This window comes from Frigoribacterium sp. UYMn621, assembly GCF_040549525.1.
GTDB lineage: Bacteria > Actinomycetota > Actinomycetes > Actinomycetales > Microbacteriaceae > Lacisediminihabitans.
Window position 1 is genome coordinate 724,224 of the sequence record NZ_JBEPTM010000001.1, and the last position, 57,002, is coordinate 781,225.

A 57,002-nucleotide genomic window follows, 5' to 3' on the forward strand; every position below is an offset into this window, starting at 1 on the left:
GGGCCCCGCCGGAGCACCGGGGCGCACCTCGATGGCGATCTGTCTCGCCGCCGAACTGGCCGCGTCGGGCGCCACCGTCGTGGTCGCGGACGTCGATACGCACAGTGGTTCGATCGCGCCCGCCCTCGGCCTGCTCGACGAGGCGCCCGGTTTCGCCGCGGCCTGTCGGCTCGCTGGAGCGGATGCCCTCACCCAACCGGAACTCGAGCGGATCGGCCAGCGCTACCTCACCGCTCGCGGCAGCTTCTGGGTGCTCACCGGGATCGGCCGACCGAGCCGATGGCCAGAGCTCTCGGGCGAGCGGGTGACGGCGGCCATCCGGGCCTGCCGGGATTGGGTCGACTACACGATTCTGGATACCGGTGCGAGCCTGGAAAACGACGAGGAGATCAGCAGCGACCTGTTCGCGCCGAGACGCAACGGAGCGACCATCGCCGCCCTGCGGGCCGCGGACGAGGTGATCGCTGTCGGAGCGGCCGATCCGGTCGGGCTCTCCCGCTTCCTGCGCGCGCACGTCGATTTGCTCGAGACCATCGATACCGATCGGGTGACCGTGGTGATGAACAGGGTGCGCGAGAGCGCGATCGGGCCAGGGGCATCCGGGCAGGTGCGTCAGACGCTTCAACGCTTCGGTGGCATCTCGAGCCCCGTGCTGGTGCCCTATGACCTCCCAGCCTTCGACGCGGCGATCCTCACCGGACGCAGCATCGTGGATGTCGCCCCCAGGTCACCGGCGCGCGCGGCGGTCGCGGCACTCGTGCGCGAGCGCATCCTGCCACAGCCGCCTCCCGTGGTGCGACGCGGGTGGCGCCGGCGCACTGCTGCGGCGCGGGCGTGACCCCGCGCGGGATCTACTTGGAGTTGAGTCTCGCCAGCAGATCGTCCTTTCGCAGGCGTGAATAACCGACGATTCCAGCGGCACGGGCGCGCGCCCGCAGGGCCACGACGGTCAGCGCGGACGGTGGTGTCGTCGCTGTCGCTGTCGCTTTCGCTGTCGCTGTCGCGGCCCGGGCGCGCGGCGCGCGAAGCGGAGTCGCCTTCTTGGCCTCGGCAACGACCGTTGCGGCATCCTTCTTCGCCGTTGTGACCGTGGCCGTAGCGTCCTTCTTGACCGCCTTCACGAGAGCCGCGGCATCCTTCTTCACGGGCGACGTCTTCTTCGACGCGGCCTTCTTCAGCGACTTTGCCTCAGCGGACGCTTTCTCGCCTACCTTCGCGGCCCGCTTCTCCGCCTTGACCTGGAGCTTCTTCAGCTCGGACCGGGCAGCCTTCGAGTCGGACGCTTTCTTTGCGACCTTTTTCTTCGCGGCCGCTTTCGTCACGATCTTCTTCTTCGCGGCGGATTTCTTCGCTACTTTTGCCTTCGCGACGGCTTTCTTCGCGGCGGGCTTTTTCGCGACGGCCTTCTTCGCCGACTTCAGCTTCTTGGCGACCGACTTCTTTGTCGCTTTCTGTGCCATGTGTGCTCCTCACGCCGGGCGCGGGGGGATCCGCGCATCCGCCCCATTGTCCCGCATTCAGTCCCCGGAACGCAGGAGCCCTTTCCGTGCGAGCCCGGAATGACTAGCCTGTTGGGCATGGGTGGCGATCATCCGATCCGCGCGGTGGCTGTGTCCGGCACCGAACTCTCCCGGCTTCTGGCCGAGCCGGGATTCGAGGCAGCGCTCAGGGCATCATGGGCCGGTCCGGGCTCGCTCGACGAAGCGCTGCATTGGCGTCTCTTCCCGTCGACGCCGTCGCCCTCCGGTGCTGCGGATCCCGCCTCGGAGCTCGGCGAACTGCGAGCACGGGTCTACGGACGCCCCATCGCGGACGAACCCCTGGTCGAGATCGCGGATGCCTCGGGCTCCGTCTGGATCGGCGAGAGCGAGGGACGGCTCCTGCTCTTGGAGCGCCACCTCGAGCGCGATGCTCAGACGCTCGACGATGCCATCGCGACGGCACGTCTCACGGCGGTGTTGGCCGCAGGGGCCGAATCCGAGCCGGATCCCGGGCCCGGGCCATCCGCCCCCTCCGGGCCGTTCGCCCGAGTGTTGCGCCGCTATCCCGTGCTGGTCTTCTCCGCTACCGCCGCGATTCTCGTCGCAGCCGTGGTGCCGGCGACAGCGACCGCTCTCGCGCCGGCCCTCACGCCTTCCGCCGGTCTGCTCAAGGTGTTCAACCGGCCGCAGGGCGCGCTCGATATCGCCCCGGTGGTATTCACCGGTGGGCAGCCGGGGGCGCGGCAGGAGGTGCGCGATACCACCCGCTTTCTCGGCGCCTTCTATGGGGTGCGGGTGTTCGCCTACCGCGACTCCGATGACCAGGTGTGCCTGCTGAGCACCGCACCGAGCGGCCACGACGTGATCGCCTGCGCGACGGTTCGGGCCTTCGCCCGCAGCGGCCTCTCCATCGCGCCGGTCAACTACCAGGTGGACTCAACGGCCGCCGCCGTCACGGCCGGGGTGACCGACTCGTCCCGCCTCGCATTCCGGTGGGGGCCGGATGCCGACCTCACCGTGAGCGTGGTCGGCTGAAACCGGGGCTCTCGCCAGCGCGCCTAAACTGGGGCTCGTGTCGACGCTCTCAGACCTCGTTCTCGCCCAGGGCCGCTCCGACGAGGCGGATGTCGAATGGCTCCACCTCCTCGTCGGTGACTGGCAGCTCCTCGCCGACCTCGCCTTCGCCGACATCGTGTTGTGGGTTCCCACCCACGACGACGACTTCGTGGCCGTCGCGCACGCGCGCCCCTCGAGCTCGGCAACCCTCTTCTACCGCGACTTCGTCGGTCAGGCGATCAAGCCGGAGTGGAAGGGCCAGGTCACGCAGGCTTTCCGTTCCGCACAGATCGTGGACTCCGCAGCGCCCGACTGGTACGAGGAGACCCCCACCCGCGTGCGCTCGGTACCCGTGCTTCGACGACTGTCGGTGACGGGCTCGCAGACCACGGAGCATCCGATCGCCGTCATCACCAGGCACACCAATCTCAGCGAAGCGCGCACGCCGAGCCGGCAGGAACTCACCTTCAACGAGTGCGCCAATGACCTGTTCGCCATGATCTGCGCGGGAGACTTTCCCGACCTCGGCGCCCCGACCGGCCCCCGGCGCGGTGCGCCTCGCGCATCAGATGGGCTCCTGCGCCTGGATGTCGATGGCATTGTGACCTTCGCGAGCCCCAATGGGCTCTCCGCCTTCAACCGCATGGGCTTCGCCGGTGAACTCGAGGCCGAGTCGCTCGCCGAGGTGACGACGACACTGCTCAGCGGAAAGCTCGTGGTCGATGAATCCCTGCCGCTCGTCGTCACCGGACGTGCTCCCTGGCGCACGGACATCGAGGCCAAAGGGGTGACGGTGTCGCTGCGTGCCATCCCGATCCGGGATCGCGGTGAACGGGTCGGCGCGATAGTGCTCTGCCGGGATGTCACGGAGCTGCGACACCAGGAGCGCGAGCTGATCACGAAGGATGCGACCATCCGCGAGATCCACCACCGCGTGAAAAACAACCTGCAGACCGTGGCTTCGCTGTTGCGCATCCAGGCGAGGCGGTCTCACACCGACGAGGCGCGCGATTCACTGAACCAGGCGATGCGCCGGGTCGCGGCCATCGCGGTCGTCCACGACACCCTGAGCGAGGGCCTGAACCAGAACGTCGATTTCGACGTGGTCTTCGACCGGGTGCTCAAGCTGATCGCCGAGGTGGCATCCACTCACAACACGAAGGCGCATCCCACTTTCACCGGCAGTTTCGGTGCGCTGCCGAGCGAGTACGCAACGCCACTCTCGCTCGCGCTCACCGAACTCGTGACGAATGCCGTCGAGCATGGACTCGCCGGTCGCGAAGGCAACGTCGAGATCATCGCCGACCGCAGCGAGGAGACGCTCACCGTGCAGGTGCGGGACAACGGCGGTGGCCTGCCAGAGGGCAAGGTCGGCTCAGGCCTCGGCACCCAGATTGTGCGCACCCTGATTCAGGGTGAACTCGGTGGCACCATCGACTGGCACACCATGGTGGGCAGCGGCACAGAGGTGACCATCGAGATTCCGCTGGCCTGGCTGACGAAGTAACCGTCACGGCCGCTGGTCGAGTGAGGCGCTCTAGCGCCCGCGTCGAGACCCCTCCGAATCGAAACCTAGGAAGCGCGGCGGGCGCGAGCAGCGCGGCGCTTGAGAGCGCGACGCTCGTCTTCGCTGAGGCCGCCCCAGACGCCGGAATCCTGGCTGGTCTCGAGCGCGTACTGGAGGCACATCTCGGTGACGCTGCAGCGTGCGCAAACAGCCTTCGCCTTGTCGATCTGGTCGACCGCCGGACCGGTGTTCCCGACGGGGAAGAAGAGTTCGGGGTCGGCCGTGAGGCATGCGGCTTTGTCGCGCCAGTCCATCTGGGGGTGCTCCTTTTGTTGCGAACGCAGGGCCATAGAGCCCTGAGCAGGGTCATAGACCCAACCTTGGGGAAAGATTTCCGGGGGTTTTGGTGGATGCTCACGGCCCTGTGAGTGCAAATCAACCTCACATAGAATCTCATACTGGTTGTAGCAAATCAATAGTCGGACGGGGTTCCACAGCTATGAGTGAACCGAGAGTCTCGCGCCGGCCGGCGCTTCTGCTCCTGTTGGCGTTCCTGTTGGCGCTCGAATGCGCGGCCCTCGTCGCGGTCGCGTGTTACCTCGTCATCGAGTTGCTCGTGGCCCGTCCGGACTCGATCGCGACCGCGATCGCCCTGCTCCTGTTAGACGTGTTGGCGGCAATCTGGGTGGGCACGATGGCCGTTCACGCTCTGCGCGGACGGTCCTGGATCCGTAGCGGCGCGATGACCTGGCAGATCCTCCAGATCGCCGTGGGGATCGGCAGTTTCCCAGCGCCGTTCTCCCGTCCGGACATCGGGTGGCTGCTCATCCTGCCGGCCGCGGGCGTGATCATCCTGCTCTTCACCCCGTCGGTGATCGCCGCGACGCGTCGTCGGGACGAGGCCCCGGTCGAATAGCCGGGATCGATCTCGGGCCGCCGGGTCTCAGCCGTCGATTCCCAGCTTCTTACGCAGCGAGGCGACGTGCCCGGTGGCCTTCACGTTGTAGAGCGGAAGGGTGATGGCACCGGCCTCGTCCACAGCGAAGGTGGACCGGATGGTGCCGGTGACGGTCTTGCCGTAGAGGGACTTCTCTCCGTACGCGCCATACGCGTTGTGCACGGCGAGGTCGGGGTCGCTGAGCAGCGGGAAATTGAGTCCCTGCTCGGTCTGGAATTTCTTGAGGGCCGGTGCGGCATCCTTCGAGATCCCGAGCACCGTGTAGCCGGCCGACTTGAGCGAGTTGATGTTGTCGCGGAAGTCGCAGGCCTCAGTCGTGCAACCGGGAGTGGATGCGGCGGGGTAGAAGTACACGATGACCTTGTCGCCGGCGTAGTCGCTCAGCGAGACGGGGGATCCGTCCTGGTCGGTGAGGGTGAATGCGGGGGCGGCCTGGCCGGCCTCGAGCCTGGTTGATGTCGTCACGCTGTGCTCCTTCGACTGCGGTGATTGCTGTGCCCAATCCTACGGATCCGCCGTCTGCCGAGGACGGTTCGCGACACCTCCCCGGCGATGCTAATGTTGTCCCTTGGTTCTCCCGTTTGCGGTGAGCGCCGAACGCACCTCTAGCTCAATTGGCAGAGCAACTGACTCTTAATCAGTGGGTTCCCGGTTCAAGTCCGGGGGGGTGCACAAAATACGGGTCTTACCCCAGCAAACAAAGGTGTACGGACTTTGTTCATGTCATCTGAGATCATCCGAAATCACCGTGGATCACCCCAATTTCCGTTGACTAAGCGTTGAGTCGGCGGGCGCTCAACGTTTATCACGAAAGCCTCTCGGCAGGGAAAGCCCTGATGCCAGACGAAGCAACGGGGCTTCCGGTCCCGAACGTCTAGTTGTCTGCGCGGCCAAACTTTCGGCTAATCTCGCGGACGTCTGGAGTAGTGGTCTCACGGGCTATGTAGCCGCGGATGGTTGTTGAGAGCTCGCCGTGCGCCAGAACCTTCTGTGCGACCTCAACCCCGAGCACGCGCTCAACCTCGGTGGCTAGCGAACGCCGCATGGTGTGTGTGCTCACAAAGTCGAGGGCTGTTTCGCCTGTGACTCGCCGCAGAACCCTGCGCATGTTGTTCAAGCTGACCGGCCCGCGAGTTCCGCGTGCCCAGAAGAGTAATCCGTTCTGACCCAGATCGCCTAGCCGCCTCTTCAGGATCGCCGATCCGAACTCATCGACGGCTACCAAGCGGCGGTCTTTCGTCTTGGTATGGGGCTGAATAACCTGTCCACCCGGATGCTCCCAATGTCCTGGACCGATCTTCTGCCCAGTGCCCTCTTGGTAGACGTTCGCTCGATGAATTTTGACTCGTACCGGATCTTCCCAGATGATGTCTTCCTCGTGGATCGCCGTGATTTCCGAAATTCGAAGCCCCGTCGCTAGCCCGAGTAGAAGCGCGTCTCGAAGATCGTCTAGCCCTTTCCTGACCACAGGTCCCGGCCTCGAGGCCGCTCGCGCCGCGTCGATGAGATCGAAAAGCCCGATGGCATCTTCGGGTGTCAGCGCCCGTGGCTCTTTCTTGTTGGGATCTTTCAGATCCAGGGCCGCGCCGTGCGCATGATTTGTATTTACCGCATCGTGGATTAGAGCGAAGCGCATCATTCCGTTGCAAACGGCTCGCATAATCTTGGCCTCTGAAGGCGAGCGTTTCGCTTCTATGGTGATGGCAGCGGTGAACTTTCCGCTTGAAAGCTCTCGGAGCCGGAGACCGCCCAGTGCTGGCACTATCTTCAGCTCGACCGTCCGCCGATAGCGAGTTTTCGTGCCAGAAGCGGCGTTGCTCGAATCTAGGCTGGCCAGATAATGAGCCGCGAGATGTTTCATTGTGGACTCCGAATTTAAGACATCGCTACCTGCCGCGGCGCCCCCGGCAGTTCGGGCTCTTAGCTTTTCGGATAACGCAGCCTCTGCTTTTGGCCCAGTGTTCCCACTGGCTGTCACTTGGCGTCTAGCCCCCGTGTGTTTGTCACGATAGGTCGCTAGGGCTCGGTATGCTCCCGCCTTTGGAAACTTGGCAGGGTCAGGCGAAATCGAGATACTGCCCCACGCACCGAGCGCCAGTCCGGGCCGTCCGACCAACTAGCTCGCCGCCTTAAATTCGGTGTCCTTCGAGAACCACTCGATGATGTCGTCCGCGTCCCAACGGACCGCCCGGCCCAGTCGTCTTGGCATCGGAAGTCGCCCCGTTGAAGCCCAGTTGCGAACCGTCCCGATGTGAAGACCTCCCCATTCCGCAATTTGCTCAGCCGACCAAAGAGGTGCGTAGGAATTGCCGGGCGATACGACGTCGGTTACTGAGGTTGTGGTGGTCATGAGGCTAGTGCTCCTGAGTGATCTGGGGTGATGTGCACCAGATACATGCGCGGCACCGAAAACCCTCGACCAGAAAAACCGCCCCAAACCACTCCCGAATAGGTCACAAACCCGCTTATTGACACTTGTTTTGAGCGTCTTTCCGCTCACTGCCGCCCGTGCTCGCGGACCGTGCCAGTCGAGTCGAGTCGACCCGCGGCGAGTAACCCAGTGCCAACCAAGGAGGCAATCAAGCGTCGGTCTGAAGTCACATCAACCACGACCACATGGCCGCTCGGTACAGCCGGCAACGCGATCGACCGGATGACTATCAGAGGCACCTCCACAACACGCCACTCACACCCGGCCAAATCGATTTCCCCGCGGGCGTGGAGCAGCAATTCGAGCTCTTCGTCGATCAGGCGGTCGTATGAGAATTCACCTCGCTGGATCGCGCGGTTCACCAGTTCGAGCTGTCGCTCCGCAGCAATCGCCGTACCTAAGGCTTCCCGACTCGCCGCCCGAAGCGGCCCAGTGACCGGCAGCGTGCCATTTGAGCGCCTGTCGATGAGGGCCGTCACCAGCTCGGCAATGGTGCCGACCCAGATCTCGCCGCCGGTCATTGTCTCGCCGCCGATGGCGTAATGGACTGGTGAGGGTGGGTAGGGGTTCATATTTCCTACATGCGCGGGATGAAGATTCGCCACCAGCGCTTCGCGAATAGAACCGCCTTGCGCATGCTCTTCCTATGACCCTGAATTCGATTCAGCAAGCGCCCGGGCGGTCCTGCCGCTACGTCCTAGCCGGCCCATTCCGGGACGCGTCCCGCTGGGCGGCCCGCGCCAATTTGAGCCTTCGTGAATGGGTGCTGATCGAGACCGACGCTCCGCTGCGGGTATTCGAGCTGGTGATAGACCCAGACCCACCGATAGCGCCCGCTCGCTAAACTGGGCGCTCCGCTGCATGGTTGGACCCGGGGGAGCCCACTTGCCCGAATTTGCGCTGATTCACGCCGACATCAACGACGCTCTTCGCGAGATCCCCGATGGGACTTTTGACTCAGTCATCGCCGATGCACCCTATGGTCTCGCGATCACGAAGAACTCCGGATCGAACTGGGACACCTCCTCGATCGCCTTCGATCCCGCACTCTGGTCACAGCTCCGCCGGGTCACGAAACCTGGCGGGATCCTCGCTGCCTTCGGTCACCCGCGAACATCGCATCGCCAAATGACAGCACTCGAAGACGCAGGATGGCAGGTCATTGACACTATTGCTTGGGTGAAATCCCACGCTTACCAAGCGGGGAATCGCGACCTGGAGAAGGAGCTCCGGAAGACCGGCGCTGAGGCCCTGGCCGATAGCTACACGGGATTCCGCACGCACCTCTCACCGACATACGAACCGATAACCCTCGCGCGCAACCTGGCCCCACGCGCCAGCCTCGTGCAAGCGATCGCGACCGGTGGCGCCGGCGGTTTGAACATCGACGCGACTCGCCTGCATGAGAGCGACTGGGCCTTCCGCACCCCGCGCACCACCGTCCCGCCCACCGCCGAGAACCGCGCTCGTCGGCCGGGTCGAGTATCGGATCGTTCCTCGTGGTCCATAGCGAACCGCGATGCGCTCAGCGTCCCGCACGGAAGCGGCCGGCTTCCCGGCAATCTGCTCTTAGAGCACTCCGAGGACTGCGTGGAAACGGCGTGTGCCCATGGATGCATAGTTGCTGAGATCGATTCGCAAGGCAGGACGAAATACGCCTCGGGCAAGGAGCCGGCTTCACGGTTCTTCACTCGGCTGCGCTACTCGCCGCGGGCCCGCTCTTCGGCCGGACAGCGCCTAGCGGAAGCGCCGCACCCGACCGAGAAACCCCAGCAGCTGCTGGAATGGCTCGCAGCGCTGGTGGTGAAGCCTGGATCGACGGTGCTCGATGCGTTTGCCGGGTCGGGTGCCGTTTCGGAAGCGGCTCTTAGAGCGGGCGCTGGTGCGGTTACTGCGGTTGATCGGGAGGCGGCTTACGTCGCGATGATTCGGGTGCGGATTGAGGAGATGGGCTAGGCGAGATGCCTACGGAATCGGCTAGTCCAGGTCGAGAAGTGTGGGCGCTTCCGTGACGATCTCCGCGGGGAGCGCGAGGAACTCGGCGAGCGCGGTCCGGTCAGCCGGCTGTAGGTCGACGAGTGCCTGAACTGAGATTGAAGCGAAGTCCCCAAGCGGCGGCGTGCTGCTCGTTACGGCTATTGCCGTGGATCTCTCAAAGTCGATGTTGACGTGTGTGCCGCTACCTAGTGAAGCGCGCGCTCGGGCTATTTTCGCTTCCAGAGAGAACTCACGGGCGAGCTTTTCCGTGCGGCGATCGCGGACGACGTCATCTGCCGAGAACACGACTCGGCTGCTTCCGTCTGCGGCTGTGATCTCCTGGACGCTGAATCCTTCTCCTCGTTCGACGAGGGTCTCCGGGGAGATCCCATCGCGGGGATTTGCATGAGCTAGCCGCTCGACGCGGTTCTTTTTTCGAGCGAAGTGGGCGGAGTAGTGGGGTCCATCGAGGCGAAGTAGATCGTCTTCCAGCACCCATTCGAGCGCTGGCGCACCGGGAGGGGTGATCTTGCCCAGCTCCGATCGGATCCAGGCCACTTTGACAAGAAAGCGGTCGGTATTTGCTCGAACGAGGCGCGACAGGTTGCTGGGGAATTTCACCGATCCGAGCTCGATGACGTCGCGGAGCGCTATATCTTTACCGAGGTTCCTCCAGAACTGGAGGTCGTCGATCTCCACGGTGTCGAGGAGTAGCTGGAGCTCCTTCGGACCGATGCGATTCTTAGGGCTGAAGGTGCCCGGGAAGTCGCTGCCTGAGGCACCGCTGCCGAGCCACAGAGATTGGAGCAGGTACTCGAGCGCGTTGGCCTGAATCGGCGCGAAATCAGATTCACTAACCGATGCGGCGGCCCCTGTTTCTTGTGCGTCTGCGCGGGTGGCTCCCTGGATTCCGCTGTGCAGGGTTGTTGCAACTGCTTCGGCCTTTTCGGTGTCGAAGAGGCCGCGGCCGCCCTTTGCTACGGCGGTCGGGACGAGAGCGTCGAACTTCTCGACTCGCGCAGACGCCTCGAGGGCCTCGAAACCTCCAGGATCGAGCACGAGCGTGTCCCGCTCGCGGGAGACGCCCGACAACTGCGCCGACTCCTCGCGCTGCGCCATCGAACCGAGGCCGACGACCACAGATCCCGTCGGAAGGTCCTCCTGCACATTGGCGGAGATGACGTTGAGGTTATCGGCGAATCGCAGGAACACCTGGCGGCTCGGCTCCGTTCCGTTTGGCCACGAGAGGGTCAGGTCAGGCGCAAAGGAGTGGTTGAAGAAGTCGGTAGTCCGAATTGCGGCACCCGATTTCAATCCGCGGAAATGGGATGTAATCACGTTCTTTACCCCGGAGATGGTGTCAAATGACGTTGCTCCGGCGAGCGCCAAGGAGAGAGCGCCTTGCAGCGTCTCGTTGACCTCAGTGCTCATCTCATGCCCCGATCCATCTGGGCGGCGATAACCGCTTTGCGATCCTCGAGCGAGAGCATCAAAAGCTCGTGGCGAGACGAAAGTACGAGTAGCCACAGACTTTCTGCCACAGCCTCGCAGGTACCGGCGGGAATGTGAGCCTCGGCTTGCTCCGGATCAACGCCGAGCGTCTGCTTGCTGTACTTGATCACCGCCGAGCGTACTTCGTCGGCCGTGGTCAGCTTGGCCCAGGAGTCGACGAGGAAAGGGTTCCAAGTGATCCACATGAATTGGTCGGCCATGCTCGGATTGAGTTGGCGAGCTCGATAGCAGCCGGCCAGGTATTCGCGGTACATCTCCGGCTGTCCGCCGATGGTCTTGTAATTCTTGACCTCGCCCAGAAACGTCCGATTTGCGAGGTCACCTCCGCGGAAGAGCCCACCGATATCGAAGGCGTAATCCCGGCCGTCGGCCCACTTGAAGGACAACCTCGGCCGAGCTGCCTCGTTCGGGAAGATCCAATGAACGTCGGCCCTGGTGGTTGCATCGAGCCACCGCTTCGCGTTTTGCACGCCTTCAACGCCGGCAGCGTGCATTTCCTCACCGAACATGGCATGAGCTTATAGATAAACCGTCAGGTTCAGCGCCCCCCGAAACAAGGCTCATGCCCCGTGAGAAGTGCTCCGACCCTCACAACGAGACGCGAACCTAGATTCGATCCGCGATGCAACGCAAATCCAGGATTCCCCGACCCGTTGCTCGCTAGGGTGGGGCGCACGATGCCAAAAGCGCACAAGGTCGCCGCCGATAGCAACCCTGGACCTCGCGGCGCCATGACGCGTGCTACCGACGCAGCGGCTCGCCCCACCTCGCCTGCAATAGTCTGGCGAGTGATTGTCGGCTGATGCTGCAGTCGGTCGGGCCGCAGCAACACGGGGACTCAATGCCAACCACTATTAATGACCTTCTGACTCAGTACGCCTCGATGGCGAGGGACACGCGAGAGAAGGGGCTCCTCTTCGAACGGCTCACCAAGGCGTACCTGACCACCGACCCAGTCTGGACAGCCCGCTTCTCGGATGTCTGGCTCTGGCAGGATTGGCCGGATCGCGATGGCAAGCCGGATACTGGCATCGATCTTGTTGCGAAGGAACGCTGGGGCGGCGGCTACTGCGCCATCCAGGCCAAGTTCTACGACCCGACGCACTACCTCCAAAAGAGCGACATCGACAGTTTCTTCACCGCGTCTGGCAAGCACCCGTTCACCAGCCGCACCATCATTTCAACGACCGACAAATGGTCGAAGCACGCCGACGACGCGCTCGTCAATCAAAACGTCAAGACGTGGCGAATTGGCGTCGATGACTTGGCCGAATCCGAGATCGATTGGTCGAGGTACTCGCTAACCAACCCGGATGAGCTCGACCGTGGCGCTCCGAAGAACTTGCGTCCGCATCAGGTGAAGGCGCTGAAGGATGTGGAGCTCGGCTTCGGCGACTCGGAGCGCGGCAAGCTGATCATGGCCTGCGGGACGGGGAAGACCTTCACGGGTCTCCGGATAGCTGAGTCCGTAGCTGGCGTTGGTGGTTCGGTGCTCTTCCTTGTTCCTTCGATCGCTCTGATGAGCCAGACTCTGAAGGAGTGGAGCGCGGAGCGGAAACTACCAATGCGTGCCTTCGCGATCTGTTCGGACACGAAGGTCGGGAAGAACGCCGAGGACTACAGCGTTTCCGACCTTGCCTACCCGGCAACGACGAGCACTGAACAACTCCTGAAAGAGGTTGCCAAGGCGGACGCGCGCGACGGGATTACCGTCTACTTCTCCACGTATCAGTCCATCGACGTAGTAGCGAAAGCTCAAGCCGCGGGCCTTCCGAATTTCGACCTGGTCATCTGCGACGAGGCCCATCGGACGGCTGGGTTCACCCTTTCTGGTGCCACTGAGAGCGCGTTCCTGCGAGTCCACGATGAAATCGCTATCAAGGCGGCCAAGCGGCTCTACATGACCGCGACGCCGAAGATCTACGCCGAAGCTGTTCGGACTAAGGCGTCGGAGAAGGATGCGGTGCTCGTCAGCATGGATGACGAGGCGGTGTTCGGGCCCGTCTTCCATCGACTCGGATTCGGCGAAGCTGTCGAACGTGACCTTCTCGCCGACTACCGTGTCCTCGTCCTCGCAGTCGACGAAGGGACAATCGGAGCCGGGTTCCAGGAGCAGTTCGCGGTTGACGGTGAGCTGAACATCCCGGACGCCGCGCGGATCGTGGGAATCTATAACGGACTTGCCAAACGCGGCGTGCAGGGGCTAGGCACGGAACCCGGCGCTCGTCAGCCGCTTCGTCGCGCAGTCGCTTTCTCGCGCTCCATCAAGGACTCCCAGAAGGTCCGATCGATGGTTGATGGGTTCGACGGCCGGCTTGGAACGGTCACCGGTGTAAGTTTTCGCGACGAAGATGAACTGCGCGGTAGTGATGCGCCGCTCCGGCTCGAGGCTAAGCATGTTGACGGGACGATGAACGTCCAGGTCCGCAACGGGATGCTCGACTGGTTGAAGGCCGAGCAGGATCCGGACGAAAACATCTGTCGCATCCTCACCAACGCTCGGTGCCTCAGCGAAGGCGTAGACGTTCCGGCGCTGGATGCGGTCATCTTCCTCAACTCGCGTGACTCACAAGTCGATGTTGTCCAGTCCGTCGGCCGAGTCATGCGTAAAGCAGAGGGCAAGGACTACGGGTACATCATCTTGCCGATCGCTGTCGCTGCTGGCCAAACACCGGAGCAAGCCCTCAACGACAATGCCAAGTACAAGGTCGTCTGGGAAGTCCTCCGCGCCCTTCGCGCGCACGATGAGCGGTTCGAGGCGAAGATCGAGCAGATCGACCTCAATGGCCGAAGCGACGATCAGCTGCAAGTGATCGACGTGCGGGATCCTTTCAACGGTGACGGCGTCGAACGCAGCGACGGGGAAACGACCTCGATCCCTATGGACTGGTCGTCAATCGGGGCCGATTGGCGCGAGGCCATTTATGCCAAGATCGTCGACAAGGTCGGGGAGCGAGACTACTGGGAGAACTGGGCGAAGGATGTCTCGGACATCGCGGGGCGGCAACAGTTGCGCATCCGCACCCTTGTCAGCGGATCCAACGCCAGCCTGCGCGCCGAATTCGAAGCCTTCGTCGGCGGGCTGCAAGATAACCTGAACCCCTCTATCACTGAAGCCGACGCGATCGAAACGCTCTCCCAACACCTGATCACACTGCCCGTGTTCGACGCTCTATTCGAGGGCTACTCCTTTAGCGACCACAACCCGGTCAGCCAAGTCATGCAGAAGATGGTCGACGCGCTCGAGGGCAGTAACCTCGACACGGAGACCGACGAGCTAGCCGGGTTCTACGCCAGCGTCCGCCGCAGTGTCCACGGAATCACTGATGCCGCGGCGAAGCAGACGACTATTAAAAGGTTGTACGAGAAGTTCTTCGCCGGCGCGTTTCGAGCAACAAGCGAGCGGCTCGGCATCGTCTACACACCGAACGAGATCGTCGACTTCATCCTCAAGAGCGCCGACGACGTGCTGCGCACAGAGTTCAGCGCCTCACTGTCCGACGAAGGTGTGCACGTCCTCGACCCGTTCACGGGGACCGGTACCTTCATCGTGCGCCTGCTGCAGTCCGGCTTGATCAAGCCAGAAGACCTCCAACGCAAGTTCCGTCACGAACTTCACGCAAACGAGATCGTGTTGCTCGCCTACTATGTGGCCGCAATCAACATCGAGGAGACCTACCACGGACTCAACCCAAGCGGAGAGTATGAACCGTTCCCCGGCATCGTCCTCACCGACACTTTCCAGAGTTCCGAAGACGACGACAAGTACGACGACCACGGCATCTTCGGCGACAACAACGACCGAGTGAAAGCGCAGAACGCACTCGACATTCGGGTAGTGGTCGGCAACCCGCCCTACTCGGCTGGCCAGGACAGCGCGAACGACAACAACCAGAACTTGAAGTACAAGTCCCTCGACAAGCGCATCGCGGACACCTACGCGGCGAAGTCCACGGCGCAAAACAAGAACAGCCTCTACGACTCATACATTCGCGCAATCCGCTGGGCGAGCGACCGCGTCAAGGACCGCGGAGTCGTCGCGTTCGTCTCCAACGGCGGATTCCTCGACGGCAACACCGCTGATGGTCTGCGCAAGAGCCTGACCGAGGAGTTTTCCTCGCTCTACGTGTTCAACCTGCGCGGGAACACCCGAACGTCGGGCGAGCAGGCACGCAAGGAAGGCGGACAGACATTTGGCTCCGGGAGTCGCGCGACAATTGCGATCTCAATCCTGGTGAAGAACCCGGACGCCGCGGAACACGGTCGCCTCCACTACCGCGACATCGGCGACTACCTCACTCGCGAACAGAAACTCGTTTTCATCGCCGAATACGGAAGTATCTCTGGCGTCCCGTGGGAGGACCTCGAACCAAACGCGGCTGGCGACTGGATCAACCAACGTGACGACACATTCTCTGAGTTCAAGCCCATCGGGGACAAGGATGCACCCAGGCACGCGATCTTCGGCAGCTACTCGCGGGGGCTCGCGACGGCTCGCGATTCGTGGGTCTACAACTCCTCACGCGCAGAAGTGAAGCGCAACACCAAACGTATGACCGAGTTCTATAACGAGCAGGTTGATGAATTCGCCCAGTCCGGCCGACCTTCTAGTGGTGTTGACGACGCGATCGATTTCGACGCCACTCGCATTAGCTGGAACCGGGCAGACAAGGCACGCCTTGCCAGAGGCGTCCATTACACAACACGCGCAGAGGCCCTCCAGGTCAGCGCATATCGCCCGTTCAACAAGCAGAACGTCTATTTCGATCGCCAACTGAACGACATGGTCTACAAGCTGGAAACCATGTTTCCGACATCGGCGCAGGAGAACTACGGAATCGCCATGACCGGGCTAGGTGCAGCAATGCCATTTGCTTCACTTATCGTGAACTCATTGAGCGATCTGTCGATCTTTGGTGGACAGACAAACAGCCAGTTCTTCCCCCGCTACACCTTCGAGCCGCGCGGTGAGCAACCGAGCCTGTTCGGCGACGGAGATCCTTTCACGCGCGTCGACAACATCACTGACGAGATCCGCTCCGAATACCGCCTCCTTTATGGTGCCGATCTAACCAAGGATGAAATCTTCTTCTTCATCTACGGACTTCTGCACTCGCCCGACTACCGCGAAACCTACGCGGCGGATCTCAAGAAGATGCTGCCCCGCATTCCGAAGCTGGCCGAAGCATCTGACTTCGCAGCGTTCGCTGAGGCTGGGCGCAAGCTCAGCGAACTGCACCTCGGCTACGAGGCCGTCGACCCGTACCCACTGACCGCGGAGGTCTCGACGGGCTCGACCAGCAGCGTCGAGCCCGATCTCCTTATCACAAAGATGACCTTCGCGGGCAAAGCCGGCGCCTGGGACAAATCCACGATCCGCTACAACGACCAGATCACGCTGCGGGGTATCCCGGATGGGGCGCACGAGTACATGTTGGGTTCACGTTCAGCGCTCGAATGGATCCTCGAGCGGTACCGAGTCAAGACCGACAAGGACAGCGGCATCGTCAACGACCCGAACGACTGGGGGATCGAGCACGGCGACCCGGAGTACATTCTCAATCTGCTCAAGCGGATCGTCACGGTGAGCGTGGAGACGGTGAAGATCGTGGAGGCACTACCGCCGCTGGTGATTGCTGAGTAGGGAGAGGACTAGATGCCGCGCTTCGTTCGGATGAAAGACAGTCATCATGGCTGCTAACGGGGATTCATCAGAGGGTAAAGAGAAGAAGAAAGACGATTCGATCACGCCTCCGATGAAACCGCCCAATGCCCTTTCTGAAGGCTATGTCGGAAGTCAGCCCACGGTCGCTGCGGCGGTGATGCCCACCCTCGCCTCCCAGAATGCGACTACTTCACTCTCGTCCGAATCCGTCAGGGCTGCGATCGCTAAGAGTACCGAGGGTCTTGTCTATTTCAAGCCTTCGGCGCTGGCTCTATAGGGAACAAACGTCGAGGACCTCATTGAAAGGCTCGGTTTTGCAGGTGTGTCCAACTGGGCGAACATCGTCGGCCCGACCATCAGCTCGGAGCGCACATTCGCCGAAGTTGATAAGACGAACACTGCCTACTCGCCCGAGCTGGAGACGGCGGCATCCTTTTTTGAGCGCGATGAGGTCGTCATCGATTCCTCCGACAACCTCAATGACGAGGTCACCAAACTAATTCGAAAGAACGCGGAGCTTCCACTTGTTTGGCGTGGAGCGCGCGACGCCGACTGGGGACTTCACAACAGCCTGTTTCTAAGTCTGATGAAGGCGAACGGCGTGATTGGCCCCGAAGCGAAGCCACGGGAGGCTCAGCCGTACCCGAGCGAGGATCAGATGGTGCGCACGGAGCGTGTGATGATTGACGTCGCTCGCGACGAATGGCGACTCGACGGAATGTCGCCCCTCGAGCTTCTTGCGCGACTCCAACACTTCGGGGCGCCCACACGGCTGATCGATGTAACCAGGAATCCATACATCGCCGCTTGGTTTGCTGTTGAAAAGCACGACGACACCGCTAGCAAGGACGGCCGATTATTCGCCTTGGCCACGAGACCAGTCCCCTCGAAGTCGAGGCCGGACATTGCCCAGATCGACACTACGATTCGGCTCGAACACAATGCTGGACTCGCTCTGCCTTTCTGGCACTATCTCGAGACATCTGCGCAGCGACAAGCAGCTGACTGGGGGACCGGGTCAAAGAGACGCGTTTGGATTCCTCCCGCGTACGACCCGCGAATAGTGGCGCAGAACGCTGGCTTCGTAGTCGACGGGGTGCCGATGACCTCGCAGAAGACAGCGCCGTACTTTAAGAAGAGGACGTCAAGCGACTATTGGAAGAAGGCGGACTTGCTTGCTGCTGCTTCGATCTTCACAAAGACGAACCACCCTGCAACACGGCCTGGGCCGAATCAGCCGAACTTCTCTCCGACGTTCAGTTGGCGAATTATTCAGAAGGCCAAGGAAGACATCAGGGGCGTCTTGGAGTCGCGATTCTCCTACAGTCGGTCGACGATTTATCCGGACATCGCCGCGCTGGCCGCATACCTGAGGGACAACATCTCTTCAATTGCGGGGCGACCGTAGCGCTGCAATTCACCGGTGTTGACCTGACGAGCGACACTTCCTTATGGCTGTTGAGCGCTCACCGGTACGCGACGGGAGCAAGATAGCCGCGACAGCCGGGGACCCTTTGACCCCGGCAGAGTCCGCGCGTCGCGCCCGAGCGGTTCACGATGCGGTCGCATCAGCGCGACTCGAGGGCGTCGAGCTGCGTGCCGAATGGCTGAATCTCCTGGATCAATGGGCCCGCGGCGAGATCACCGTGGACGACCTGCTCGATAACGCGGGGACCTGAACGACCTATGATGACACCCGCCAGAGCGGACGGTCGAGCTCACGTGCGGCCAGCGTGGCCGTGACGCTGGACTCCGCGCTGGGCGTGCCGGGCGGGCTTGTTCGAGACGGTGGACTTCACGCTGGGCGTGCCGGAACTAGCGTGCCGGCGTTGTATGGAGCGCTGCGAGAGTTATTCGCCGCGGGCAGGCGTGCCGTTGGACGTGCCGGGTCAGAGCCCCAACGGATGCGGCAAGAGCGCTGGCCCTGAGAGCAACCCGAGCGTCCGAATTTTCCCGATAGCGGCGAGCGAAAGAATAAACGCCCCGTCCCGTCGTGCGTCAAAGACGATGACATTCCCGGGCGGCGGCCGCCATCCGTCATCGCTCCCGCCGAGGACGACAAGCGGCACTATTTCGAGCCACGGCGAGCCGTCGTAAGGTTCCCCGTATCCGAGCATCCGGTCGACTGCACTATCAGAAATCGTAGCCAGATCGACTGCTCCGGCCGTGATCGCATTTGCGAAGAGCTCATGCTGGACGACAGCCGAAACAGTTGTCGCGAAGGCCCGCCGGGCGGCCTCGCGCTCGCTCGGATCGAGGTCGAGGTAGCCGGGGATGAACCCCGCCACCAAGTCGGCAGTTTCGTGCGCGATCCAGAGCTCGCCGGTAGCGAGCTCGATCCAGAAAACCTCGTCGGTGACGCTCATGCGAAGATCATGCGCGGCGCGCCTCGGTGTCCTGCCCGAGGACGCTCCGGGCTTCGGCGATCGAAAGCAGGGCACCCTGCTTTCCCGGGTTGGAGCGCCGGGCGGCCATCTCGGCGTTGGACGCCGTGACCAGTTCCTGGGCGGTCGGCTCTCGGCCGTGCTCAGCTTCGAAGCGCTGAACGACATGCGACGCCCTGGTCGCACGGCGGGCCACGCTACTAGAACCGGGGACACCCGTGGTCGAAGTTTTCCGGATCCAGGCGGAGACTTGGAAGGCGACCCGCGTACCGAGGTACGCGTCCCAATTCCGGATGCTTTCCGGATCTGGCCCGCGGCCGGTGGCGATCTCCTGGAGCGCCTCAAGGTAGAAGCATGCGGCCTCCGCCTCGACGTCCTCCAGCTGCGCGAGACCAAGGTCCCCGCCCACGCGGCACCACCCGCGAGAGAGTCGGGCGATCTGGTGGAGGACAGTCACGGCGATGGCGTCGCGGGCGGCCTTTCGGGCACCGACCGGGAGCTCGAGCATCGCCCGAACGGCGGCGTCGACGGAAACTTGGGTATAAGTCGTGGTTGCCATCGCGGTCACGCCGCCATCGCGAGGCCGCCGTGGCGGTGCGTTTTGACGAGGTGCTCGAGCTGATAGAGCGCATAATCCCTCTCGGCGATCGCCGCGCGGGAGCTCAAACCGAGCTCCTTTGAAACGGCTTCGAGGCCGGAGGCCTCCCGGCCAAGGCCGAAGAGAATGCTGACGACCGCGCGGCTGCGAGGTTTCAGTTTCGCGATGGACTCGGTGATTACTTCGGCTCGAATGCCGGCGAGTGCCTGATCCTCGACGCTGGGCGCGGTGTCGAGGAGGTGGTTTGCGAGCGGGTGGCCCGGGGAATCCAGGCCGTGGATTGGGATGACGCGCATGATGCAGCTCCTAGGAGCCGCTCAAGCGATTTGCTTTACCTCGGCCCTACTGTTCTCATGCGCCGGGGGCGGCGTTCGCGAGCACGGATCCGGGGAATTCTTCCAGGCGCTACGCAGCATCCCGGGCGAGCTTGACTCGCGCTTCGCTGACACCGAACTTTTCGGCCAGAGCCTTGAGCGTCGGCGGCACATCCGCCAGTGCGAACTCCGCCCGAATTCGAAGGTCCAGATCCTGCGCGGCCACCGATTTGGGCTTCGCTCCGGGCTGCGCGGCGACTGGCGTGCCATGGTTGATGAGGCGAGTTTTTGCCGCAGCGAGCTCGGCGGAGTCGGTGGTTTCTTGAACGAGAAGTTTGAGAAGACCCTCGGTCGCGGTCAATACACCGGCGGGGAAGAGTACCGATACGACAGCGACACCGACGACGACGACCGTCGACGAGCCGGCCGGGACCGAGTCCAGGCCGTGCCAGCCGTTGATGCCTACGCTGGCGGCCGTCCAAGCCCAGAGCAGGCCCCACTGGCGGCCCTGGGCCAGGGTCCACCACGGCCGGCGCTTGCCGCTTGGCAGCAGGGCGGGGACGCCCTCGCGTTCCCGGAGGACGGCGAGGGAGAGGGCAGAGACGAGGATGAAGCTATCGACTCCGACGGGGAGGAGGAAGCGCATCCAGCCTGCCAGGCCGATAAGCGCTCCGATCGCAACTTGGGCATTGAAAGAGAGAGCGAAGCTCGCCGCCATGGCGAGCAGCGTAATCCCGACCGTTAGCGTGACGAAACCGTGCGATCGCGCGGAGAACTGGCGGGCGACGCGAGGCGTGCGGGTGGGCGAATTGGCGGTCAAAGGTGCTCCTCGGTAGTGGCTCTACCTAGTACGTGCGCGGCAATGGCCGGAGACTCGACACCGGGACGTCCCCTCGCCGCGAACGAACAAGGAATCCTTGTGAGTTGCCTCCCGGTCGAGCCCACCTGCGTCGGGCCGCTAGATGATCCGGAACGCTCCCCGCGACGGCCGACCGTCTCGAACTCCTCCCGCGACGCTCCCCGTCAAGACCAGCGTTCCGAGTGCCGGCGAGACGCTCACCGTCAAGACCTGCGTTCCGAAGGACACCCGGATCGCCCACCGCTGCGAAATCCGATCCGCGCGCCCTCGGATTGCTTTTCGTGATGGCCACCGATCCGGGCACCAACCAGCCGACCGCCGCCGGGTCGGGACTCGTTACGACCGACGTCTCGGTCGGGTGCCCTTGATAGGGTCCCATCAGCAGGGTCGGCTGTTCCTACTGAGGAGCGCAATGAAACCGACTTGGCATCCGATCCTTGCCGCCGTCGAGGTCGAGCCGGGAATGTGGCGCTTGCGCGATGCTTTCGACCAGCCACACAGCGTCGTTGTGCTTCTCACGATCGGTGGCGAGCGAGGGTACCGGGCGGTCACCTGGGCGGCCGAGCCAGATGAGCGGGTGCTCATTGGTTACTACCTTTCGCTGCGCGCAGCGTGCGCCAGCGCACACCAGACCTACCTGTCCACGCTTGGGAATCCTGGGTCGCCGATTGCATGGGGGCTACCGCGGGGCGACTGACGGAGCGGCCAGCGCTTCGACAAGCACGGGCCGATGACCGTCCGGGCATGATATTTCGACTGACGTCGAAGGCATAGCGCGGATCGCTCCGGGTGACGCCGGGAGCGTACCCGTCGAACTGTCAGGGAATCCCGGATTGTTGCCTCGCGTTCAACGTCGCCGTCGCTAAACGAGTTGCCGAGCTGCACTTTGACGGTGTGCAAGTCGACGGCTAAGGACGGCACCGCGTGCGCTCGCGTCGCCTACAGGCTCGCCGTTGAAACGCAAGGGAATGCCTCTCCGTCGCGACAGCATTCTGAGCCGAGTATCGCCTCCGGAACGCCCCGCGCCTGCCAAGCGTCAAGGGTGCCGCGACACCTCGGAGCGTGCATGCTCCGAGGTCTACCTTCTGCATAGCTCCAATGTCGACTCGTCACGGCCACCGGCACGACCTGCGATCTGGAAGGGCCAAATCGCTCCGCGGGAAGTCAGCCGATCCGAGCACTGCACAGTGGATGCCTCCAAGATCCCTCCTGCGTACTCGGAAGAAACGTTTCCGAGTTGACCATCCAACTTTGTCGAGGACTCCCAGACGGACTCGCCGTCGAAACGCAACACGAAAGGATTCACCATCGCGACCCAGCACTTCGAGCGCCGTGTCGCTACCAGAACTTTCCCCATCACGGCCAACGCTTCGAAGTCTCGAGCCGTCCCGCATCTCGATCGGCTTTACGTACTGGCGTGCCCCCTCGACGAGTCGACCGTTAGAGGTGAACAAGTGCCGCGTGCCGAGCCCAGCGTTGCGGTAAGCGTAGCGCCAAGGCATCCCCGGTGAGAGTGTCCCTAATCGCTCTACCCTTGCGACTGGCGATGTCTGGGGCCATCGGAGTTGTTGGAAACCGGCTTTTCAGAATTGGCATTGATAGCCGTGACTTCTTAAGGTAGGACCCTGACCTATCGAGGTTCAAATCCTGCAATTGGCGCCCCCATGTCGAACCATCCGGTGATTCCGGACAGTTGCCTCGCGTTCGAACTCGCCGCTGCTAGATGCGTTGCCGAGATGTTCGTTGACGGTGCGCACGTCGGCCTCGAAGAGCTCCGCCATATCTGCGCCTGCTTAGGGGACAAAGTCTCGCCGTTGAAACGCACCGGAAGCTTGGCAGCGCGGCCAGGCGATGGGTGGAAAACCATGCCAGTCTTGGGTTGCTCCGATGCCAACTCGACTTCATAAGCAGAATTCTCCTTCGGTGCGAACTACTGGCCGGTGCGAATATCGAATCGAGGGAAGGGAGTCACGCTCTGGAACTATGACGCCGGCCCCGCCGCCGCTTCAGACACGAATGCCGTTGGGCCCAGTTTCTCCGTCCTGCCCAGCGTTGCGAAAGTCGATCCGATTGGCGTCGCGGACTTGCCGTATCGGGCACCGGCAAGGGTGGCGTTCCGGGAACGAGCCTCTAGAGCATGGGCAGGGATGACCCTCGAGCTCCGCCGACTCGGCGTCTGTAAAGATCGACGACCCCGGCAAAGCTGGATCGGAAGTTTAACGTTCGCGTCCATGCCTGGCGTTGTGATCGCCTCATTAAGTTCAAGCAACCTAGGCAAAATAATCTCTAGCAAATCGACCGCTTATGCCGCATCAGGGGACTGTGTGTTGGCGGGGCCTCCCTCAAGTGAGTGGTATTCGACATTGGCTGACGGAGAAGCTGGCGCCGAAAGTAGGCGCTTCTTTCGTCGGGCCCGGAGGGTGGTGAGGACGACTGAAATAAGTCATACCAGCTCCACCTTTCCAGTCTTGTTTGAGAAATGCGTATAAGCTCGCTGGCGTTGACGATTGAATCCATTCAGAGGAGCATTGAGATGGGCGTAGATTCCGGGAAGTCGTTGAGGCTCGGCCAGTTGGCGCAATGATTGCCCTTCTGAAACTCTCGTGCGTTACTAGGCGATCCGCTAAGAGCTTCCTGTGAGCGCAGTGCCTCTGCGGGTCGGGATCATCGGCACTCCATCGCAGCCCCTTGCCGAATGGTCCAGAGAGTCGGTACTCAGCCTGTGCAATCTAGGATTCAACGCCGTCCAGTTGAATATCGCTTGGTCCTACAGGCCGAACGACGAAGTTTTGAACTTAGAGGACATCGTTGCGGTGACCGGAGCGCCAGCGTCGCTCGCGGCGAATGGTGAAACAGCGAACGATCGGCGACTCGAACTTCTCCGCCACCGCGCTCGACTAGCACGGGAAGCCGGCCTGCGGACCCTACTCCACATCGGACTCCCCTTCCAGGGTCGTGCGGGATTCGACGGGCAACCTCTACCTCAGTGCATCTTGGACCCAGACGTGCTGTTTCGCTACCAGAATGCACTGAGGACCATCGCGAGAGAATTGCCTGACCTAGACGATGTTCTCATCTATACCTACGATCAAGACGCGTGGCTCTGTTACGAATTTGGGGGATGCGATCGCTGCTATGGACGACCGCTGCACACAAGGATTCCGGAGTTCCTGAATGCTCTTGCCAGAGTATGGAGTGATCGGCGACATGGTGGTAGAACATGGTGGGAGCCGTGGGAGCTTTCGGCAGGCCAAACGCTCGCATGTATACCCGTCCTCGACGCTTCGCGCATGGGGATAATGTTGCACAGCAATATCGGAGAGGTTATTTCCACTGCTCCCGGGGATCAGTTCACCCAGAACGCCGCGGCCGAAGCGAAGCGGTGTGGTCTGCCTCTTGTCATCGAAGTCTTCCTCTCCTCTTCGAACGAGGAAGTCGAACCGTGGGATCACCTGCCGGTCCCGTTGGTCACTCTCCACCAGCTCCGTGTTGTATCGCAGTTGCCCGGCCATCCCGGGGTTAAAGAATACTTTGGGCTCCGGATGGACTCGCTCGATGTCAACTTGAATGCAGCGGCTAACTATTTCGCGGATTCCAACGTCGATGACGAAACCATTTTGGCCAAGGTTGCAGACAGATTCGAGGAACCGTGGCTCACGCAGTTCTGGATTCTTGCCAGTGCCGCATATCGCTTATACCCATGGGACTCCAGTTGGTTCGCGCGACAATTGGGGCGAAGCCAGCCGCTCCATAGTCTGAGCGCGGCAACCGTCCGTGGGGCGCAGACCGCTGCCTCGGAATGGGATACTCCCGCATGGCGCTCATCACGTCAGGCCGTATTCATCAAAACTGACAATTCTGAATCGCATCCTTGGGTGCTGGAAGATCTCGCTCTGCGATTCCATCTGGCCGCGAATCGCATGTCGGAGGCCCTCGAAGTAATCGCTCGGAACCACGTCAAAAACCAGAATGAGCCTATCGAGAGGCATATCCAATTTCAGAGACTTGAAGCGGCAGGATTTGTCTCCCGGGCCCGCGCCTATAGTTTTCACCTGCGGGAGACGCTGCTCGCGCGGCTTCTTCGTCAGGAGCCCGAACGGCCGGAGCTCGTCAGTGAACTCAGCGACGTGTTGCGGGCCGATCTTGTGAATCAGGAACTAGAGCTTGAACGGCTGGATGAGCTCGACGCGTTCGGCTACCCGAGACCACCGGAAGTTACAGGCTTACAGAAGAAAGAAAAATGGGCGGTGGAGCGGCGGACAGACCTCACCGGCTTCAAAAAGGCACTCTCAGTGTTCGAGACCAACCTTGGAGCATTCTTGGAAATGTATCTGAAAGAAGAGGGTGGTACTGCATCAGAGGGCCAGTTCTCGCTAACGTCTCGGTAGGTACCACCTTCCAATCCCCTATGCCGCTGCAGATGCTCGGCGGCCACTTCAGTTGTGCCCGCCATTCGCGGAGACCGTGTTTGAGTCTGGTGCGCTAAAGATTGTCAAATTCGACCAGATAAGCTCATCGGACTGCAACGTTAGTCTCCTCCACGTCACCGTCGCGCAAGAATCGGTCTCTTCCTTCGGGTTAGTTAGGTCGAACCCGCGATGAAGTAGGAGACCGTCTCGCCGAGAGCTAGGCAATGCCGCACTTGATCGCGGCCCTCGGACGCTGAAGCGCGTGAACAGCGGAGGGAATCCTCAACGACACGATTGCTACACGCTACTTTCTCGCACCACCAATTCGGGTTGAAAGACGATCTGTCGGGGTGCGAGCGACGCGTCGGCCGCCTCTTCGAGCAGGATCTCTACCGCGGTCTGTCCGATGAGGGCGCTCGGCTGGCGGACGGAGGAGAGCGGTACGACCGCGGCACTTGCGAAGTCGATGTCGTCATACCCAATCAGCGCGATGTGCTCGGGTACGCGAACATCTGCTCCCTGCATAATTAGGGCCTGCAACACGCCCGTTGCGACTAGGTCATTAGCCGCAAAAACCGCATCTGGCCGGCGCGCCGGATCCCGGGAGACGAGCTCGGCTCCCGCCTCGCGCCCAGCGATGACGCTGAGTCCGTCGGTCAGGATGACCTCAAGGGTGGCCCCCGGTACCGTTGCGACCGCGGTGCTTGCGCCGGTGAGGCGATCAGAGACCTGCTTGATCTCGAGGGGGCCCCCGATAAACGCGATGCGGCGGCGACCCTTGGCAAGAAGGTGCCCGACGGCGAGCGCACCGCCGGCGATGTCGTCCACTGAGACCGAACTAAAGGAGTCATCCGCGCTGGTGCGGTCGACGAGAACGGCGGGAATGCCCCGATCGCGCAGCTTCCGCAGGCGATCAGTAATGTCGCCGAAGGGTGAGATGAGCACGCCGTGCATGCGCTGCACCTCGAACAGGTCGAGGTAAGTCGCCTCGCGATCAGCTTTCTCGTCGCTATTGCCGAGGATCACCGAGAAGCCGTCTGCAGCCGCGCGATCCTCCGCGCCGCGGGCGAGATCGGTGAAGAAGGGGTTGCGGACATCGAGCACGACGAGGCCGATGGTGCTGCTACGGCCAGCACGCAACTGCCGAGCGGCATCGTTGCGAACGAAGCCGAGCTGGTCGATCGCGGCCTGCACCCGTGTTGCCACCGCCAAAGACACCTTCTCGGGACGGTTCATCACGTTCGAGACGGTGCCAACCGAAACTCCGGCGACTGCCGCGACATCTTTCACGCTGGCTGCCATCTAACTCCCCGCTGTTCGTAGAGCGCGGTTCCGCGCTTGACCCATTGCATACTCTGCCACGCATTCCGTCTCGCGTGTGATCAATTTTGAACGATTCAGAATGGTGCTTGACTCGAAGGTAAACAATCTCTTAGAGTGCATTTGGCTTCGAAGGCTAAATCGATTCAATACCCCTAGACGAGGAAGGTCATGTCCTTCCTTGTCAGTCTTGACAATGGGGAGGCCGATGGGCAGCGCAGTGCTGCGGGCTTGCTTTGACGTTGAATTGAGACGTAATAACGAAATTAGCGGGCCGTCACCCGGTACCTGTCTTCAGAATCTCGGAAGACATTCCAGCACCACCCTTTTACAGCGAAGTAATGGAGAAATAATGAAGTCCGAATCACGCCGATGGATAAGTCGTATAGGTGCAATCGCCGCTCTTGCAATCGCGGCGGCGGGGTTGGCGGCTTGCTCCTCAGCCGCACCCGCCGCCGATGCGAAAACCACAATCAACTGGTGGACCTGGAACCCAGACGACCATACGGCCCCGCAATGGATAAGCGCGTTCGAGAAAGACCACCCGAACATTACTGTTAAACAGCGGTATATCCAGTTCACCGACTACGCCAACGCGGTCCGCCTCGGCGCGAGTTCGTCCTCTGGTCCCGACGTTTTTGGACTGCAGACCGGCGTGATCGCGACACAGCTGGCCCCACTCACAGCCAACCTCGCGCCGCTGGCTCAAAAAGGCATCGGCTCAGACTGGGCCAACAAGCTAATCGCAACTGATCAGTTCAAGATCGGCGGTAAGCAAGTCGGCCTCCCTTGGATGATCTCCGGCGCAGGACTCGTGTGGTACAACAAGACCACATTTGACAAAGCCGGAATCACTGCGGCGCCAAAGGATCTATCCGAATGGAAGAGCGACTGCACAAAAATTAAAGCGCTCGGCCAGACCTGTTTTGTACAGGGCGCGAAGGACGACTGGGTGAACCTGGATGTGTACCAGATCATTGCTAACCAGATCAACCCGGGCGGGTTCTACAAAGCCATCGCCGGTAAGAGCAAGTTCAACAGCGCCGACTATATAAAAGCGTTCGACGACTGGAAAGCACTTTTCACTGATGGCATCATCCAGCCCGGAGCTCTGGCGCTCACCCAGTACCCGGATGCCAACGACATGGTTTTGAAAGGGCAGGCGGCGATGATCGCCTTCGGTACCTGGAACAACGACCGAATGACAACCGCATCCCTAACTACCCTGGCCGCCACATACGGTGCACAGGTGAAGTCTCAGACGTTCGTTTCGGCTCCGTTCCCAGATGTAGTCGGAGGCGCAAAGGAGACTGGTCGACTGTTCGGAGGACCGGATGTGGGGTGGGCGATTTCGGCAAAGAGTAAGAAGCAGGATGCCGCCTTCACCTTCGTGAAGTGGCTCACCTCGAGCAAAACGGCGCAAACCATCATGGGAGCGACGCTTGAGCAGCCGGCGCTTAAGTCGGTGCCGGTGGCTACAACTGGTTTGGTCGATCAGAGCGTGCAGGCGCCCATCCTGGCGTCGCAGTCGAAGCAGCTCGCCAACCTTGTCGGGCCGCGCCAGATCGCCAACGCAGATGTGCAGACCGCCTTGCAGCAGGCCTTGTCGTCAGTCGCTTCCGGGCAGATGAGTTCGGCGGATGCTGCAAAATCGGTCCAAACGGCGATCGACGCCGCCAAGTAGGAAAGGATCCTGGGGTCGCTAGCCACATGGCTGGCGACCCCATCCACCATCATGAGTACCGACACAACAGTCACCGTTGCGACAACTCCGACCCCACGGCAACCCCGCCGCGTGAGCAAACGCACGATCGGCCAGAAACACTACGTCCCTTGGCTGTACTTGTTGCCCGCGCTGATCCTTATTGTCGGCGTTATCTATGTGGGCGTTGGGTACACCGGGTGGGTAAGCACGCTCGAATGGAACGGAATCGACGACTCACCGAAACAGGTGGGGTTAGGCAACTACGTTAAGATCGCCGCTGACCCGGTGTTCTGGGGCGCGGTCGGCCATGTCGCTGTTTTCGGCGTGATTGCCATCCTCGTGCAGATGGTGCTCGGCTTGGTTATGGCTACATTTCTCAGCGGAGACTCCGTATTCGGCCGCCCCGTGTACAAAGTGTTAATCTTCATTCCTGTCATTTTGGCGCCCGCCGCTGTCGGGACCGCGTTCCGCGAAATCCTCGCACCGGACGGCCAGTTTAACCAGCTGTTGCAAAACCTCGGACTTTCCGGGGCGCACACCGCTTGGCTTGCTGATCCGAATACTGCCCTCTTCTCACTGGCTGCAATAAACATCTGGCAGTGGACCGGATTCAGCTTTCTGCTGTACCAGGCGGCAATCGCGCAGATCGATCACAATCTATTCGAGGCAGCCTCAATCGACGGTGCCAGCAACCTCAAAAGCTTCCGTTACATCCTTCTGCCTCAGCTAAAAGGCACGCATGCCACGCTCGCACTCACCGGATGCATCGGCGCTCTGAAGACCTTTGACATTGTCTACCTCACAACCGGCGGCGGCCCGGGCCGAAGCACCGAATTCCTCACCACATACATCTACAAACAGGTGATCGAGCAGTACCACGCCGGGTATTCCGCGGCGCTGTCAATTGTTCTTCTTGTCCTCGCTCTCATCCTCACCAGTGTTCAGATCCGTGCCTACCGATTTGGAGAGGACTAACCCATGTTCGGTCGCCCCACTGCTCGTTCCCGCATCATCAGTCAAGTGATTGTCACACTACTGATTCTCCCTTTCCTTCTGCCGCTGATTGCTATCGTCGCGAAGTCATTCGAGGGCGCCGGGTTCGTCAAAAACTACGTCGCCGTGCTCACTAAAACCCCGCTGTTGCAATCTACGTTGAACAGTGCGGTGATCTCGCTTGGCGTCATCGTGCTCGTTTACTGCTGCACGATGTTGGCCGCTTACGCATTCGGCAAAATGCACTTCGCCGGAAAGAAACTGGTATTCAACGCCATTCTCGTTGGCTTGGTGCTCCCCACCATCGCTCTCGTCGTTCCGCTGTTCGTGTTCGTTTCCCGTCTCGACCTGTTCAACAACTACCTGGCAGTCATTATCCCGCTCGCCACGACGATCATTCCCTTTACTTTGTTGTTGACGCGCAACTACTTAGCCGGAATTCCGGACGAAATTCTTGAAGCCGCACGAATTGACGGGTGCAATAGTTTCAGCGCTCTCGTTCGGATTGTGCTGCCGCTCGCGAAACCGATCACCGCAGTGCTGATTGTGTGGGCATTCCTACAATCCTGGAACGAATTCTTCCTCCCGCTTCTCTTCCTCCCCGACCCCGCGTTCGGAACTGTCACCACCATTCCTCTGTACTTCACCAGCACCTACGGATCCGACCAACCCAAGATTTTTGCCGCGCTCGTACTGATCAGCCTCCCAATCGTGATTGCCTATCTCTCCCTGCAAAAGTTCTTTGAAAAGGGCCTATCCGCCGGCGCCATCAAATAGATCCACCGACTGTCTTCTCACCGCACTAACTAATAAGGAGCAAGACCACCATGAGCAAAAACACCGAAGTTGCCGCCATCTACTTCCCCAGTTGGCACGACGAGCCCCGCCGGAATGCATGGCTGGGTGACGGCTTCACCGAATGGGACCTCATTAAAGCCGGCAAGCCCCGATTTGACGGCCACTATCAGCCGCAAATCCCCACCCTTGGTTACCTCGACGAGACTTTGCCGGAGAATATGCAACGCAGTTGCGACCTTGCCTCGGGCGCGGGCATCGATGCGTTCCTCTGGGACTGGTACTGGTACGACGGCGCCGACTTCCTGAACCGACCACTAAACGACACCTTCATGAATCTGCCTGCACCGGGCATCAAATTTGCCCTCATGTGGGCTAACCACGACTGGGTGGGGGTCTTCCCCGGCAACGTCGGAGAAACGGCAGACCTGTGGTGGAAGGGAGCCGTCGACCACGAGGAATTCGTTCGAATGACCAACATCGTCATCGAACGATACTTCCCTCACCCTGAATATTGGCGAGTTGATGACCGGGCTTGGTTCACTATCTTCCGCCTCAACGAATTCGTCAACGGCGTCGGCGGTTTCGTGGCAGCGCAGGATGCACTCGAGGACTTCCGCGCCCGTGCCCGCGGAGCTGGAATGGGCGAGCTACACCTGAACACGATGGGCGGATACGAAGACTACACACCTGAACAAATCGCCGAGCTCGGGATCGACACGGTCGGCACTTACGGTTGGACCGAACAATGGGCTGAAGTCCCGCCTACCGAGATCACCTTCGATTATGCGACCTGGCGGGAGAACGCCGAGCAGCACTGGCACAAGGAACGCGTCCGGCACGCTCTCGAGTTCGTGCCCGCTGTCGCTATGGGCTGGGACTCCTCGACACGGGTAAACCAGAACGACGAGCTAGTTGTCTCCGACTGGCCGTACTACCCAATTGTGGTGAACAACACGCCTGAAGCATTTGGTGAAGCCGTTTCTGATGCAATCGACTTCGTTGAGGCAAACGAGCACACTCGTGTTGTCACAATCAACGCCTGGAATGAGTGGACCGAGGGCAGCTATCTCGAACCCGATTCCCGAACCGGAGACGCCCATCTGCGGGCTCTGGCCGCAGCGATCGATCTGGCCCGAGAAACATCCGTTTCCCCTAAATAAGTGTCGGTTCAGTGCGAAGAGATGGCAAAAGCAAAGACTTCGGCTTGATGGGAAGTCGGTGTCCTCGGCACCCTGAAGGTTGGCGCTGACAACACCGTCATCGTCGGCCCGCCGACGGAGTTCGACGCCAACAATATCGACCAGTACAACTTCTAAACCCTTCGCTCTCCCGGGCCAGCGCGGCCCGGGAGAGCGTCCTCTCAGCTTCGGAAAGTCCTGCAGATGTCATCACTCGCCAACGCTCCGGCCCTCTCGCCGAAGAAGCGCCGCCAGACCCGCATCGGCCTCGTCGCCGGCGGTCTCGCCGCCTACTGGCCTCAGTTTCCGGATCTTCTCCCGCAGCTGCAGCAGTCCTCGGCCTATGTGACATCCCGCTTCAACGATCTCGACGCCGAGGTCATCGACGTGGGATTCATCTCGGATGCCCAGGAAGCGAACGCCGCCGCCGAGAAGCTGCGCATCGCCGACTGCGACCTCATCGTCATCTTCCTTACCACCTACCTCACCTCGTCGATGGTGCTGCCGATCGCCCTGCGGTCCAAGACCCCCGTGCTTGTGATCGATCTCCAGCCCACCGAGGCAATGGACCACGCGAACTTCGACACCGGCAAGTGGCTCGCCTATTGCGGCCAGTGCCCCGTGCCGGAGGTGGCCAACGTGTTCCGCCGGGCGGGCATCCCCTTCCGCTCGGTGTCCGGACACCTGAAGCAGGAATCGGCCTGGGCTCGAATCGACCAGTGGGTACACGCCGCCGGTGTGCGCGCGACCCTTCGCACCGCCCGCCACGGCCTGATGGGCCACCTCTATCCCGGCATGCTCGACGTCTCCACCGACCTCACCCTCGTCTCGACCCAGTTCGGGTCGCACGTCGAGGTGCTCGAATTCGACGACCTGCGCGTGCGGGTGGCCGAGGTGACGGATGCCGAGGTGCGGGACCGCATGGAGCTCGCCAAGTCACTCTTCACGCTCGACCCCTCGGTGAAGGAGGAGGACTTCGCCTGGGGCGCGAAGGTCTCGGTCGGCCTCGACCGCCTCGTCGACGACTTCGAGCTCGACTCGGCCGCGTATTACCATCGTGGCCTCCAGGGCGAGCAGCACGAGCGACTCGGTGCGGGTATGATCCTCGGCGCGTCGCTGCTGACCGCCCGGGGCATCCCCTTCGTCGGAGAATACGAGCTGCGCACCAGCCTCGCGATGCTCGCCGCCCACACCATCGGAGCCGGCGGGTCGTTCACCGAGATCCAGGCTCTCAACTTCTTCGACAACGTGGTGGAGATGGGGCATGACGGCCCGGCCCACCTCGCGGTCTCAGAGCGGGATCCGCTGCTTCGCGGCCTCGGGATCTACCACGGCAAGCGAGGCTACGGCGTCTCCGTCGAGTTCGATGTGAAGCAGGGGCCGGTCACCACCTTCGGCATCGGCCAGGACCGCGACGGCAGCTTCACCTTCATCACCAGCGAGGGCACCGTCGTGCCCGGCCCGCTGCTCGCGATCGGCAACACGACCTCGCGCGTCGACTTCGGAGGCGACCCCGGCGAGTGGGTGGACGAGTGGTCGCAGACCGGCATCGGGCATCACTGGGCGCTCTGCGTCGGGCATCGCGCCGGAGACATCCGCGCCGCCGCCTCGCTGCTCGGCATCGAGCACCGTCACGTCGACATGGCGAGTCTGCCGAGCTGGCGATGAGACGGGTCTGCTTCCAGCTGCAGGTCAAGCCGGGTCATATCGACGCCTACCGGGCGGCGCATGCCGCGGTGTGGGTGGACATGCTCGAGGCCCTCCACGACACCGGATGGCGCAACTATTCCATCTTTCTGCGTGACGACGGCCTAGTAATCGGCTACTTCGAGACCGAAGACTTGCAGGCCAACTTCGACGGGATGGCGGCCGCTCCGGTCAACGCCCGCTGGCAAGCCGCGATGGCCGAGCACTTCGTCGACCTCGACGTGCCTGCCGACCAGGCATTCCTCTACCTCGACGAGGTCTTCAACCTCGACGACCAGCTCACCAGTCTTCGCACGAACGGCGTCAACCAGAACGGGAACCGATCATGACAACCTTCTCCGACATCGAACCGCTGCTCGCGCAGCAGGCCATCGAGCTGCCCTCTTGGGCGTTCGGCAACTCCGGCACCCGGTTCAAGGTCTTCGGCACCCCCGGCACGCCCCGCACGCCGCACGAGAAGATTGCCGACGCCGCGCAGGTCAACCGATACACCGCACTGTCCCCCTCGGTGGCACTGCATATCCCGTGGGACCGGGTGGATGACTACGCGGCCCTCGGCGCCTTCGCGAACGACCACGGAGTCGCCCTCGGCACCGTCAACTCCAACACCTTCCAGGACGACGACTACAAGTTCGGTTCCCTGACGCACTCAGACCCGAAGATCCGCCAGAAGGCCATCGACCACCACTTCGAGTGCATCGACATCATGGATGCCACCGGCTCGCGTGACCTCAAGATCTGGCTCGCCGACGGCACCAACTACCCGGGCCAGCAGGACCTGCGTGCCCGGCAGGACCGCCTGGCGGATTCGCTCGCAGCCATCTACGCCCGCATCGGCGATTCGCAGCGGATGGTGCTCGAATACAAGTTCTTCGAGCCCGCTTTTTATCACACGGATGTGCCGGACTGGGGCACCTCGTATGCCCAGGTCGCCGCACTCGGAGACCGTGCACTGGTCTGCCTCGACACCGGACACCACGCCCCGGGCACTAACATCGAGTTCATCGTCATGCAGCTCCTGCGCCTCGGCAAGCTCGGCTCGTTCGACTTCAACTCGCGCTTCTACGCCGATGACGACCTCATCGTCGGGGCGGCGGACCCCTTCCAGCTGTTCCGCATCCTCTACGAGGTCATCCGTGGCGGGGGATACGGCACCGACTCCGGCGTCGCGTTCATGCTCGACCAGTGCCACAACGTCGAGGACAAGATCCCCGGGCAGATCCGCTCCGTTCTCAACGTGCAGGAGATGACCGCGCGCGCGCTGCTCGTCGACACGACGGCGCTGGCGGCGGCGCAGAACGCGGGCGATGTGCTCGGCGCCAACGGCATCCTCATGGACGCCTTCTACACCGACGTGCGCGCCGACCTCGCCGCCTGGCGCGAGAGCCGCGGCCTCGCCGGGGACCCGATGGCGGCCTACGCGGCATCCGCATACCAGGCCACAATCACGGCCGACCGGGTCGGCGGGGTCCAGGCCGGCTGGGGTGCCTGAGCGCTCTGCCTGACGCCCACCTATCTGCTTCAACTGGAAGGACTACCAATATGACCAATCCCACTCCCATTGGCCCCATCACGTCGCTACCACCGATGGTAAAAGGATTCGAGCTCCTCTCGGGGTCTCACGGGGAATTGCTGGATCGGGACCTACCTGCGCCGGACAGGGGCCAAGTAGTGATAGCTGTCAGGATGTCTGGCGTGTGTGCCAGCGAGCTGTACGACTGGATTCAACCGCCACCACAAATGGTTCCCGTCGGACACGAGCCTGTCGGTGAGGTGGTTGCCGTTGGTGCCGATGTGGCTTTTTGCATCGGTGACTGGGTCACCGGGAGAGTGCTGAGAGCCTTCGCTAGTCACGTTGTCGCTGAAGCTTCGGATCTGGCGCTCGTCCCATCGAAACTCCGACCAAACGAGGTACTGGGTGAGCCCGTGGGATGCGTCGTTGAGGGCTTACGCCGAACGCGCGTAGGAGAGGGCGCTCGCATTGCTGTTATTGGCACAGGTTTCATGGGGCTCGTGATGGTGCAACTACTTGCTCACTCGCTAGCAGGGAATGTTACTGCAGTGGATCCGCGAGCAGACGCACGCGGCGCGGCACTCGACAACGGGGCAGACGCGGCTCACTCTCCCGACGAAATGGGAGATGCCACCGACAAGTTCGACGTCGTTATCGAAGCGACAGGGGCGCAGTCCGGAATCGATTTGTCCACCCGCTTAGTCCGCCCTCATGGAACCTTGTCAATACTTGGCTACCACAGAACCCCACGGGTTGTGGACATGCAGCAGTGGAACTACAAGGCCCTTGATGTCGTCAACGCTCATGTCCGAGACCGTCGCCTACTTCGCGACGCCGTGGCGATTGGGCTTAACTTAGCAGCTCAAGGGCGAATCGACCCCGGACGGCTGATCACCCATCGTTTCGCTTGTGACGAGATCGACGAGGCATTCGCTACGCTTCGCGACAAGCCTGATGGATTTATTAAGGCCGTCATTGACTACCCGATGGAGTGATTCCCGAATTGGTATCAAATGGCGGAGCGAGAAGTCGTCGTGACGCGACACTCATCAACTTCGCCCCTTTCCGACACACAGCTCTCGCCGCAATAGAGGATCATCAATGACTAACCCCACAGCCGCTGAGCTGATCGCTCGCAGCAACCGTCTCGGGTCCGATCCACGAGTCACCAACTATGCCGGCGGCAATACCTCGGCCAAGGGCACGGATGTCGACCCCGCGACGGGCGAGCCGGTCGAACTGCTGTGGGTCAAAGGCTCCGGCGGTGACCTCGGCACCCTCACCGAATCGGGTCTCGCGGTGCTGCGCCTCGATCGCCTGCGTGCTCTGGCGAACGTCTACCCCGGCGTCGAGCGCGAAGACGAGATGGTCGTTGCCTTCGACTACACGCTGCACGGCAAGGGTGGTGCAGCGCCGTCGATCGACACCGCAATGCACGGCCTGGTGGATGCCGCTCACGTCGACCACCTTCACCCCGACTCCGGCATCGCCTTCGCGACCGCCGCCGAGGGTGAAACGCTCACCGCACAGGCATTCGGCGACCGCGTCGTTTGGGTGCCCTGGCGTCGACCGGGGTGGCAGCTCGGCATGGACATCGCCGCCCTGAAGATGGCGAATCCACAGGCCGTCGGCTGCATCCTCGGTGGCCACGGCATCACCGCCTGGGGCGACACCTCCGACGAGGCCGAGGCCAATTCGCTCTGGATCATAGAGACCGCCGAGAGCTTCATCGTCGACAATGGCCGGGCCGATCCCCTGGGAACCGTCATGGATGGTTACAGCCCCCTGGCCCCGGAATCCCGGGCTTCCCGGGCCGCAGCGCTCGCCCCGACACTGCGCGGACTCGCCTCCACAGACCGCGCCCAGGTCGGCCACTTCACCGACGCCGAGGTCGTGCTCGACTTCCTCGCCTCCTCCGAGTCGCCTCGCCTCGCAGCCCTGGGCACCAGCTGCCCGGACCACTTTTTGCGCACCAAGGTCAAGCCGATGCTGCTCGACCTGCCGCCCACGGCATCCCTCGAAGACCAGCTCGCGCGCTTGCACGAGCTCCACGAGGAATACCGTGCCGACTACCAGGCGTACTACGACCGCAACGCCGTCGAGGGCAGTCCGGCGATCCGAGGCGCAGACCCCCTCGTGGTGCTCATTCCCGGCATCGGCATGTTCAGCTACGGGGCCAACAAGCAGACCGCCCGCGTCGCAAGCGAGTTCTACATCAATGCGATCAACGTGATGCGCGGTGCCGAGGCGATCTCGACCTACGCGCCGATCGACGAGGCGGAGAAGTTCCGCATCGAGTACTGGGCACTCGAGGAGGCCAAGCTGCGGCGGATGCCGAAGGCCAAGCCCCTCGCCACGCGCGTCGCGCTCGTCACCGGGGCGGCATCCGGAATCGGCAAGGCCATCGCCACCCGTCTCGCCGCCGAGGGAGCGTGTGTCGTGATCGCCGACCTCGACCTCGAGAAAGCGCAGGCCGCCGCCGCCGAGATCGGCAGCACAGACGTCGCGATCGGCGTGCAGGCGAACGTGACCGACGAGCTGCAGGTTCAGGCGGCCGTGGATGCCGCAGTTCTCGCGTTCGGCGGCCTCGACCTCGTCGTGAACAATGCCGGACTTTCACTCTCCAAGAGCCTGCTCGAGACCACGGTCGCCGACTGGGACCTGCAGCACGACGTGATGGCAAAGGGCTCGTTCCTGGTCTCCCGCGCCGCCGCGAAGGTGCTCATCGACCAGAAGCTCGGCGGGGACATCATCTACATCTCCTCGAAGAACTCGGTGTTCGCGGGTCCCAACAACATCGCCTACTCGGCCACCAAGGCCGACCAGGCCCACCAGGTGCGACTGCTCGCGGCCGAACTCGGTGAATACGGCGTGAAGGTGAACGGCATCAACCCCGACGGCGTCGTGCGGGGATCTGGCATCTTCGCCGGCGGCTGGGGGGCAAAGCGCGCCGCGGTCTACGGCGTCGACGAGCAGGACCTCGGCAAGTATTACGCCCAGCGCACACTGCTCAAGCGCGAGGTGCTTCCCGAGAACGTGGCGAACGCCGTCTTCGTGCTCTGCACGAGCGACCTCAGCCACACCACTGGCCTGCACATCCCCGTCGACGCCGGCGTGGCAGCGGCCTTCCTGCGATGACTTTCTTCCCTGCTCCGCGGTGCGGAGACACCTCCCCGTGACCGAGGCTGTTGCCGCCGTCGATCTCGGCGCGACCAGCGGCCGCGTCATGCTCGGTTTCGTTGGACACAACAAGCTGAGCGTTCGGCCCGTGGCGCGCTTCCCAAACCTTCCAATTCGCACTCCGGACGGGCTGCACTGGAACATCCTCGAACTTTTCCGCCATGTGACCGCGGGTCTCGTAGCTGCTGTGCACGAAGAGGCCAGTCTCGCGAGTGCCGGGGTCGACTCTTGGGCCGTCGACTATGCGCTGCTGCGAGGCGGGCGGATGCTCGGCGCCCCGTTCCACTACCGGGACGAGCGCAATCTGGCCGCGGTCGAAGCCATCCACTCGATTGTCTCTGCCAGGCAGTTGTACGCGCAAAACGGACTGCAGTATCTGCCGTTCAACACTCTCTACCAGCTCGAGGCCGAGCGCGATTCCGGCCATCTGCGGTTCGCGGATTCAATGCTCCTCATCCCCGACCTGATCAACTTCTGGCTGACTGGCAAGAGCTTCGCCGAGCGCACAAATGCCTCGACGACCGGCCTCGTCGATATTACGACCGGGGAGTGGAACGAGGCGCTCATCTCACGGCTCGACCTGCCATCCCGGCTGTTTGCTCCGCTGGTCTCTCCCGGCTCGACCGTCGGCACGCTACTTCCGTCGATTGCCACCGGACTGGGGATGTCCGGCAACCTGAACATCGTCGCGGTCGGCTCCCACGACACGGCGTCTGCTGTTGTGGCCATCCCGGCCACCACATCGAACTTCGCCTACATCAGCTGCGGAACCTGGGGGCTCGTCGGCGTCGAGCTCGAGCACCCGGTTCTCAACGAGGCATCGCGACTCGCGAACTTCACCAATGAGGGTGGCGTCGATGGCCGGGTGCGCTACCTGCACAACGTGATGGGACTCTGGCTGCTCTCGGAATCGGTTCGCTACTGGGAGCGCTCCGGCGAGACAATCGACCTGACGACGCTGCTGGCCCAGGCCTCTGCCGTGAGCAGCACCATATCTGTTTTCGACGTGAACGACCCCCGATTTCTCGCACCCGGCGATATGCCGAGACGGATCGCGGAGTGGCTGACCGAGCACGACCGGGCGGTTCCGCGGTCCCGCCCCGAGTTCGTGCGCAGCATGATCCAGTCACTCGCCGCAGCGTTCTCGGATGCCGTGTGTCGGGCGTCCGAGCTTTCCGGAATCCGCGTGGATGTCATCCACATAGTGGGCGGCGGATCGCAAAACGAACTGCTATGCCAGTTGACCGCCGACCTGAGCGGGGTTCCCGTGCTCGCCGGCCCTGTCGAGGCGACAGCCATCGGCAACGTGCTCATCCAGGCAAGAGCGCAGGGATTTGCCACCGGCTCGCTCGAAGCGCTCCGATCGCTCGTGGCATCCACCTTCGCGCCGAAGCGGTTCGACCCCGTCCACTGACTTCCTTGGGTACGCGGCTGGCCCGATATACATTGTTCAAATACCGAACCTTTGAATGTCAAGACCAGCGCCGTCAACTCGAATTTTCCACTGGCGAGGCAGCCTTCATTCTCTAGCGGGGCACTACCAAATCCGAGCTGCTCGGTTCGGAGGTCCAGTTCAAACCGTTCCATCGTTGCGGTGGCCGAGCTGGGGACCCCTATGAATCTGTTCTCAGCCTCGACGGGTGGTCGCCTCCTCATTCATTGGGGCGCGCAGTGATTGAACCCGTCGACATGTTCAGACAGCGCGATCGCAAGGTTGTTGTCACCTCACAACCTCCTGAATGGCGAAAGAATTCCAGCTTGAAGAGGGAGATAAATATTTCGGATCTACACCTTTGGCACTGCGATCAAATTCGGCACAGAACGGGCCAGAGAAGCAGGATTGAGCTCGATGCAATAATTTCACCGTCTCGCACCTCTGGGCGTGGCCGAATAGCCTGCAAATGGCGGGCGCTTCATCGCTTTCTCGAAGCCCGATTATCTTCCCATTCTCATTGAATTTGTTTTCGCGAGGCAAATGGAAATGGACCAATTAATATTCGGTCTGCTCGGTCACTCCTGGACCGTCGTGCCCTCATCGAGCACTCCCCGTCTTACCGACCGACAAAGCAGTCTGCGCTTGGAAAAGAGAGCACCACCGCCTTCCGTTTTGAACCGTTTCACTGTATATTCTTATTCGTCCTGTCTGAAGAGCCAATCGTCGCTGCCGGCGACAATCGGGTTCTCGAACATCTTTGGTAGCAACCACTCACGGTTGCGCGGGAGTCATCGCAATCTTTCCGATCAGTGCTTAGTTCGTCGTGGCGCGGCGGGCGTTTAAGTCGGATCGCACTCAAGAGAGCTTCGAGGATGATGCTGGGTTCTCCACTCTTATCGCTTATGCCGGTCTTCGGAACGCTGAAAGGTTCGTGATGATTCGCCCCACTGTCCTCGCTTATTATTTTCCTAACTGGCACGAGGATAAGCAGAACTTTGCCCGCTACGGCGACGGTTGGAATGAATGGACCCTGCTGAAGAGCGCGCGGCCTCGATTTGAGGGTCACCGCCAACCTCGAGTTCCCGTCAACGGCTACACCGACGAGGCGGATGCTGTGAACATGTCCCACCAGATCGATCTCGCAGCAGATCACGGTATCGACGCGTTCGTCTTCGATTTCTATTGGTACGCCGACGGGCCTTTCTTGCAAGGCGCCCTGGACAGGGGCTATTTGAAGGCTGACAACCGCGTGCGCACCAGTTTCGCTCTCATGTGGGCTAACCACGACTGGGTCGATATTTTTCCTGCACACCATCGTGACCATCCGAAGATCAAGCGAGGAGCGATCGCGAGAGACGTCTTCGACGAAATGGTCGATCATGTTGTGGCGACCTATTTCTCGCAGCCCGAGTATCTGAAAGTCGATGGCAGACCTTTTTTCTCGATCTACGAAATAGGATCGCTCATCGAGGGGCTCGGGGGACTTTCCGCGACAGTGGATGCTCTCGCTAGTTTTCGAGCGAAAACGATCGCTGCTGGGCACCCGGGCCTCTACCTGGACGCTACCGTTTGGGGGTTCGGTATCTTGCCGGGCGCGATTGCCGCCTCGCGACCAGACGAGCTCATCAGGTCACTCGGATTTGCTTCCGCAAGTTCCTATGTTTGGATTCACCACAGCGACCTCACGGACCAAACATTTCCCGTCGGAGACTGGGATGCTGTCGCCGACGATGCCCTGGAGGCCTATGAAACGTACGCCCGCGACCTTGGCGTGCCATTTATCCCCAATGTGACGGTCGGATGGGACTCTTCACCGCGAACGGCGCAGGAACTGCCCTTCACCGCGGATCAATATCCGTGGTATCCGGTGTTCGACGCTACGCCCGCCCAGTTCGAGCGGGGCCTTGAACGCGTTGCAGCCTTCAGCGTGTCGCAGCATCAACCGCACCCTATGATCACCTTGAACGCGTGGAATGAATGGACCGAAGGGTCGGCATTGCTTCCGGATTCCGTGCATGGCACCGCGTACTTGGATGCCGTTCGGCGCGTCTTCGGAATCGCGCCAATCACCGAGAACGAGCACGCAGAAGAAACTTGAAGTACTTGACCAGCGCTCGAACATTTCAGCGGTCAAAGGCGCAGCAGTTGGGAACCGCTTCACAGTTGCAAACAAGGGCGTATGGAGATTGGGATCTTTACCTTTCTGGAGCGACGAGGGCGGTCTTTCGGCGACTATACCAACGAGAGGATCTTGGACCGGTTCCGGCGCGGTTCTGTTGTAGAAAAGACCGAGACATACAGCCAGGTTGGTATCGGGATCAGTGTCTTGGTCGCGGACCCAGACGCTTTTAGAATCAAATTTAGCGGAACGAGGAACGCCAGCTCAGGAAGTTGGGTTCTTCATGACCACGTTTTCATCAACGGTGATTCACCCCGACAAAGCCCGACTGACGTCAGATCGACCGCCTTGGTTAAGTTCCTCAGCCCACCTGGGTAGCCGACGAACGGCCTCTCGAGCTCGGTCTGCTAGTCGACCGAGTCGCCGTTTTCTGTCTCCGACGGTGGTTAGTCATTACGATCCAGGTCAAATTCTCCGGCCGGGACGCCCACCGAGATTGCCACCCTCGTATTATTCGGCAAGCGCTTCTAGCGGGGGAGAGGCACGAGCCCCTCATGGCGGTTTTCGCGCAGACCCAGACCCGGCCTATGGATCCGGACAGTCGAGTCGAGAGACATTAAACGGGGATTGGGACAGGTGTCGGTTTGATTGACTCCTTGAACGCCCAACGAATCGAAGTACGGTCCCGCCGCCCTACGCACTTCGTGACGTCGCCCGGGGCGCCTGACTCTGCGGTAAACGTTCCGGGCTTTCGGTCAGCGATCCGGTTGGCGTAGAGGGCGGCGTTCCGGGTGGTTGGCGTGCCGCCTTTCGTAAAGGCGGGCGTTCCGGTGGGTCGAAAGGTTGGGCGTGCCGCGCATGAAATGAGCGGCATTACCTGGAAGCCGCACACGTATTCGGCAGATCGAAAGCCCGACGACTTCGTCGTCGGCTTATCGACTACTAATACGCCTCAAAGGAGCCCATCATTTCTGTTCACTTCTCAGACACCCCGGAAGACACTGGCCCGGCGCTTGACCTCGAGGCCGTGCTCTTCCCTGCCCTGCGCTCGAAGCATGGCAACCCAGCACCTGACGCCGTCCTCCTCCGCGTGATCGCAACGGGCCTTTCCTCAAATCCTCCGATCCCTGCCGTCGTTATCCGCCGTTGGATCTCAGCTCGCGCCCGTAATGAACCGCTCGTCCAAGCGGCGGCGGCGAACCCTGCCCGGTGGTTCCGACTTCTGCATGCCGCACGCAAGTACCTCGCCTCGGCCCGAACGCCGGTCGGTATGGCAGACCTTCGGCTCCAGGTTGCCCGGCGCATGGTGGCCAGAATTGCCACGCCGATTCCCGCGGGAACCGTCAGCCACCAGCGCGAAATCCGGGCCAGGCACGCGCTTGCGATCATCGGGCTCCAGCAGATCGAGCTCGGCTACGAGAGCATCGTGGTCTCGGGCACGTGGCTCGGTAGCCGCCTCGGCGTGACTCGCAATACGGCGATGGCCGCCTTGAAGACTCTAGAGAAGGACCTCGGATGGATCCGCCGCGTCGGTCAGCGCGGGTCCGCGCTCAAGTGGAAGCTGACGAAGTTCGTCGGCCCACAAGGCGACGAGCTCCGCGAAAGAGCCTTGCTGCACGGTGCGGCCGTCGACGCGCTCGCCTCGATGAGTTACGACGAAGACCGCCTTGCGGAGCTGGTCGCCGCGGCTGGCCACCCAGCCTGGAGTTACTCCCGGGCACGGAGGGCGCCCGGCTCCGAGGAGCTCGTGCAAATCCTCGGCTCACGAGCGTGGGTTGCCGCGATCCACCACTACGCCGCCCTTTCTCCCGAAGAAGGCCTCGGCCTCCCGAAGGCAGCACTGTCGAAGATGAAACGCCAGGTCAACGCTGAGCTCCCTGCCGTCTTCGACCGGCACGCCCCTCTCCTCGAGGCCCTCGACGCCCACGCCGCCGCGTCCGGCGCGATCGTCTACCGTGCCGAACGCGATGCGCTGGCGGCCGCGGAAGCCGCGGTCGACCGCGCGCGCATTGCCGAATTTCGAATCGTGAACGCGGCCCGCCATGCTGCCCGAAAGGCGCTGGCTGCCGTTCTCCGGAAAGCATGGTCCGACCGTGGGCCGCTCGGGCGGGTTCCCGAGGATGTCGCCGAGTTGGCGGCATGGACTGGCGAGGCCGCCCAGATCGTGGCGGAGGGTGGCCTGGTTGTCCAGCCTTCGGATCTGGCCAGCGCTCGGGAGTTCCTCGCGAATCACGTTATCTATCGCGGTTTTGACGCGGCGAAGGCCGCGAAAGTAGCCGGGTTTGTCTTCCGTGATGCGCCGGCTGCGGCCTAACTTTTCCGGCCGCACACGTAGTAATCAGGAAGAGGCTGCTCCCCTCTCCCCAGGTGTCGGCGGGTGTCAACCTCCCCGCCGGCACCGTTTCTTTCCGGGGCAGACGAGAGCAACCAGGAGCACAGCATGGCCAACGCAACCCATTACGACACGCTTTGCGTGGCGCCGACGGCGCCGCCGGAGGAGATCAAGAAATCTTGGCGCCGGCTCGTACGGAATTTTCATCCAGATACCGCTGGTGACGCTGGGGTTGTTATGACGCAGCGGCTAAACGCCGCTTACTCGATCGTCGGCAGCCCGGATTCTCGCCGTGCGTATGACCGCGACCTTCTCCTGGACGCCGAACCGCAGCCTGAGGCGTCGCACCAGCCGGCGCCGCAGGCGTCGCACCAGCCTCAACCGGCCACTGCACCGACCGCCCCGAGAGCGCCCGCGGCGCCCTCCTCCCCGTGGGAGCCCGAGCGCTATCGGAGCCTTTGCAAGATTGCGCTGGTCTGCTTGGCGATCATTGGCATCGGAATCATTGTGGGCGCCGCGTCCCTGAATTCCACGCACTCGTCGATCTGGCTGGCGCCGATCGCCGCAGCCGCGATTTTGACTGCGGCCCGCCAGAAGATGGCGAGATGGAGGGCCGCGGTCCTCGGGATCGCGATCGTCGCGGCACCGCTTGGAGCCATCGGAGTGTGGGTCTTTTCGGGATGGCTCGCTGACGCAGGCCCCGTCGCGCTAATCGCCCAGGCGCTGGTCGCTTCGGCCGCGTTCGTTGCCCACTCGGTGGGCGTACCGATCCGTGCGCTTCGCGCCGCCAAGCCCCGCAAATAACTGCTCAACAACCGGAAGAAGAAACGCCATGTCCAAGATCAATCGAGCATCAAAATCCGCCGTCAAGTTGATCCTCGGGATCGTGATCGTCGCCGTTATCGGGATCACGATTCTCAAAAGCTGGGGCTGGATCTAGCCAGAGCGGGCCGCACGCACTCCCGGATCGCCATCCTCGCCGACCCCCGACCCCCGATCCGAACCCTGCGCAGGCGGTGTGACACCCAATCGAGTGCTATCCGAACTTTCCTCAAGGCCGGTATATTGCAACCACACCATTTCCCGATTGAAGGCCACATGAAACCCTCTATCCGCGCCGCTGCTGTTGCTGTTGCTATCTTTGTCGCAATCTCGCTTACCGGCTGTGGCTCGCAGAATGTGAGCCGTGACAGCGCCTCCGTCAAGTGCGCTGATTTCCTCAAAATGTCGCCGAGCGATCAAAGTCTCTACGACCCGGACAGGGGAAATATCATCACCTACACGTCAGAGGGAGCCTCCTCCGAAGCCTGGATAAAAGCGGCGCGTCGACAGTGCGCGCTGAAAGGCAACTCCAATAAGACCCCAAAATCGGTCATCGCAGCTATTTCGCAAGGCACATGCTCCACCTTCGCCACCCTGAGCCTCAAGGCGAAGGCGGAATGGGCCGACGCAACTCAGCAAGAAGGGGGCTGGAGCTCGGCTGGCCTGACGAATGAGCAGAAGGCTCTCGCCATGACCAAAATGTGCGCGAAAACGTCAGCGGACACGGTAGATCTCGCCGCTTCAGGTTTGGGCGGTCTGTCCAGTAACCCCATCGTTTTCGCTCAATTCGTGGGCAAGGACGCCGGATGGAGCGGAATCACTTGGACCACGTCAACCGTGTTGGGCTACACGTCTCAGGGGCGCCTCACAATTGGCCCTACGCTCCCGAAGGGCGAGAAATTTCACCCGCTAAATCTCAAGCTCTCAGTAGGGACTGCGTGCGCGTTTAACCCAGACCTTGACGCCGTATTCCCTGCACTATTTGTGGCGACAGGAACAACTGCCAATACGAAGGCAGTGGTGTCGGGCAGTATTTCCGTGCAGCAAACTAATGCGCCAGGTATCACGGATGCGGTGGCGGAAATGATATTTACGGATGGAACGTCCGCCTGCTCTGACAAGACGGGAGGCACGGTTGGAGAGCAAAGCGGCACCAAACTCGATCCGGGCAATTCTGTCACCACCCCCACATTCATCATCGTCCACAACTACTACGCGCCTCGCTACCCATCAGGCGCATCGGTCGAACTGTCGAGATTCGAGATTAGACCGGGCCTCTCACTCGGCGGTGAAGATCCCGATGCGAGCGTCACCTCGGCTGACATCAACCTTTCGGCTGTCCACTAGACAAACCCACTCGCTCAAGTCCGCACGTGCAGCTTGCCTGTCTGACTGTGTCCCAACATTTCCTGGGGTGATGACCTTATTCGCAGTGAGAGATCGAGCTCGGTGGTCTGCTCGAACCTGTTCAGTTACGCAACCGGCAGGGCAGAAGCGGCAACGGACTGGCTGCCGTGCCTGGGGCGTTTCGTTTGGTGATCCGCTTAGAGGCGGCCACCAAAGGGAGCAGAGCACCAGGCTGCGAACTACAGACACGCGCTCGAGGAGCTGCGAGCCACCATCGCCGAGACCGCCACTACTGTGTCGCGATAGTCCTCAGTATCGGCACAAGTTTGTCGCACATGCCGGCGGGCAGTGAGGACTTCCCCGTCAGTCGGCTGTCGGAGATCAGGAGCAGCAGGGAAGGGAACGTCTCCAGGTTGGTCGCCGGGACGTCCACGGCACAGGTGACGGGGGAAACCCCTACCTTGGCGCCTGACCCAAGCGACGGCGCATCCGTCACAACAGGGGTTTGATCCTGGAACGCTACAAACTTCGAGATGTCTACTGTTGCAGGGCTGTCACTCCTACTCGACGCTGATATGACAACGTCAGTGCCACCGATCGAGTACGCGCACCCACCGTCGTTCATCGAGGGGAACGAGCTGTAATCGACGCTGGTCACAAGTCCGGAGGCTGCGTTCACAGTTGCCGCAGTGGGGCACGCGTCACCGGCACGCCAAACACTGCCAGTACCGCCGAAAGAGTCGCGCGCAACAGGCGCAGCAGGCGCTGACGGTGCGGCCGCCGCCGGGGTGTCGTTCGGAGGGTTGCTCGCGCTATCACTGGCTGACCCTCGGGCACTGCATCCGACGAGAGCCAGAACCACTGCTGTCGCAGCAACCAGCGAAATGAACCTGCTCATCGAACCTCCACGGGAACTGTGCCTGGGCTGCTGACCAACTCGAGGTCCGCGCCAGATCAGAAACTAGCATGACCGGACACGCCAAGCTCTCCTGGCTGTTCAACACCGAACCCACCGCCGCCGCATCCTGAAGCTGGACCGCATGAATTCGACGCCCTCCCTGCCTCGTAAGTCCCCATGCGCGTCATGCCCGTTCCGGGTGAACGTGCCGTCCGGTATTTGGGGTCCGGAAGAATACGAAAAGCTTCCCCGTTACGACGGCGACATGGTCGGGCAGTCCCCGAAGGCGTTCGCCTGCCACCAGTTCGATGGGCCGTCGCCTGCGGCCGTTTCGCTGGCTGTCGAAGTGGGCGCTGCGGTGGACGATCCGGGGCGAGCTTCAGGCCCAGCGCTGGTCGATGATTTCGCGCGCGGAAAGCCCGGTGGCGGAGTGCCAAGATCCTGAGTGGTCCCGGGTCATTGGCTCTGACTCGATCCCCGGTTGCGCCTGGCAGACCCGCTGACTGTGTGCCTCTGCCGCGACCTGGGTCGCGTGGCCGCCTGTCACGAGGCCGTCTGCCGCCGTCTCGGAAGCATGGGAGAAGAGCGTTCCGTATTCCGTTGCCATGCCCGATCCATGCGCGGGGCGGCCTGGCTGACTCGGCACTGCGTGTGGCGGCGGCGGGAGCCGCACACGTAGTAGGCGGAGGCACCACCAATGAGCGCACGAGCAATTTGCCTGACCCGGTCCGCGACCGCCGGCACCCTGACGCTGACCGCGATCGGCGACGTCGACGCCGAGGAGCTCGGCGTGGATCTCCGCGCGCTCGATTTTGTGGCCACGCCGGCAGGGATCGTGCTTGTGGCGCCGGTAGACGAGATGGACGCGGCGATCGAGCAGCTGCGCACCTGGGGCTACGACGTCGTCGTCGTTTTGGCGGGTGCCTGATGCCTAGTGTGAAGACGGTCGTGCGGTGGATTCTCCGCCGCGTCTGGAAACTGATTGTTTGGGCCGTCGTCGGTTTCGTCGTCGCGATCCCCGCCGTCGTTATCGGCGATAGTGCCGGCCACGTAGGAATGAACGAGAAGGCATACTCCCGGTGGGCCCAGTGGTTTTCCGCGGTCATCTGGGTCACCGCGCTTCCGTGGCTGCTCTGGAACCTGCGCTTCATCTCCCCGTGGGAGCCAGCAGTTCTCCTGCTCGAGCTCCCGCTCGCCTTCTTCTTCTTTGCCCGTCGTTTCTCCGCCGATAGTGGTCGAGAGATGGGCGCCCGCCAGTTCTTCGCGGGGCTGAAAATGCTGACGCACTCCGAGGGAACCGTCGACGCCGAGGGTGTTACTACGCCAGGTCGGGTTCGTATCGCAACCGTCACCCAGATCGCTGCGGGAGTCGTTATGACCTTCGGTGTTCTGCTGGAGCTCTCGACGAAGGTGCCATTGATCCGCGACGCGATGAGCTCGCTCTCGCATTTGACGCCGTGGGCTCCGCTGATTGTGCTTGCGGGATTCTGGACGCTGCTCCCCGCCGCCGGGGTTGTTGGGGTTAGCCACGCTCGCGACGATGCCGGCGCGGCAGACACCGAGGCTCTGTGGGGTGCCTACCTGGCTGCCGTACTTTCGATCAGCCAAAACGAGTGGTTTTCGGGCTCCGGGGCTTTCGAATTCTCGCCCGCTCAGGACCGCCTCACGGTCACGAATGTGCCGATTGCCGCGCGTACCAAGCTCGACGCTGTCGAGGCCAAGTGCGCACTCATCATTCCCGGCTGGACCGTCATCTCGGCGACGTTCGACCGGGTCGAACTCGGCCGGATCGAGGACTTCCCCGAGGTGGCTGCCGCCCGCGCGGCGATGACGGCCTCCGCCGGGCTGGTCGTTGGCTTCCACGATCTCCCCGACTCAACCCTCCGCCCTGCCGCCGCCCTCTGGAAGCTCGCCGAAGGCCGCGTCACCGCCGCCCAAATCGACGCCCTCGCCGTCAGCCAAGGGCTTCGGCTGGTTGATTTCCGCGAATATCAAAACGAAGCCATCGTGGCGCGACTGGGCGGGCGCACGCAGCAGGTCCGTCGCCGGCTCGCCGGGCTTCTCGGTAAGGCCGAGCATGAAGTTGAGCTGGAAATCGCGATGACGGGAGGCCGGATCGAGACGGTGACCGTCGAGCGAAGTCCGAACCTTGGGCTGGAAGCGGAGAAGCGGCTCACGATCTGGCGGAATTTGATCGAAGCCATTCCTGGCGGGAGCAACGGCTGGATTGTGAACGATGACTCGATCACCGGACGCGTTGTCTTGACTTACGGCGAGCCGCGGGTTCTCCGCGAGATGGTGCCGATGGCCGAAATTCTGCCGCCGCACCTGGCTCCGGAAGAGTGGGCGACATTGCCGCTTGGTATCGACGCGGCCGGAAAAGTCGTCAGCATCGACCTGGCGAACGGCCCGCATAGCGTGATCGCCGGCCCGACGGGATCGGGTAAGACGGTGGCGCTGCTGCAGCTTATGGCGAGTGCGATCGCCCGCGGCCACCAGGTCGTATTGATCGATCCGACGAAGGGAGGTCTCGATTTTGCGGCCGTCCGCCCGTGGACCGTGGCGTGGGCTACGGAAAGCCTCGAGGCCGCGCAAGCTGCGATGGAGCGTGTTTACGCCGAGGTCGGCCGCCGGAAGGCAATCCTCGCCCGCGAAGGCGAGGTTAAGTGGAGCGACTTCTCTACCGAGGTCCGCGAGACTGAAAATGTTCGCCCGATCCTCATCGTTGTCGACGAGCTCGGCTCGCTCGTTCTGCTGGAAGACGTGCCGAAAGGCCTGCCGAAAACTGACCCGTATGTGGTCGAAGCCGAAACCCGTAACGCCGCGCGGTCGATTATTCGCTCGCTTCTCGGCCGTGTCGCCCGGGAAGCGCGGTTCGCCGGCCTGCACCTTGCCGTGGCGCTCCAGCGCCCTGACGCCGCGATCCTTGGCGGTGAGTTGCGCTCGAACCTGACCTCCGCCGTCCAGCTCGCCCCGCCCGGAAAGCCGATCTCGCGGGAGGCGATGACAATGTTGATCCCCGGCGACCAGGGCCCGGTCGCCTCCGCTGCGCTCTCCGAACTCGACGATGGTAAATCCCGCGGCCTCGCGGTCATCGCCTCCGACGGCGGCAAGGTGACAGGCTTCCGCGTCGCATACGAGCCAGCGAAGACGATCCCGGCGTTGCTCGAAGCGCTGGGCGTTCCGAAGCCCGACCCGTGGATCATCGGCGCGACGGCCACGACGGCTCTCCCTGTAATTCCTGTAGAGGTGGAGCCGGAGTTCCGGCTTCTGATATCTGACCAAACCGTTGTAACCGAGGACCTCGGCGTTCTGGAAGTCGACTTCGATTTCTCGGTCGTCGACGACTTCGATGAAGACCCACCAGCACCACCCGCGAAGCCAGCCGCGTTCGCGTTTTCATTCGACGACTGACCAACCACCGAAAGGTTTCAACTATGTATGTTCTCCTCTTCGCTCTCGCCGTCTTCCTCGGCGCCGCTTCAGTGCTCCTGACTTTGCAACGGCTCGTTCGCGTTCGCCAATCACGGATTGTCGCCGCGTTCCTGCCCCTTCTCGGCCTGTTCTTCTACGGGGACGGGACGCTCGGGCTCCTCCTGATCCTGCTGAGCGTTTGGACGACAGGTCGCGCGATCGCGGCCTGCCTGCCTGCGGGCACAACATTTCGTGACTTCGTCGCGGCGCTTCGAACATCAGGGAATCGCCGTCTCTTCTCGCACGTTTTTCACTTCGTGGCAATGACGATCGCCAGCATCTTTCTGCTCTTCAAAGTGAGCGGCGGTGGAGATCCAGAAGTGAAGGCCCAGGTGCTCGCAAAGCGAATCGTTGCCCGTGACGGGATGCTAGAAGCGCGCCGGGCGATCCCCGGAGCGCTGGGCTTCTCCCGGCTGCACTGGACGCTCTGCGGCGTGGCCGGCGGTATCTGGATTGTGTTGCAGCTGGCCCACCGGGCGACCTTCGCGACTACCTTCGCGGCCTCCGTGCCGGCGGTCCTGCTCGCTGCGGTGTGGCTCCTTTACGGGCGCTGCCCCAAGCTCGGCTGGGCGAAGAAGCGGGCTCGTACTTCGGTGGCCACCGTCGATGGTGCCGCTGATGTAGCGGAATCAGCGCATGGCTAAGGCGCTCCGCACCGCAGCCGAGTTCGCTCTCGGGCTCCTTCTGGCCAACCACCGTGCCTGCTTCCATTGCGCTGCCGCCGGGAGAGGGGAGGCTATCCCGGCTGGTGTCTAAACGATGGACCTCAACAGAAAGACCGCCGGGCAATCCGGCGGTCTTTCTTAGCGTTGCTCAGCGCCAATTTAAGCCCTCGGCAACCCGGCAGCAACGCTCACTCGCAGCGCGCGAGAACGCCGCCAGATCAAGCTCAGGCAGCCGCTCTGCGGCATTCGAGCCGCTATGCGAACCGGGAAGCGGTGGCCTCACCAACCGGGGCATCCTCGCCGCTCGGCCGCCCGTCCCTATGCCGGGATCGCATCCAGGACCGTCTTGACCGCGGTTTGCGCCACGTCATGGAGCCCGGCGAGGGCCTGCGTAAAATCAGTCAACGGCGGCAGGCCCGGGATTGTCGACAGGATCGCGAGAACGACGCCAGCGACTAGGAACACTTGCACGGTCTTGACGACCGTTGCGACGGCGTCTCCTGCTGCGCGGATCACAGCGACCGCGCAGCAGAGAAAGCCTCGAACGCGGCGCGACGAGCCCGCTCCATGAGCGCCGCCTCCTCGTCCTCGTGGAGTGAATCGAGAAGGGCCGCGGAGGTCGTCTCGCGGAAGATCGCCTGGACGATCGGCGCGAAGGCCTCCTGAACGAAGACTGCGCGGGCTGCCGGGCTGAGCCCGATGCTGGAAAGTGAGCTCTCGAGCTTCACGGCCTGGCGGGCGGCGTCTTTCAACGCGGGGAAACTGAGGAAGATCGCCTCTTCGAGAGCGTGGTTACGGGTGCGCGCGGTGCGGAGGGCGGTCTCGCGCGCGGTGCTGGCGGTGGTGATTTGGGTTGAAGTGTCAGTGTCAATGATGCTCATGATTGTGGCCTTTCGGTTGCTCGGTTGCTCGTGCTCTAGTCGGGGAGAATATTTTTTCCCCCTACACCACATAGATGGAGCAAAGGTCTCAAAAGAAAGCCCGCAAACGGCAAATCCGAAGACCCCCATTTCGGGGCACAAGAATTGAGCCGCGGAGAGTCGATATCAAATACGTGCCAGCTGAGGTGACTTGCTCAACAGCCCCCGCGAGTGTGCAAGCGACCGGCGAACCGTATGCACGGAGACGCCAGCGGCGGCCGCGAGATCCTCGGTCGGCACCGAACGCCCCCCACTGAGGCCGTAGGCCGCGGCGAGCCACTCGCGGTCCCGGCCGTCCAGCGCCAGCATTGCCGACCGGACGTCGAGCTCGCGCTCGACCTGAGCCTCCCAGCCCGCCGAATCGCCCACCATCTCGCCGACCCCGTCCTCGACGTCCAGCGAAAGCATCGAGGCGATCCCGTCGCCGTCCGACCAGGCGACTCGCCGCGCCGCGCGGGTCGTCGAAACTATCGGCAGCGACGCTTCGAGGCCAGCTTCTCCGCCCCAAACCCGGCAGCTCGCGAACCAGCCGAGGAGCGTCGCGCCACGGGCCGGATCGTAGGAGCGAATCGCGTGGACTGCCCGCTCGCCCGCAGCCCCCGCGCGATCATCTGCGGCTGCCTGGCTTGGGGCCTTCGACCGAGCGTTTGCCACGATGAGGCTCCAGTAGGCCGTCAAGAGCGCGTTGCCGGCGAGCAGTCCCGCCCGAGCCTCCTCGGCGGTCGCTTCCGGTGCCCGCCCGGCGGCCAGCTGGGTGACCAGCTCCTGGTGACGCTCTGGAGTGAGTTTGACCCCGGCTGGGATCTGGTGGCTGGTGGAAAATTTCTGCTCGGTCATGGTGGCTCCGCTGCTCTGGCGGAAGCGCGAGTGCGCCTCTCAGAGGGGAGACATGCGGCGGAAATGGGCCGTTTAGAGGCCGGCAGCGAAAATCGGTCGAGAAATCTTTCCCGGCCCGTGTGCGCAGTCAGTGCGGAAGGGTGCGTTGCACCAAACGGCACGCATGTCATAACGGTTGACATGAGGCCCGGCACGCTCAACGGCACGCCAACCGTTACGGCCGACCCAACGTCACGCTCCACGGCACGCCCGGCGGTCCGGTTACCTTCCCGGCACGCTCGGCTTCGCGAGCCGTGCGACGGAGTGCTAGGTGAAGTGCGCGGCGTGACGGTCTGGCGTCGAGGGCTGCGAACCGAAGCGCTTGTTGAGACGGCCTAGCGAATAGGTCTGCTTGCCGGGTCGGGGTGATGGGTTGGCGAATAGGGACTCAGATCGGCGCACCGAGCGAAGCGGTCGCCTGTGCGGGGCGCTTATGAGTGGCGTGCTGGTGGTTGGCATGCCACGGCCCGCTGCCCGCCGTTCGCAGGTCCACTATCCGGCATTGCGCCGAGCGGCCGCACAGCGAGCCGCACACGTACTAACCGGCGCTGGCCTTTTCCGGCGCTACCATCGACAGGAGACCCAGATAGATGAGCAGTCCTACTAAAAACCGCCCCGGCTACGCCGCGGTCCAGCGCCCAGTCAAAACGGCTAAGGGGATCAACATTGCCTTGCGGTGGATGCGTGTGACCCCGGCAAATGCCGCTGGTCCTTCTGCCGGGCCGCTCGAAACGACGGAGAGCAGGATGAACCAACTGAACAACGGAGAAGGAATCCGCGTCATGGCGGAGATTGAATCCGTCCCGTATAAGCCCACAACCGATTGGGACGACCCCAACTTCCGTGATTACCCCGAGGAAGGGGACCCCCTGCGTTTGTACAGTGAGGTCCGCGTCAGAAGCAACGACGCCGATGACGACGCTTCGGAGCGAGTCGCAGACTTCAAGCTTTACCCGGAGTGGCCTGAGCTCAAGCACGGCGATGCCGAAGAGATCATCGACGCCGTAATCGCTTCGGCCGCGAAAATCGGGGTCCTCCTCACGCTCGCAGGGGAGGAAGACTCGACCAATGGGAACTTCTTCGGAATCTGGTTCTTCGCGAAATTCCCGGAATAGCCTCCGAAACAACTTCGCCCCGGCTTGCCAAGAGCCGGGGCGATTTGTCATTTCGGAGCAGGGTTGAATATCACCGCCCGCCCCTCTAAGACACGCTCGCAAGGACGGCACGCCTGGCGAGACGGGCAGACGAATCGGGTGGCAGCGTGACGATGCGCTCGTCGGTCAGCGTGACGATGCCCTCGCGTCGGTCAGCGTGCCGGGGTGAGCGGCCCCACGGGTGGCGATGGTCGGGTCTCTGTGTGTGCGCGATCCGCCGCCGCACACATAGGTGAGTGAAGTGATCGGGCATCTCGCCCGGCCTCAGCCCTCGAGCGAAAGAGACCTGCCCACATGACTACTGTTTCCCAGCGGAAGCGTCGCCCGCGGCGCCTTACTCGCATCCTCCGCGGTTCCACCGGCGCGATCGATCTCACGAGCATCATGGTGGGTGTGCTTGTCATCGGCATAATCGGTGGCGTCATCGGTGCTTCGGTGACTACGGTCATCCCGTGGGCGCAGGACTCGGCTGCCAAGAGTGCACTCCTCTCCGTGAAGACGGCCGAATCCGTCTACTTCGTGAGCCACCACTCCTTCGGCTCTTTGGCCGAGCTCCAGGCTCCCACCGCGTTCGCAGCAGACGTTGGCGGCGGCCCGGGTCGCCCGGGTGCTTCGGTTGCCGCGACCGTTGCTGGCGCGCCGCTTTTGCCGAAGACTGAGTCGATTCTGATTTCTGCCGGGCCTGGGGGCTGGATTGCGAGCTCGGAGAGCAGGACCGGCACCTTCTTTTACCTGAGCTCAGGGTCGCAAAGCGGTCCGACAACCGTTCTGCCGGTCATCGCAGGGCTGCCCGCGCCGGGCGCGGTCGCGCCTCCTGCGTCGGGACCGAGGGTCATGCAGAGCAATGGCCTGGTTACGATCTTCTCCGCACCGACGGGCGTTCAAGGGTTGAAAATCTCTGTGACCGTCCCGTCTGAAATCACCGGCCCGGGGAAAGCGAGCTTGGGATCGCAGCGGGCCTTTGCCGCGAGCTACGGCGACACCGCCAGCGACTGGGTCGCCAGCGAAGGGCGCGCCAGCGGCTCAGAAACGACTTTCGATTTCGTACTCTCGAAGACGGCCGCGGCTGGAAATCCGGTCTGGGGCTTCACGCCCATCCTTCCGGGGAATGCAGGGGCAGAGAGTGGGACTTACCCGGTCACGACTCGGATCACGGCATCCGTACCCCTGACCGGTCAGACGACCACATCCGTGCAGACTCCGATGACTTTCTGGGCACCGACGCCCGGCGCCATCTCCGCTACCGGTGCCGCCACGACCATCGCTTTGATCTGGTCGGCATCGCCGGTCGCGACCGCGGGCACCCGCTACGAGATCTACCGGGGAACCAAGCTCGTTGCGACGGTCAACGGCCTGACATTCACCGATTCGGGCCTCGCACGGGGGAAGACATATACGTACAAGCTGCGCGCGATCCTCCCCGGAGGAACTTTCAGCCCGTGGACCGAACCGGTGGACGCCCGGACCGTCTAACTAGGCGAGCAGCCATCCAACCATCCCCTCAGAGAAACAGCCGCAGCCCGCGGCTGGTAGTCCATCCCTATAGAACGGAATCAGCCATGCTCAATCGCTCAACACTCGCACCTTCAAACGTCCCGATCCGTCTTCCCGGCGGAAAGCCTGGCTTCGGCATCCGCTGGAAGCTCCGGGTGCCACGAGAATCGCCGTCGACTCCCTCTGCCGGGCCGGTTGCCGGGCTGGAGCCGCTCGAGCGCGAGAAGGTGCAGGGGCTCGTCTCCAAATCGAGCCTCGCGGAGCTCCTGAAAATCCATCGCTCTCGGGAGGGCTCGACAAGCCTTCGGGAGCGCGAGGCCGGCGATGTGGCGGCCGAAGAGGCCATCGATCGAGGATCTCTGGGGCCGGCAGTCTCGAAGCTTCTGGCGGATGATGACTCTGGAATGCTGACGGTCCACGACGCGATCCTCCAGGCCATCCTCGAAGAGGCGCCAGAGGAGCCACGGGAGTGGGCGCCGACCGCGCCGAAGGAATGGAGGCGGCGCTACTAGCGCGGCCGCATCCGAAACGATCGCCGGCTCGCTCCTCATTGCGGGGAGCGTGCCGGCGTTTTGTGTGCGGGCGGTGTGCGCGCCGCACACATACAGAAGGACGCCTCGAATCGGGGCGTTGATCGTCGCGCTCGCGCTGGTCTCAACTTTCGTAAGGAACCCAACACCGCATGAAGTCTCTCCTCTCAGCCAGCAACACCGCTAAGGCCCGCGTCGCATCGATCAAGGAGCGCGGTGGAGTGCTCGCCGTCCTTCGCACCAAGGGTGGAGCAATCGACCTCGCGAGCATCATGGTCGGTGTTCTCGTCATCGGCATCATCGGTGGCGTCATCGCCGTCGCCGTGTTCGCGGTCATCCCGTGGGCGCAGAACGAAGCCGCCAAGGGTGCGCTCGAGTCCGTGAAGACGGCCGAGTCCGTCTCCTACGCCGCTGCCGCAGGCAACGGAACCGGCAAGTTCGCCAGCTACGCCGACCTCGTCGACGGTACCGGGCAGCTTGGTGGCAAGTCCGTCATCCAGGACAGCAAGCTCGTGAACATCGCGCTGAGCGACAACGGCGACGCGTTCATCGCACTGTCGCAGTCAGCGACCGGCGACCAGTTCTTCATCACGTCGGAGAACCCGTCCACCGTGCTGACGTCGAGCACCGCGGACCAGGCAATCCTGACCGCGTTCATCGGGGCGCACACGGGACTTACCGTGCCGACGGTCACCCCGTAGTCACACCCGCCTAGCCTCACCGCCAGGTAACGCCGAACGGCGGGATTCTTCCTTCGGGAAGATCCCGCCGTTTCTGCGTTCTGGATCGGCAGGTCAGCCGCCGATCGTGAGAAAGAGCACGTACTCGCCGCGGACGTCGATCGCTAGGAGACCGCCGCGCTGAAGCGCGGCGAGTTGCGAATCGGAGATCACGGCGATCGCGCCACCGTGGCGGAGTTGCGGGTCCGGGGCGCCGGAGCCGGTGCTGGGCGGTTCGGGTGCGCCTAGATCGGCGGGGAATCGTGCCCAGCTGAGTTCGGATTCGGGATATGCCGCCGCTTGGACTACGCGGGCTTTCGTCAGAATGCTCATGGTTAGGGCATGCGCGGGGGTGTAAGCGTGTTTGGGCGCCGAGCCCGTCGTCCTCCGCCGTTACCGTTCTGTGATGCTAACGATATTCCACGCGGTTTCCATCATCGCAGAGGAATACTCATATAAGGAGTTGTGTGAGGTTCCAACCCCTGATTGGCCAAAAGCCCCGGAAACACGGGGCACTGCCGTCTCCCAGCCAGGTACCCCTCTAATTCTTATTTCCATAATTCGGAGGTAATGGTAGGGTCACGTCCCGCTGAGTGGTGGAGTTTCTCAACACCGTGCGGGTCAGTTGTTTTAGTTTAGGCGGCGGCGAGTTCTGGGAGGATCACCGCCTCG

At 62.4% G+C, this 57,002-nt stretch carries 52 protein-coding genes and 1 tRNA gene (1 of these 53 only partly in view); 34 read left to right on the plus strand and 19 right to left on the minus strand.

What is annotated here, in order from left to right; genetic code table 11:
• Nucleotides 1-838: the 3' portion of a CpaE/TadZ family protein gene (locus ABIB54_RS03740; RefSeq protein WP_354574170.1), read on the plus strand. Its footprint begins 389 nt before the window's first position; the window shows 838 of its 1,227 coding nt (coding positions 390-1,227); its start codon lies off the left edge, out of view; the stop codon is at nt 836-838.
• Between the two features lie 13 nt (nt 839-851).
• Here the strand turns inward: ABIB54_RS03740 and ABIB54_RS03745 are convergent, their stop codons facing one another.
• A complete protein-coding gene (locus ABIB54_RS03745; protein ID WP_354574171.1) occupies nt 852-1,460 on the minus strand; it encodes a hypothetical protein in 609 nt (202 codons plus the stop codon).
• A 117-nt stretch (nt 1,461-1,577) separates the two neighbouring features.
• Here ABIB54_RS03745 and ABIB54_RS03750 point away from each other — a divergent pair, with 117 nt between their 5' ends.
• Entirely contained in the window at nt 1,578-2,516 is a 939-nt protein-coding gene (locus tag ABIB54_RS03750; protein ID WP_354574172.1) for a hypothetical protein, read from the plus strand.
• Between the two features lie 37 nt (nt 2,517-2,553).
• Complete coding sequence (locus ABIB54_RS03755; protein WP_354574173.1) at nt 2,554-4,044, plus strand: sensor histidine kinase; 1,491 nt, start codon at nt 2,554-2,556, stop codon at nt 4,042-4,044.
• A gap of 65 nt (nt 4,045-4,109) precedes the next feature.
• On the opposite strand, the gene ABIB54_RS03760 is transcribed toward ABIB54_RS03755, so the two are convergent.
• The gene (locus ABIB54_RS03760) at nt 4,110-4,358 is read right to left on the minus strand and encodes a WhiB family transcriptional regulator (protein WP_147784762.1); all 249 of its coding nucleotides are present in this window, start codon (nt 4,356-4,358) and stop codon (nt 4,110-4,112) included.
• Between the two features lie 185 nt (nt 4,359-4,543).
• On the opposite strand from ABIB54_RS03760, the gene ABIB54_RS03765 reads away from it, so the two are divergent.
• Nucleotides 4,544-4,960 carry a hypothetical protein gene (locus ABIB54_RS03765; RefSeq protein ID WP_354574174.1) on the plus strand — a complete coding sequence of 139 codons (417 nt, stop codon included), beginning with the start codon at nt 4,544-4,546 and terminating at the stop codon, nt 4,958-4,960.
• Between the two features lie 27 nt (nt 4,961-4,987).
• Here ABIB54_RS03765 and bcp read toward each other — a convergent pair whose 3' ends face one another.
• Complete coding sequence (bcp, locus tag ABIB54_RS03770; RefSeq protein ID WP_354574175.1) at nt 4,988-5,467, minus strand: thioredoxin-dependent thiol peroxidase; 480 nt, start codon at nt 5,465-5,467, stop codon at nt 4,988-4,990.
• A gap of 134 nt (nt 5,468-5,601) precedes the next feature.
• Between bcp and ABIB54_RS03775 the strand changes: the two genes are divergently transcribed.
• Nucleotides 5,602-5,674, plus strand: a tRNA-Lys gene (locus ABIB54_RS03775).
• A 202-nt stretch (nt 5,675-5,876) separates the two neighbouring features.
• On the opposite strand, the gene ABIB54_RS03780 is transcribed toward ABIB54_RS03775, so the two are convergent.
• From ABIB54_RS03780 to ABIB54_RS03790, 3 genes are all read right to left on the minus strand, one after another.
• Nucleotides 5,877-6,863: a tyrosine-type recombinase/integrase gene (locus ABIB54_RS03780; RefSeq protein ID WP_354574176.1), complete on the minus strand. Its 987-nt coding sequence runs from the start codon at nt 6,861-6,863 to the stop codon at nt 5,877-5,879.
• Between the two features lie 255 nt (nt 6,864-7,118).
• Complete coding sequence (locus ABIB54_RS03785; protein ID WP_354574177.1) at nt 7,119-7,352, minus strand: helix-turn-helix transcriptional regulator; 234 nt, start codon at nt 7,350-7,352, stop codon at nt 7,119-7,121.
• Between the two features lie 146 nt (nt 7,353-7,498).
• Nucleotides 7,499-8,005, minus strand: coding sequence for a hypothetical protein (locus ABIB54_RS03790; protein WP_354574178.1), 507 nt, complete (start codon nt 8,003-8,005; stop codon nt 7,499-7,501).
• 289 nt (nt 8,006-8,294) lie between these two features.
• Between ABIB54_RS03790 and ABIB54_RS03795 the strand changes: the two genes are divergently transcribed.
• A complete protein-coding gene (locus ABIB54_RS03795) occupies nt 8,295-9,389 on the plus strand; it encodes a DNA methyltransferase (RefSeq protein ID WP_354574247.1) in 1,095 nt (364 codons plus the stop codon).
• A gap of 21 nt (nt 9,390-9,410) precedes the next feature.
• Here ABIB54_RS03795 and ABIB54_RS03800 read toward each other — a convergent pair whose 3' ends face one another.
• Nucleotides 9,411-10,841 (minus strand): hypothetical protein, encoded by a 1,431-nt coding sequence (locus tag ABIB54_RS03800; RefSeq protein WP_354574179.1) that lies wholly within the window; start codon nt 10,839-10,841, stop codon nt 9,411-9,413.
• Nucleotides 10,838-11,431 (minus strand): hypothetical protein, encoded by a 594-nt coding sequence (locus tag ABIB54_RS03805; RefSeq protein ID WP_354574180.1) that lies wholly within the window; start codon nt 11,429-11,431, stop codon nt 10,838-10,840. The genes ABIB54_RS03800 and ABIB54_RS03805 overlap by 4 nt, the downstream gene beginning before the upstream one ends.
• A 293-nt stretch (nt 11,432-11,724) precedes the next feature.
• Here ABIB54_RS03805 and ABIB54_RS03810 point away from each other — a divergent pair, with 293 nt between their 5' ends.
• The 4 genes from ABIB54_RS03810 to ABIB54_RS03825 are packed head-to-tail and all read left to right on the plus strand — an operon-like array spanning nt 11,725 to nt 18,266.
• Nucleotides 11,725-16,566 (plus strand): DEAD/DEAH box helicase, encoded by a 4,842-nt coding sequence (locus ABIB54_RS03810; RefSeq protein WP_354574181.1) that lies wholly within the window; start codon nt 11,725-11,727, stop codon nt 16,564-16,566.
• A 46-nt stretch (nt 16,567-16,612) separates the two neighbouring features.
• Nucleotides 16,613-16,864, plus strand: coding sequence for a hypothetical protein (locus tag ABIB54_RS03815; protein ID WP_354574182.1), 252 nt, complete (start codon nt 16,613-16,615; stop codon nt 16,862-16,864).
• 45 nt (nt 16,865-16,909) lie between these two features.
• Complete coding sequence (locus tag ABIB54_RS03820) at nt 16,910-17,995, plus strand: FRG domain-containing protein (RefSeq protein ID WP_354574183.1); 1,086 nt, start codon at nt 16,910-16,912, stop codon at nt 17,993-17,995.
• A gap of 43 nt (nt 17,996-18,038) precedes the next feature.
• On the plus strand, nt 18,039-18,266 hold the full coding sequence (locus tag ABIB54_RS03825; RefSeq protein ID WP_354574184.1) for an antitoxin VbhA family protein: 228 nt from the start codon (nt 18,039-18,041) through the stop codon (nt 18,264-18,266).
• 210 nt (nt 18,267-18,476) lie between these two features.
• On the opposite strand, the gene ABIB54_RS03830 is transcribed toward ABIB54_RS03825, so the two are convergent.
• The 4 genes from ABIB54_RS03830 to ABIB54_RS03845 form a co-directional block, all read right to left on the minus strand.
• Complete coding sequence (locus ABIB54_RS03830; protein ID WP_354574185.1) at nt 18,477-18,953, minus strand: hypothetical protein; 477 nt, start codon at nt 18,951-18,953, stop codon at nt 18,477-18,479.
• Between the two features lie 7 nt (nt 18,954-18,960).
• Nucleotides 18,961-19,530, minus strand: a complete 570-nt coding sequence (locus tag ABIB54_RS03835) for a hypothetical protein (protein ID WP_354574186.1) — start codon at nt 19,528-19,530, stop codon at nt 18,961-18,963.
• Between the two features lie 5 nt (nt 19,531-19,535).
• Entirely contained in the window at nt 19,536-19,865 is a 330-nt protein-coding gene (locus ABIB54_RS03840) for a sigma-70 family RNA polymerase sigma factor (protein ID WP_354574187.1), read from the minus strand.
• A gap of 109 nt (nt 19,866-19,974) precedes the next feature.
• Complete coding sequence (locus ABIB54_RS03845; protein ID WP_354574188.1) at nt 19,975-20,703, minus strand: hypothetical protein; 729 nt, start codon at nt 20,701-20,703, stop codon at nt 19,975-19,977.
• Nucleotides 20,704-21,154: 451 nt separating this feature from the next.
• On the opposite strand from ABIB54_RS03845, the gene ABIB54_RS03850 reads away from it, so the two are divergent.
• A complete protein-coding gene (locus ABIB54_RS03850; RefSeq protein WP_354574189.1) occupies nt 21,155-21,439 on the plus strand; it encodes a hypothetical protein in 285 nt (94 codons plus the stop codon).
• Nucleotides 21,440-24,041: 2,602 nt separating this feature from the next.
• Entirely contained in the window at nt 24,042-25,130 is a 1,089-nt protein-coding gene (locus tag ABIB54_RS03855) for a hypothetical protein (RefSeq protein WP_354574190.1), read from the plus strand.
• Nucleotides 25,131-25,448: 318 nt separating this feature from the next.
• Here ABIB54_RS03855 and ABIB54_RS03860 read toward each other — a convergent pair whose 3' ends face one another.
• Nucleotides 25,449-26,453: a LacI family DNA-binding transcriptional regulator gene (locus ABIB54_RS03860; protein ID WP_354574191.1), complete on the minus strand. Its 1,005-nt coding sequence runs from the start codon at nt 26,451-26,453 to the stop codon at nt 25,449-25,451.
• A 370-nt stretch (nt 26,454-26,823) separates the two neighbouring features.
• On the opposite strand from ABIB54_RS03860, the gene ABIB54_RS03865 reads away from it, so the two are divergent.
• The 14 genes from ABIB54_RS03865 to ABIB54_RS03930 all read left to right on the plus strand — a co-directional run bounded on the left by ABIB54_RS03865 (nt 26,824) and on the right by ABIB54_RS03930 (nt 45,600).
• Nucleotides 26,824-28,155 (plus strand): ABC transporter substrate-binding protein, encoded by a 1,332-nt coding sequence (locus ABIB54_RS03865; RefSeq protein ID WP_354574192.1) that lies wholly within the window; start codon nt 26,824-26,826, stop codon nt 28,153-28,155.
• Nucleotides 28,156-28,266: 111 nt separating this feature from the next.
• Nucleotides 28,267-29,151: a carbohydrate ABC transporter permease gene (locus ABIB54_RS03870; protein ID WP_354574193.1), complete on the plus strand. Its 885-nt coding sequence runs from the start codon at nt 28,267-28,269 to the stop codon at nt 29,149-29,151.
• A gap of 3 nt (nt 29,152-29,154) precedes the next feature.
• Nucleotides 29,155-29,946 carry a carbohydrate ABC transporter permease gene (locus ABIB54_RS03875; RefSeq protein ID WP_354574194.1) on the plus strand — a complete coding sequence of 264 codons (792 nt, stop codon included), beginning with the start codon at nt 29,155-29,157 and terminating at the stop codon, nt 29,944-29,946.
• Nucleotides 29,947-29,996: 50 nt separating this feature from the next.
• Entirely contained in the window at nt 29,997-31,127 is a 1,131-nt protein-coding gene (locus ABIB54_RS03880; RefSeq protein WP_354574195.1) for a glycoside hydrolase family 99-like domain-containing protein, read from the plus strand.
• A gap of 222 nt (nt 31,128-31,349) precedes the next feature.
• Nucleotides 31,350-32,813 carry an L-fucose/L-arabinose isomerase family protein gene (locus ABIB54_RS03885; RefSeq protein ID WP_354574196.1) on the plus strand — a complete coding sequence of 488 codons (1,464 nt, stop codon included), beginning with the start codon at nt 31,350-31,352 and terminating at the stop codon, nt 32,811-32,813.
• On the plus strand, nt 32,810-33,181 hold the full coding sequence (locus tag ABIB54_RS03890) for an L-rhamnose mutarotase (protein ID WP_354574197.1): 372 nt from the start codon (nt 32,810-32,812) through the stop codon (nt 33,179-33,181). Before ABIB54_RS03885 ends, ABIB54_RS03890 begins: the two co-directional genes overlap by 4 nt.
• Nucleotides 33,178-34,344, plus strand: a complete 1,167-nt coding sequence (rhaI, locus tag ABIB54_RS03895; RefSeq protein ID WP_354574198.1) for an L-rhamnose isomerase — start codon at nt 33,178-33,180, stop codon at nt 34,342-34,344. Before ABIB54_RS03890 ends, rhaI begins: the two co-directional genes overlap by 4 nt.
• Before the next feature lie 95 nt (nt 34,345-34,439).
• Nucleotides 34,440-35,360 (plus strand): zinc-binding dehydrogenase, encoded by a 921-nt coding sequence (locus tag ABIB54_RS03900; RefSeq protein WP_354574248.1) that lies wholly within the window; start codon nt 34,440-34,442, stop codon nt 35,358-35,360.
• Nucleotides 35,361-35,466: 106 nt separating this feature from the next.
• Complete coding sequence (locus tag ABIB54_RS03905; RefSeq protein ID WP_354574199.1) at nt 35,467-37,503, plus strand: bifunctional aldolase/short-chain dehydrogenase; 2,037 nt, start codon at nt 35,467-35,469, stop codon at nt 37,501-37,503.
• A 37-nt stretch (nt 37,504-37,540) separates the two neighbouring features.
• Nucleotides 37,541-38,959 carry a rhamnulokinase gene (locus tag ABIB54_RS03910; protein ID WP_354574200.1) on the plus strand — a complete coding sequence of 473 codons (1,419 nt, stop codon included), beginning with the start codon at nt 37,541-37,543 and terminating at the stop codon, nt 38,957-38,959.
• Between the two features lie 955 nt (nt 38,960-39,914).
• The gene (locus ABIB54_RS03915) at nt 39,915-41,078 is read left to right on the plus strand and encodes a glycoside hydrolase family 99-like domain-containing protein (protein ID WP_354574201.1); all 1,164 of its coding nucleotides are present in this window, start codon (nt 39,915-39,917) and stop codon (nt 41,076-41,078) included.
• A 1,324-nt stretch (nt 41,079-42,402) separates the two neighbouring features.
• Nucleotides 42,403-43,413 (plus strand): hypothetical protein, encoded by a 1,011-nt coding sequence (locus ABIB54_RS03920; RefSeq protein WP_354574202.1) that lies wholly within the window; start codon nt 42,403-42,405, stop codon nt 43,411-43,413.
• A 126-nt stretch (nt 43,414-43,539) separates the two neighbouring features.
• Complete coding sequence (locus ABIB54_RS03925) at nt 43,540-44,235, plus strand: J domain-containing protein (RefSeq protein ID WP_354574203.1); 696 nt, start codon at nt 43,540-43,542, stop codon at nt 44,233-44,235.
• 294 nt (nt 44,236-44,529) lie between these two features.
• Nucleotides 44,530-45,600 carry a hypothetical protein gene (locus ABIB54_RS03930; protein WP_354574204.1) on the plus strand — a complete coding sequence of 357 codons (1,071 nt, stop codon included), beginning with the start codon at nt 44,530-44,532 and terminating at the stop codon, nt 45,598-45,600.
• A gap of 289 nt (nt 45,601-45,889) precedes the next feature.
• Here the strand turns inward: ABIB54_RS03930 and ABIB54_RS03935 are convergent, their stop codons facing one another.
• Entirely contained in the window at nt 45,890-46,258 is a 369-nt protein-coding gene (locus ABIB54_RS03935; protein WP_354574205.1) for a hypothetical protein, read from the minus strand.
• A gap of 382 nt (nt 46,259-46,640) precedes the next feature.
• Between ABIB54_RS03935 and ABIB54_RS03940 the strand changes: the two genes are divergently transcribed.
• Nucleotides 46,641-46,943 (plus strand): DUF6283 family protein, encoded by a 303-nt coding sequence (locus ABIB54_RS03940; RefSeq protein ID WP_354574206.1) that lies wholly within the window; start codon nt 46,641-46,643, stop codon nt 46,941-46,943.
• Here ABIB54_RS03940 and ABIB54_RS03945 read toward each other — a convergent pair.
• Nucleotides 46,878-47,105: a hypothetical protein gene (locus ABIB54_RS03945; RefSeq protein WP_354574250.1), complete on the minus strand. Its 228-nt coding sequence runs from the start codon at nt 47,103-47,105 to the stop codon at nt 46,878-46,880. The genes ABIB54_RS03940 and ABIB54_RS03945 overlap by 66 nt on opposite strands.
• 90 nt (nt 47,106-47,195) lie before the next feature.
• Between ABIB54_RS03945 and ABIB54_RS03950 the strand changes: the two genes are divergently transcribed.
• From ABIB54_RS03950 to ABIB54_RS03960, 3 genes are all read left to right on the plus strand, one after another.
• Nucleotides 47,196-47,426, plus strand: a complete 231-nt coding sequence (locus ABIB54_RS03950; RefSeq protein WP_354574207.1) for a hypothetical protein — start codon at nt 47,196-47,198, stop codon at nt 47,424-47,426.
• A gap of 314 nt (nt 47,427-47,740) precedes the next feature.
• Nucleotides 47,741-49,912 (plus strand): FtsK/SpoIIIE domain-containing protein, encoded by a 2,172-nt coding sequence (locus tag ABIB54_RS03955; protein ID WP_354574208.1) that lies wholly within the window; start codon nt 47,741-47,743, stop codon nt 49,910-49,912.
• Between the two features lie 23 nt (nt 49,913-49,935).
• Complete coding sequence (locus tag ABIB54_RS03960) at nt 49,936-50,616, plus strand: hypothetical protein (protein ID WP_354574209.1); 681 nt, start codon at nt 49,936-49,938, stop codon at nt 50,614-50,616.
• Nucleotides 50,617-50,955: 339 nt separating this feature from the next.
• Here the strand turns inward: ABIB54_RS03960 and ABIB54_RS03965 are convergent, their stop codons facing one another.
• From ABIB54_RS03965 to ABIB54_RS03975, 3 genes are all read right to left on the minus strand, one after another.
• Nucleotides 50,956-51,153: a hypothetical protein gene (locus tag ABIB54_RS03965; protein ID WP_354574210.1), complete on the minus strand. Its 198-nt coding sequence runs from the start codon at nt 51,151-51,153 to the stop codon at nt 50,956-50,958.
• Nucleotides 51,150-51,518 (minus strand): hypothetical protein, encoded by a 369-nt coding sequence (locus ABIB54_RS03970; protein ID WP_354574211.1) that lies wholly within the window; start codon nt 51,516-51,518, stop codon nt 51,150-51,152. Before ABIB54_RS03970 ends, ABIB54_RS03965 begins: the two co-directional genes overlap by 4 nt.
• A 165-nt stretch (nt 51,519-51,683) precedes the next feature.
• The gene (locus ABIB54_RS03975; protein WP_354574212.1) at nt 51,684-52,394 is read right to left on the minus strand and encodes a hypothetical protein; all 711 of its coding nucleotides are present in this window, start codon (nt 52,392-52,394) and stop codon (nt 51,684-51,686) included.
• A gap of 785 nt (nt 52,395-53,179) precedes the next feature.
• Between ABIB54_RS03975 and ABIB54_RS03980 the strand changes: the two genes are divergently transcribed.
• The 4 genes from ABIB54_RS03980 (at nt 53,180) to ABIB54_RS03995 (ending at nt 56,312) form a co-directional block, all read left to right on the plus strand.
• Nucleotides 53,180-53,548, plus strand: a complete 369-nt coding sequence (locus ABIB54_RS03980) for a hypothetical protein (protein WP_354574213.1) — start codon at nt 53,180-53,182, stop codon at nt 53,546-53,548.
• A 333-nt stretch (nt 53,549-53,881) separates the two neighbouring features.
• Entirely contained in the window at nt 53,882-55,060 is a 1,179-nt protein-coding gene (locus tag ABIB54_RS03985; RefSeq protein ID WP_354574214.1) for a hypothetical protein, read from the plus strand.
• Between the two features lie 86 nt (nt 55,061-55,146).
• A complete protein-coding gene (locus ABIB54_RS03990; protein WP_354574215.1) occupies nt 55,147-55,593 on the plus strand; it encodes a hypothetical protein in 447 nt (148 codons plus the stop codon).
• A gap of 170 nt (nt 55,594-55,763) precedes the next feature.
• A complete protein-coding gene (locus ABIB54_RS03995; protein ID WP_354574216.1) occupies nt 55,764-56,312 on the plus strand; it encodes a hypothetical protein in 549 nt (182 codons plus the stop codon).
• A 93-nt stretch (nt 56,313-56,405) separates the two neighbouring features.
• On the opposite strand, the gene ABIB54_RS04000 is transcribed toward ABIB54_RS03995, so the two are convergent.
• On the minus strand, nt 56,406-56,663 hold the full coding sequence (locus ABIB54_RS04000; RefSeq protein WP_354574217.1) for a hypothetical protein: 258 nt from the start codon (nt 56,661-56,663) through the stop codon (nt 56,406-56,408).
• Nucleotides 56,664-57,002 lie beyond the last annotated feature (339 nt).

Excerpts from the sequence above, each read along its gene's own strand:
- ABIB54_RS03765 (WP_354574174.1), top strand. The coding sequence starts at position 4,544 with ATGAGTGAACCGAGAGTCTCGCGCCGGCCGGCGCTTCTGCTCCTGTTG.
- ABIB54_RS03840 (WP_354574187.1), bottom strand. The coding sequence starts at position 19,865 with ATGCGCGTCATCCCAATCCACGGCCTGGATTCCCCGGGCCACCCGCTC.
- ABIB54_RS03780 (WP_354574176.1), bottom strand. The coding sequence starts at position 6,863 with ATGAAACATCTCGCGGCTCATTATCTGGCCAGCCTAGATTCGAGCAAC.
- ABIB54_RS03760 (WP_147784762.1), bottom strand. The coding sequence starts at position 4,358 with ATGGACTGGCGCGACAAAGCCGCATGCCTCACGGCCGACCCCGAACTC.
- ABIB54_RS03865 (WP_354574192.1), top strand. The coding sequence starts at position 26,824 with ATGAAGTCCGAATCACGCCGATGGATAAGTCGTATAGGTGCAATCGCC.
- ABIB54_RS03915 (WP_354574201.1), top strand. The coding sequence starts at position 39,915 with ATGATTCGCCCCACTGTCCTCGCTTATTATTTTCCTAACTGGCACGAG.
- ABIB54_RS03810 (WP_354574181.1), top strand. The coding sequence starts at position 11,725 with ATGCTGCAGTCGGTCGGGCCGCAGCAACACGGGGACTCAATGCCAACC.
- ABIB54_RS03990 (WP_354574215.1), top strand. The coding sequence starts at position 55,147 with ATGCTCAATCGCTCAACACTCGCACCTTCAAACGTCCCGATCCGTCTT.
- ABIB54_RS03900 (WP_354574248.1), top strand. The coding sequence starts at position 34,440 with ATGGTAAAAGGATTCGAGCTCCTCTCGGGGTCTCACGGGGAATTGCTG.
- ABIB54_RS03995 (WP_354574216.1), top strand. The coding sequence starts at position 55,764 with ATGAAGTCTCTCCTCTCAGCCAGCAACACCGCTAAGGCCCGCGTCGCA.
- ABIB54_RS03800 (WP_354574179.1), bottom strand. The coding sequence starts at position 10,841 with ATGAGCACTGAGGTCAACGAGACGCTGCAAGGCGCTCTCTCCTTGGCG.
- ABIB54_RS03795 (WP_354574247.1), top strand. The coding sequence starts at position 8,295 with ATGGTTGGACCCGGGGGAGCCCACTTGCCCGAATTTGCGCTGATTCAC.
- ABIB54_RS03940 (WP_354574206.1), top strand. The coding sequence starts at position 46,641 with ATGAATTCGACGCCCTCCCTGCCTCGTAAGTCCCCATGCGCGTCATGC.
- ABIB54_RS03835 (WP_354574186.1), bottom strand. The coding sequence starts at position 19,530 with ATGGCAACCACGACTTATACCCAAGTTTCCGTCGACGCCGCCGTTCGG.
- ABIB54_RS03970 (WP_354574211.1), bottom strand. The coding sequence starts at position 51,518 with ATGAGCATCATTGACACTGACACTTCAACCCAAATCACCACCGCCAGC.
- ABIB54_RS03980 (WP_354574213.1), top strand. The coding sequence starts at position 53,180 with ATGAACCAACTGAACAACGGAGAAGGAATCCGCGTCATGGCGGAGATT.
- ABIB54_RS03905 (WP_354574199.1), top strand. The coding sequence starts at position 35,467 with ATGACTAACCCCACAGCCGCTGAGCTGATCGCTCGCAGCAACCGTCTC.
- ABIB54_RS03925 (WP_354574203.1), top strand. The coding sequence starts at position 43,540 with ATGGCCAACGCAACCCATTACGACACGCTTTGCGTGGCGCCGACGGCG.
- ABIB54_RS03805 (WP_354574180.1), bottom strand. The coding sequence starts at position 11,431 with ATGTTCGGTGAGGAAATGCACGCTGCCGGCGTTGAAGGCGTGCAAAAC.
- ABIB54_RS03815 (WP_354574182.1), top strand. The coding sequence starts at position 16,613 with ATGGCTGCTAACGGGGATTCATCAGAGGGTAAAGAGAAGAAGAAAGAC.
- ABIB54_RS03745 (WP_354574171.1), bottom strand. The coding sequence starts at position 1,460 with ATGGCACAGAAAGCGACAAAGAAGTCGGTCGCCAAGAAGCTGAAGTCG.
- ABIB54_RS03930 (WP_354574204.1), top strand. The coding sequence starts at position 44,530 with ATGAAACCCTCTATCCGCGCCGCTGCTGTTGCTGTTGCTATCTTTGTC.
- ABIB54_RS03890 (WP_354574197.1), top strand. The coding sequence starts at position 32,810 with ATGAGACGGGTCTGCTTCCAGCTGCAGGTCAAGCCGGGTCATATCGAC.
- ABIB54_RS03860 (WP_354574191.1), bottom strand. The coding sequence starts at position 26,453 with ATGGCAGCCAGCGTGAAAGATGTCGCGGCAGTCGCCGGAGTTTCGGTT.
- ABIB54_RS03880 (WP_354574195.1), top strand. The coding sequence starts at position 29,997 with ATGAGCAAAAACACCGAAGTTGCCGCCATCTACTTCCCCAGTTGGCAC.
- ABIB54_RS04000 (WP_354574217.1), bottom strand. The coding sequence starts at position 56,663 with ATGAGCATTCTGACGAAAGCCCGCGTAGTCCAAGCGGCGGCATATCCC.
- ABIB54_RS03950 (WP_354574207.1), top strand. The coding sequence starts at position 47,196 with ATGAGCGCACGAGCAATTTGCCTGACCCGGTCCGCGACCGCCGGCACC.
- ABIB54_RS03850 (WP_354574189.1), top strand. The coding sequence starts at position 21,155 with ATGAAACCGACTTGGCATCCGATCCTTGCCGCCGTCGAGGTCGAGCCG.
- ABIB54_RS03785 (WP_354574177.1), bottom strand. The coding sequence starts at position 7,352 with ATGACCACCACAACCTCAGTAACCGACGTCGTATCGCCCGGCAATTCC.
- ABIB54_RS03975 (WP_354574212.1), bottom strand. The coding sequence starts at position 52,394 with ATGACCGAGCAGAAATTTTCCACCAGCCACCAGATCCCAGCCGGGGTC.
- ABIB54_RS03875 (WP_354574194.1), top strand. The coding sequence starts at position 29,155 with ATGTTCGGTCGCCCCACTGCTCGTTCCCGCATCATCAGTCAAGTGATT.
- ABIB54_RS03885 (WP_354574196.1), top strand. The coding sequence starts at position 31,350 with ATGTCATCACTCGCCAACGCTCCGGCCCTCTCGCCGAAGAAGCGCCGC.
- ABIB54_RS03955 (WP_354574208.1), top strand. The coding sequence starts at position 47,741 with ATGGGCGCCCGCCAGTTCTTCGCGGGGCTGAAAATGCTGACGCACTCC.
- ABIB54_RS03945 (WP_354574250.1), bottom strand. The coding sequence starts at position 47,105 with ATGGCAACGGAATACGGAACGCTCTTCTCCCATGCTTCCGAGACGGCG.
- ABIB54_RS03825 (WP_354574184.1), top strand. The coding sequence starts at position 18,039 with ATGGCTGTTGAGCGCTCACCGGTACGCGACGGGAGCAAGATAGCCGCG.
- rhaI (WP_354574198.1), top strand. The coding sequence starts at position 33,178 with ATGACAACCTTCTCCGACATCGAACCGCTGCTCGCGCAGCAGGCCATC.
- ABIB54_RS03985 (WP_354574214.1), top strand. The coding sequence starts at position 53,882 with ATGACTACTGTTTCCCAGCGGAAGCGTCGCCCGCGGCGCCTTACTCGC.
- ABIB54_RS03920 (WP_354574202.1), top strand. The coding sequence starts at position 42,403 with ATGGTGGCCAGAATTGCCACGCCGATTCCCGCGGGAACCGTCAGCCAC.
- ABIB54_RS03855 (WP_354574190.1), top strand. The coding sequence starts at position 24,042 with ATGTTGCACAGCAATATCGGAGAGGTTATTTCCACTGCTCCCGGGGAT.
- ABIB54_RS03830 (WP_354574185.1), bottom strand. The coding sequence starts at position 18,953 with ATGAGCGTCACCGACGAGGTTTTCTGGATCGAGCTCGCTACCGGCGAG.
- ABIB54_RS03960 (WP_354574209.1), top strand. The coding sequence starts at position 49,936 with ATGTATGTTCTCCTCTTCGCTCTCGCCGTCTTCCTCGGCGCCGCTTCA.
- ABIB54_RS03790 (WP_354574178.1), bottom strand. The coding sequence starts at position 8,005 with ATGAACCCCTACCCACCCTCACCAGTCCATTACGCCATCGGCGGCGAG.
- ABIB54_RS03750 (WP_354574172.1), top strand. The coding sequence starts at position 1,578 with ATGGGTGGCGATCATCCGATCCGCGCGGTGGCTGTGTCCGGCACCGAA.